The sequence below is a fragment of the Occallatibacter sp. genome (assembly GCF_049582745.1).
In the GTDB taxonomy this organism is placed as follows: Bacteria; Acidobacteriota; Terriglobia; order Terriglobales; family Acidobacteriaceae; genus Telmatobacter.
Genome location: NZ_JBAUUO010000049.1, coordinates 1 through 57,671, shown reverse-complemented (window position 1 = coordinate 57,671; position 57,671 = coordinate 1). Strand labels below are relative to the sequence as shown.

The window sequence follows — 57,671 nt, the reverse complement described above, 5'->3', positions numbered from 1 at the left end:
ACTTCTTTGGCATTGCCGCGCATATCATGCGACAGATTCTGGTAGAACATGCGCGCAGTCGCAATACCAGCAAGCGCGGCGGCGATGTTGTGAAACTAGCAATCGATGGTCTTAATGACCCCGGTGAACATCCCGACCTCGACATTGTGGCCCTCGACGACGCGCTGCAGGACCTCGCAAGAATCGACTCCCAGCAGAGCCGGGTGGTGGAACTCAGATTCTTTACTGGATTGTCCATCGAGGAAACGGCAGAGGTCCTGGGCATTTCTGTTTCAACCGTCAAGCGCGATTGGAACACCGCGAGGATTTGGTTGTATCGCGAATTGGATCGGACAATAGCACCATGACACCCGAACGATGGCAACAGATTCGCGCAATATTCGAACAGGTTGAGCTGCTTGAGGAATGGGAGAGGCCAAACCCTCTCGATCGTCTATGCATTGGCGATGACGAACTTCGGAAGGAAGTCGAATCACTGCTGGAGGCCGCTGCGAAGGCTGGCAACCATTTCATGAATACGCCCGCCGCCGATCTAGTCCACGGACCTCCACAACAGATGAGCACATCCAATCGAATCGGACGAAGAATCGGTGCGTACGAGATCGTTGATGAAATTGGACACGGCGGTATGGGAGAGGTCTATCGCGGATCGCGGATCGATGGGCAATTTGATCAGCAGGTTGCCATCAAGCTGGTTCGCGTTGGCATGGGATCCACATTTATCGTGCGGCGGTTTCTCCATGAGCGCCAGATTCTGGCGTCCTTGAACCATCCGAATATCGCCCGTCTGATCGACGGAGGAACCACGGACGACGATGTTCCTTACCTGGTGATGGAACTCATCGATGGCGAACGAATCGACGTCTATTGTCAGAGCAAAGAGCTCTCCGTCAGCGAACGACTTCGCCTCTTTGTTGAAGTATGCGAAGCCGTTCAGTATGCACACCAGCGACTTATCGTGCACCGTGACATAAAGCCGAGCAACATTCTCATTACAAATGACGCGAAACCCAAACTCTTAGACTTCGGCATCGCCAAAATGCTTGATCCGGAAGCAGAGGAAGAAGCAACGCTAGCTCGTCCCATGACCCCCGAATACGCAAGCCCGGAACAGATCCGCGGAGAGTCAATCACAACTGCAACCGACGTGTATTCATTGGGTGTGGTTCTTTACCAACTCTTGACAGGCAGTTCTCCATATGGGGCTCCAGTTAATACAGCCCATGAGTGGTCTCGGGCAATCACCGAGGTGCAACCGCAGAAGCCCAGCAGCAAGGTTGTGTCGACAGCAGGGCTTGACGAAAAAGATCTTGAGCCTTCGAAGTGCTTGTCGCCCGTGGTTAGCGCGCGTGAATCAACTCCAGCCAAACTGCACCGCCGCCTGGCGGGAGATGTCGACAGCATCTTGCTCAAAGCCTTGCGCAAGGAACCGGAACAGCGCTACGGCTCCGTGCTTCAGTTTGCCGACGACATCACTCGCCATTTGAAAGGCTTGCCGGTGACAGCTAGGAAAGGGTCCTGGACTTATTCCGCGCGGAAATTTGTCCTGCGCCACCGTGGCGGCCTGGCTGCAACCGCGGTGGTCATGCTTGCGTTGGCAGTTGGGCTTGTGTCTACCGAACGTCAAGCTCACATTGCTCAGATTCAAAGAGCAAAAGCTCAGAAACGATTTGACGATGTACGTCGGTTTTCTGATTCTTTGATCTTCGATATCCACGACGCACTTCAGGCAGTACCTGGAACCACCGCCGCGCGCAATCTGCTTCTCGATCGCGCAGTCCAATATCTTGACAATGTGGCGAAGGATGCAGAAGGCGATTTTGAATTGCAGAGAGAGTTGGCTCGGGCCTATCAAAGGCTGGCAACGGTCCAGGGCGACTCAACTGTCTCCAACACAGGAGCGCTCAGCGCAGCAGAAACCAGCGCGCGAAAAGCCATGAGTCTATTTGAAGGCGTAGCCGCAGCAAATCCTGCCAACACGGCTGATCAGTTGAACCTGGCAACGCTCTACCGGCAAAAAGGCATGTCCGACATCTACTATCCGGACGGCCGTCCTGAAATCGAAAAAGCGATCGCGATTACCGATCGGCTCACTCGCACGGATGGCAACAACCCGAAAGTGCAAATCGAAAGAGCAACTGAGCTTCAAGGGCTGGGACTGTCGTATGACATCTCCGGAGACCGAGCCAGCTCCGTCGAATTCCTTCAGAAGGCACTCACACTGCTAGAAGCTGTTGCGCAGCGCGACCCCAGTTACCATAGCATTCGCGAAAGAAAGGCCAAACTAAATGTCGAGCTTGGCCAGGAATATGCCTACATGGGTGAGATCTCAAAGGCCCGTGAATTGACCGCTGCGGGTGCAACATCTTACCAGGCAATCGTCGACGAGGGCGCACAACCCGATACGATTCGAGACCTCGCGGCAACTCGCCTTCGCCTCGGAAAGCTGCACCTAATGGACAACGACCTTCCTTCCGCAAGCCAGAACATCGCTCAAGCGCGTGCTGCTATCGCCTCGCTCGCTGAAGCAGACAAGGACAACATGCTGTTCCGTTCCGACGTGCTGACTTTCGACTTCGAGCAGGGCCAAGCTCTGATTCTTCAGGGAAAGCTCAAGGAAGGCGAGTCGTACGTACTGAGGTTGATCGCGGGCTTTGCAAAGCTCGCGTCGGAGGAGGATTCCGGGCCAGGGGATGGCGTGATGTACACATGGGTTGGAGAAGCTCAGTTTGGCATGGGGAACTATCCGCTGGCTCTTCAGTCATTCAAGAAAGCTATTTCTGCTCTCGAAAGCGGCGCCCAATACGACGATTCCCGTACGGGCCTGGTCACAGATTATGTCAGATTAGGTGAAACACAGCTCAAACTTGGCCACAGCGCAGAAGCAGAGGCGGCATTCAACAAAGCGCGGTTGAAAACAGACCTTGCCGAAGCGAAGAATCATCTCGACGTTCCTGCGATCTATTCTGCCGCTGAGGTCGACGAGGGATTTGGAAAGCTTTGGATGATGAAGTCGTTGAATGCGTCCAACCTCGAAGACCGTATGCGTGCTCGTCATAATGCATGCGATGCATTCAAATCCAGTCTTCAGGCACAGACTCTGCTTCCAGCTCCGTTGCGATTCAGCCCCAGCGAGTTTCCAGTCGTGGATTTAGCGACCATCACGGACTGCCGGGAATCGTGCAAAACGATCATTGTGAAGTCCAAGCAATGAATTGAGAACGACATATCTCAGTCAACGATCCGCATCATCGCGTCTTTCGATTCGTTTCCAGATGAATCCTGATATGTCGGCATCACGCCAGCTTTACGGTGGCGAGAATGCTCTATCTATCGCACTTCGCTGGTCGCGTTAAGTTCCCCCGACGTCAAGTCACGAGTTTGTGACGATCCCGCAAAGAAGTGGCCCAATCCTTCAAGTCCTGAATGCCCTTGAGGATCTCACTCGGCGCCGGGGGTTCTGCATTGCGTCCAATGGAGGGGTCGTGAGCATCCGTGACGTCGCAGCACTTCTTAAATCCGACCTGAAAGGCACTGCAATCGGAGTCCGTCAGCACGGCGGCCCTGCGGATGTACTTGGGATCAATGTAATCGCGGTGGCGCTGCACCACTCCTGCAAAGGCTACCGATTCGAGAGCGCGCTCCCAGGTAGCCCGTAGACCGTTGTAGATGGCGATGGCTTCTCCGCGGTATTCCTCATCCCGGCTGTCGTCAAACAGCTGCTTCGCTGCGCGAGCTCGCTTTTCAAGCTTGTCCAGCCGATCCTCGACGCTCTTCCATTTCCACGGCAGACCGTCCTCAACGATTCCCGTTCCCAGTGGTCCGCGATCCACGGACCGCGAGACCTGGCTCACACTCTTCTCATGTGCCAGCCCCACGAGGTCGTTCACAAAGACTAAGTCGTGCGTGAAGACAATCACCTGACGAATCGCGGCTTCTTTTACCAGACGTTCGGCGACCTTCTTCCGCCATCGATGATCGAGCGAAGTCACCGGATCGTCGAAGACAAGGGTGGAGTAGTGGTCCATGGTGGCGACTTCGGTCAGAAACGCGGCCAGGGCGACGCAAGTTTGCTCGCCTTCACTGAGCACACTCGGGACTTTGGCGTCCGGCCTTGCCAAGAACCGCACCTGGTATTGCGGAGAGCCAAAGCGGCCTCCAACGCGAGCGATCTCAACGCGGACTTTGTTGGATGCCAGCGATGTGACCTCGTTAACGAATCGATCTCTGAGCTGCGGCGTGACTACTTCGTCGGCAAGCTTGTTGCCCAGATTGGTGATAGCCGTCGTGACAAAATCTTTCAAGCAGATTTCAATCAGGGCAATGGTGAGAAGCCGCAGGTGTTCGGACTCGACAATTGAGATGGACGAGGCCAGACGATGACGATCCTCCAACCCTTCGAGCTCCTCCTCTCGGCGTCTGCGCTCGATGGGATCGACGAGCTGATCGAGTTCAGCTGCACGGGCTTCGAGCTCCATGGTGAGTTGCTCCAGAGTGCTGACCGGGGTGGCCGGCGTTGGAGCTACTTCGGCTGGTTGACGTAGGGACCGGAGAAACGTGAACCGGCACAGACGTGCGCTTGCGAGATAACGGAAGACATCTTTTCGAAGCGGGGCATCATCGGCGGCGATTTCCTCGAGCCCGGCTGCGTACTCTTTGAGAGTGAGCTTCAGTGACTGCAAAGGGCTGAGCTTATCTTGAGCCGCGCGCTCCTTGGTTTCTGCTTGCGCCTCGGTATCGTCTTGGACGAAATCTTCAAAGCTCCGCATCCGCGCGACGGCCTCTTCGCTGAGCGGCTGCTGGCAAAGGAGGCAACCGAGGCCCGCTTCTGCCGGAGGGAAGGGGCGGCCGGGGTAGGCGTGTGCCTCGGAATATCGCCGCGCCGACTCCCAGAGCTGCCTCCATATCGGTTCGCCAATGCCTTGCAGTGGTTGACCGGAAAAGAGAGACTTCGCAGAGATTCGCGCCGCATGCCGGGCGACCGCGGCCTCGCCGTGCAGCTCGCGTATCGCAGTAAGACCCGCGTCGGTCATTGCGACCTCGATGGCATTTATAGCGTTGGACAGATTCTCAATACGACTGATCCTCAGTCGCAATTGCCTGGCACCTGCGGCCGGGTTGCGCGCGAGGTCTTCCTTCAGCTGTTGAATTCTCTTTTGCTCATCGATCGTGGTCTGGGCAAGCTTCCGGATCGGTGCCAGATCAGAATCGGCCGCCAAGGCAGCAATCGCGCTTCCAACAGCAGTTGTCGCTCTCCAAGGAGGCTTGGCGAAGATGGGATCACGGCTTTTCTCAAGCCGCTTCTTCTGCTCTTCGAGGTGCTCCTCGAGTCTCTTGCACACGCCCGCGAGTTCGTCGGGAATGTCGAGCCCAAACGGGCGGGCCGCAATCTCGTTCTTACTACCGATGTGTACGGCCGTGCAGGAGCTGTCGAAGATGCCTATGGCCGAAAGGACGGGATGCGGAATGCCCATGTCACTCCAGGCCAGAGGGGTCTGGGCAGTTCCGCCGACTTTATAATCGATTGTCGCTTCCTGTGTGACCGGTACACCCGGGGGTGCATAGATATTGGTCAGGATCTCTGCTCCAGGATTCCGGGTCCGACAAATCCGCTTGAGAATCCTGGCATACCCTGATTTCCCGCTGCCATTAGGCCCGTACACGATGGTCAGGCCGACGGGCGAGAAGGTGAGATTTTGGCCAGGAGCCAGATGATTCACGCCGGAGATGCCGCGGATTCCGGAAAGGGTCACCGAACTACTGGCCGCGGGATTAGCGGGGAGGTGTTTTTGCTCGAGCCGTACAGCCACAGGACCGCCGGGTTGCGCGAGGCCGTGTTCGCCGAGGCAGAGAGTGGTCAGTTCAGTGATATCTATCTCATCCAGTTTGCCCTTCTGGACGATTCGACGAAGCGCATCGCGCTGCCAATCCGGCCGATTGGCGGACCAAAGCAGGATCGATTCGATAATTGTCGGAGGAGCGGGAGCAGCAGCGGCCATGGCGACACCAGCAACGGGTAAACCCGAAATGAAGCTATGCTCACGATTGTAAGTCCGGGGCGATAATGGTCTCCACTTCCGCTGGCCTTCGATAAGGTCGAGTGAATATGGACGATCGTAATTAGCAAACTCCGCGAAGCCCCACGAATCTCTAGCATGCCTCGGGACGCGCCCACATAAATGTCGATCGTCTGGGATGTCACTCGCTGCGTTGCCGGCTGCGTGACGCAGGCTGCGATGAACGGTATTGGCGAGTTCGTCCATCATGAAGCAAACCGGTCCTAAGACGGCGAAGGCGCTACATCCGCTCGGCGTGCTTTTTCGCGAGAACGCCGCGGCGAGTCTCGGAATCTGAATTCTCACTGCCCGGGAAAATCTACTTATCGGGCGTTGGCCGCGGACAAGAACGTTGTTACCTTCATTGTCAAGGGAAAGAGCAAGGTTCCTATCGATGCTTTCTACGGAACGGGAGATCATGGGTCTGCCCCCATCACTTCGATTTCTCGGCCGTCGGATGAATTCTGGTGCCAGGGAAAATCGCATTCGCGGGCGCTAGAGGGCGTGGACCTCCTTAACGCGAACTTCTCCACTACGATTCTGACGTCTTGCGACCGTATGGCTCAAGGTGTGATAGATGCCTGTCCCGGCGTTGGCACAATAGGCGGCCGCCGTGAATGAGGCGCAGATGCGTGACAAAAAGGTTCTAAATGGGATTTGAGCCATGAAATGGAATGGCCCACGCAGACCAAAAGCAAGCTCAGCCTGTCAGTTTGGCATGGCGTTCCGAAGCTGGAATTGGACATCGGCGATATGGCACGTTTTATCTGTTCCAGCTTGCTATGGTTGCTAATGTTTTTGGCTGGAATTGGTTCTATAAAGCGGTATTGAGGTGAATCAAGTGACAGAAGTGAAATCATGTAAACTGCTTATTTAACTGTGTTTACATTTGAATTCAATAAGATGGGAATCACTATGGTGCCGAAGAAGGGACTCGAACCCCCACACCCTTGCGAGTACGTGGACCTGAACCACGCGCGTCTGCCAATTCCGCCACTTCGGCACGAGACACAAATCCAGCATTTTCCGCCAGATCGGCAGCATCTTTGAGTCTCGCAAAACCGGTCTGACGTGTCAAATCCAGGCTGGGATAGGAGATAGGGGCCGGGAAAAGTGCACCCCCCCCACCTGGACTGAATTTCTCACAAACTTAAGAAGATTTTATGCTCAACGGTTTTTCGCTGGCTCCCGCACCATCCGATTGCAATCTGTAGTCATTCGGAAAATCGAGGTCCAAGTTTTTCAATTGGACTGAGGTTAGCGCCCCAAGCCCGCCCAAAGAGGGGAGTATTTCCGCAGTGGATCTTAAAAACTTTGCTAGCCTGTTATTCCTGAAGTATCTCCTTGGGACCAGTTCTGTTCCTTCGATCCTTGCATCGGATTTGATTGCCCCGTCGAAGTCAGCTATCAGTAGCTTTAGGACAATTGAATCCTTAGCGTTGATAAGCGTCGGAGTCAATATCGCTCGGTGATCATCCTTCGAGATTTCTGCATCGATACTCGGTGGGTTTTTCTCAGAAACGGTCGCCTCAACAATGCGAGCGGCATCCGTCACAGAGAAGGAGATCGGCCTAACGAAATCAGTGGCTTTGATCGATTCTGTGCCGACGTTCACAATTCTGATCTGAACAAGTCCCACTTCCCTTACTGGGATATCGTCCACCAACAGCCGCATCCGGCCAGACTGTTCATCCTTCAGGCTCACGAGACGTGTCATTGAGAGGAATTCATAAACGATGGATTTCCGCTTTCGATTTAGACGGAAAGTCGTAACCGCCACGACAGTTGAGATGATGAGGACTGCGAGTGTAAGCGCATTTCTGCCGTCACTATTCGTAAGGAAATTCCAGATTGCATCTCGCATAGAACAACATCTTAGATCACGGCATCGAAAGCTAGCGCACGGCACGGATCAAGTTTTGAAGCAAAATGCATCTCTATCGATACTCTTTTGCTAGTGGATGCAGGCTCAAGCAAGCTTTTTGGGGAGGCATCTGAGCTTCAGAAAGTTCTCTCGAGACGATAAAACTTACGTTAAGGCCCATATCGGCAGTCGAGAAAGTCTACTATTGAATATTCACCACAAATAGCGAGGTTTTCTGATGCCTCTTCTCGAGACCCTTGTTGCGACTGTTGGTCCTGCAATAGCGAAGACACTACTAAAACTCTGGGCGGGTGACAACAAACTTGCCTCGGAAGGCGGTGATTCTGCGATCGAAGTGCTCACGAAGCTAATCCCCGAGATTCGTGCTCGAAACGAAACTGTGCGTCAGTTGGATGCCATCGGAGAACGCGCTGCCGAAAGTCTAATGTTTACCTTCGAGGCCGAGGGGAAACAGCTCATGGTTGAAGACCAAGAGGCTGTCGCAAACCTCGTGGCACGAACCCTCGATCACAGTAGGATAAGCACAGAGCTTCTTATCCAGAAAGATCTGGATCCTGCTCAACTAGCCCAATATCTCATCAATGATGCTTCCGACGAGCTGACGCTCTTACCGAAGCATCGCATTGACCTTTTTACGCGTGTCATTGAAGAAGCAAGCCAATCAATTATTGATATCGCACGGGTGCTTCCCAGTTTTACTGAACGCACGTTTGCTGAACTACTGAAACGCGATCGCGTACTCATTGATGCAGCGCAGCGGATCCTTGAGAATTTGGATCGGATCAGAGCGAAAACCGATGATCAAGACGGAAGCGCAGCAAAGTTCGAAACCGAATACCGGAGAGCTACCATACGGAACCTAGACAAGGTGGAACTTTTTGGCGTGGACCTATCTAGATCAAGTCGATCACAGCCTCTAAGTGTTGCATACGTGAGTCTAAATGTAGGAAGTGACCCGGAACTGGATGTAAATGAAATTAGAGAATCAGAGGAAAGCGACGGAGAAGCATCTGCAATTGAAGTGGTCGAGGCGGCTCTTGCGCGGCATCGCATGTTGCTCTTGAGGGGACCAGCCGGTGCGGGGAAAACGACTTTGCTTCAGTGGGTCGCAGTGCGCGCTGCATCAAGGAGTTTTGAAGAGCCGCTGGAGAACTGGAACGTCGCGCTTCCTTTTTTGATTCGACTCAGACAATTCGGCGATTCGGCTCTCCCACGTCCAGAAGATTTTCCATCCCTCATAGCTCCGACCATCTCCGGTACCATGCCCAGTGGTTGGGCCCATGACAGACTAAAATCAGGTGCCGCAATTGTCTTAGTTGATGGAGTTGACGAGGTTGCGGAATCGCGTCGTGACGAGGTCAGAAAGTGGATTATCGACATTGTAAGCACCTTCTCAGCCTGTTGCTTCATTGTCACTTCCCGCCCGCATGCGGTTGAGCAATCTTGGCTAAAGAATGAAGGGTTCCATGACGCGGACCTCCAGCCGATGGACACGCCTGGGATTGAAGTTTTTATCGATCACTGGCACAGGGCGGTTGCTGAAGAGGCTCGACGTGAAGAAGATCTCGAACTGCTCTGCCGTTTAGCCGCACATCTCAAAACAACACTGCGCGGAAATCAGGCTGTGCGTCGACTGGCAACCAGCCCCCTTCTATGTGGTGTGATTTGTGCTCTGCATCGCGACACCAACGAACAGCTGCCGCAAGATCGAATTGAACTGTACGAACGTTGTTGTTCCATGCTTCTCGAGAGACGCGATTCTGAAAGCGGTCTACACTTCCGTGATTATCCGAAGCTTAGTTATAGGCAGAAAAGGGCTCTGCTCGATGATCTCGCATATTGGATGATCAAAAACGAATGGAGCGAGATATCCCTGGACTCGGTCCGAAGTAGATTCAATAAGAAGATCGATACTTTCCGGCCCGATCTCAAAGACGGTGCTGTCCTCACGGGTCAAAACGCCGCGCGATTCTTCTTAGAAAGAAGTGGCATATTACGGGAGCCTGTAAAAGGAAAAGTTGACTTCGCGCATCGCACTTTTCAGGAATATATGGCGGCCAACGCTGCGTTATCGGAAGCTGATATAGGTATGCTTATCTCGCACGCGTCTCACCCACAATGGAGAGAAGTCGTTGTCCTTGGAGCTGGGATCGCAAGGCAAAAGGAACGAACGCAGCTGATCCAATCACTTATACAAGAGGGCGATAGGAAGCCGAATATAGCCCCGCAGCTATTTCTTCTCGCAGCAGCATGTCTTGACGTGTCGATCGATGTTGAAAACGTTCTAAGGGCCGAAGTTGCGCGTCGGATTGGAACTCTTTTCCCTCCTAAGACAGTTTCAGACGCTATGGAAATTGCTCAAGCAGCTGGAGAGATGGCTATTCCTTATCTGCGGTGGGGCAGTCGCTACACGAATACAAAACAGGCAGCGGCAAGCGTTCGCGCTCTTGCCGTTATTGGCACTCGCGAATCGATTCAAGCGATAGCCGAATATGCGGATCATTACAGCTCTTTTGCAGTGCCTAAAGAAGTTGTAAGAGCATCTGACCGGATTGAATCTCACTTGTTCCTAGAACTAATTGCCCCTCGACTTCGAGTGCAAGACCTTCCTGGGGAATCAGTCTCACTGCTCATTGAAAGGTTCGGCTTTGATCAAATTTGCAATCTGGAGACGGCTACTGATCTAACGGTCTGGGGTTCACGGGCTCGTGATCTTTCCATTCTTCGGAAGCTCCCGGAGCTGCGGTCTTTACGGATCTCGGGGCCAGAAGTTCAAGACCTAACCCCTCTCAATGATCTTATAAAGCTTGAGCGGCTAACTTTCGAAAAAATTCCCGTACTTCGTCTTGCAGGTATAACATTTCCATCAACTTTAGAATACCTCGAGGTTAAGCGTTGCTCAATTGATGCAACTGAACTCGCTCGGATCAGGAGCCTCAAAATGTTGAGCATTAATTATTCCCACGTATTGAATTCACGAGAGCTAACCTCCGCGCACAATTTGCGCCGCATCTTTATCTACAACAGCGAAATCGATTTTACATTTCTCATAGGCATGAATAAACTCGTTCACTTGTCACTTGTTGAGGCGCAACAAGACGCACTTTCTGTATTAAATGATCTTCATCATCTAAAGTCTCTCGTGATTATTGGCGGCGATCTGGGTGAACTCCGAAAGTTGGACGGGCTTACAAGCCTGGAAGAACTAGACCTATTTCAAGTCAGGATCTCTGACTCTGCTACTCTGCCCTCGCTCCCACGGCTCAAGAAGCTGAGCCTCAAAGGCGCGGGAATTAGTCCCAAGCTGACGCGCGAGGCATACCGAAAGTACCCCGAAGTCAAAATCACGACTTAGACCCTATCGAAACCGGCGTTCCTTAGTTGAACCAACGACTACCTGCGATAGTGCTCAGAATGGTCGTCAAGATATGTCCATTGTCCATCAGCGAGGAAGAAATCAATTCATGTTTCGCAAGAACAACGACACCAATAAAGAGTTGAATGGCCGGTACCGAATATTGTAGCGCGAGGATTTGGATTTGGAGATTCTAGCGATGAGACGCGGCCCGAACGAAACGTAAACGCCCTTCAGGTCAGATGCCCCATTCGCCGAAGAGTACTCGCTATCAGAGCCTGATTTCGCGGGTGAGGCCGTGATTTACCAGTTCGGGCATTGATGAGCATCCTGCGTGATAGTCTCGTCGCCTCGCACAGCTTGGGTATAGACACTTTCAGCATGGCTGGTCTGATCCTGCATTCCCAGTCATCACGGCTTGGATCAACGTATTCGGTATACGCGTCGTGGTCTGAATGAATCATGCCCGCGTCGACTTCTTCAAGCAAATTGGATTCCTTACCAATGAAGCGAATCTGATCAACCTGCACGTGCCTTCGTTGAAGAAGCCCAACCGTGTTCTTTCCGCACACGTTTCCTTTCGAATCAGCACACTTGGGCTCCGCATGAAAAGCATATTCAAGGATCACTTCGCCGAATGTCTTCACTCGTGCTGTGCGTCTACTCGAATAGTGACCAGAAATTGAAATCTGGAAGAGCTTACCCGAGTGCTGGTCAATCCACCTCATCTGAGGCCATTTCTTCGGATCCGTCTGATAGGGCGCAATCAAATGGAAGTGCGCTGGATCGACACCGGGTGGATGGCCTAGCTTCTGCACCTGGCAACTCACCAGGAAGTTGAACGGCTTGATTTGCTGCGCGTATTCTTTACCGTCGTTGATCTCTCTCAATGCTCGTAATATTGCCGGGCTGCTTACGGTGATTCTTCCAACTGCAGGCGTTTGTTCGAATAGGTCTCGTCGCTTTTCCTTACCTAAAGCGGAACGCACGATGCCATGCCACACCTGGGCGATCCAGTCTCGGTCGTCGCTCGCAGGATCGGTCGGATTCAAAAGGTGTCCAAGACCGTGTTCGGACCATCTGTCTTGCGCGTTATTGATTCCATTTCGAAGGAGTTCAGAGATTCCATTCTCATCTTTCAAAAAGAGAACATAGCGTTTGGCTGAAATTGCATAACACCACAGTTGCCGCTGCTGTTTCGAGTTCGGATCGAAATTGTCATCTTCGATCTTGAGAACTGATCCTGGAACCGCATCGGGATCATAGGGGTTGAGTAACTTGAAGCGATCTGATATTTCTCTAACCTGCTGTCGCGAGAGAGCTTTTATCGCTTCGGCTCCCTTGGAGGTGCGGAACGGCCCACCGGGACACTCGCCCAGCCCGCCGCGCTCCGTAGCCACGATCGCCATCGAGTCCGTGTCTTCCATTGCATAGGTCCCGCCGAGGTCTGTGACAGACTTTTCGAGTAGCGCCAACATCAACCGGGCTGCTCCGGTGATTAGAGAAGCAATCGGAGGTGAACAAAATTCTCCAGGGATCTCGGGATTTGCCACCCGAGTGAAGAAGGGTTTCTCGTCGATGCCATGACATTGAACTGGCACACGCTCCTTCGTCTCGTAGCGATTCATCTCGGCATAGATTCCATAGCTGGCTGCATTCGCCAGGACCTTCAAAAAGTCATCAAGCTGCTCTCGCTCTGCCACTGAAATGTCTGGCCTTCGAGAGAGACGTTTCCGCTCTTCGATCACAACCTTGAAGAAGTCCTGCGTGCGCGGGTCGACCTCAACAATCCCTCGAAGCTTGGCTGAACGCAAGTTCGGAAGTATTCCATGAGCCTCAAGCATGAATGCATCGACAATGCGAGGGATCTTGCCGGTAAGGAGCACAGACGCAGCGACGTCCGGAAGTGAATACCACAGAGCATCATCCGCATTGTTGGGGTAGATATGATTGATTCCCACTTGCCAATCGTTTGTGTCGGGATTGTATTTAGCCCGCGCGGGTAGGATGTCGCCGTTAGGCACGATTCGGACAAATCCTGTCAATTTCCTCCAGGTGTCTGGCTTGAATATTGCCTCTAGTGAGACCTCCTTAAGAAGCGAGGTCACTTCATCTGTGCATCCCGATTTCACTCTGATTTCTTTTGCAGTCACGAATTTCCAGAGATTCATCAGGCTATTCACAGTTGGATACATTGACAGGAAATCCGTATATACAACGGGAACGGGTATCCGTCGAACGTGAGCACTCGTTCGCCCTCCGACGAATGCTGATTGAGCGTAACCAATGTAGGGTTGAAGACTCTTCTGCCTCGCAAGAATAGGCGTTATGCCCATTGCACGAAGGTAGGCTTTACCGATCGAAGCAGGAGAAAACGCCTTCGTCTCTTCGAGGTGAATCGGATGCCGGTCAAATTCTGCTAGCAGCTTCTGCGCAAGTTCTGAAGTTGCCTCGACGTCTCTGCGGCAGTATTCGACGTATCCTGCAGTGATCTTGCCGTGTCCCGATGTTTCGATCTTGCCACGCTTAACGCCGAATGCCTCGCATGCTGACTTGAGGCTGTGCGATCCATTTGTGAGTGCAAATGCCAGTGTCCGCAGATCGAGAAAATTACCTCGGAAGATCACCGGTTCCTTCGAGCCGTCTTCCGACTTTAGGTCAATGGCATCTGGATCTCTTTGGGCTGTAAAACCCATGAGCGAGCGTTTGCTGTCAATATGCTTGATCGCAATCCTTGGTCGAAATGAATTCCTCTTCCGTAGACCGTTCTTATCCACATAAGACCAGATCCCGAGCGAGAATCCGCCTGCAAACTTCCCCCTCGCAGGCGCGACATCAAAGGCTAACCGGGATAAGTCGAAGGGAAGATTGAAACCTACAATCAAACATCTGCCTTTGTAGCCAGCTCGGTAAAACTCATTCAAGAACTCATCGACCGTCAAGAGATCGAGCACTTTGCGCCCACCGACCTCTGTTGCAGCGGAGTGCGAAGCTGCGTATTTAGATAGAGCCGCGAGCTCGGCATTCGTGAGATCCGAGGCGTGGAACAGTGCTTCACGCATGCATCGACCATCAACGATGAATTGGAAGCACCCGAACGTGAGACGCTGTGTTGCATCTGTTCGCGTCTCGGTATCAAAGACCAGCATGGCGCGTGGACGACGCCCGTGCTTCTTTGACTTTGGTCTGCGTTCCGTCCCTGGGATCTCGGGATATACGCGCACCGCAAGATCGATGGGACGAGGCTCGTGCACAGATCCGAGCCCCTTACTTTCTTAGTCTGTTGCGTGGTGAGCTTGGCCTGGACCAGTACTTCCTGCCGAACGCCTTTGCAAACAACGCGTGCAGGTGTTCGAGGAGTTCCGCACTTGGCAAGAGAAGGCTCTCCATGAGATAGATGTGCATATCGCAAAAACCGCGAATACGCCCAGCCGTGGCCAACAACGGAGAGCCATCGGTATTCTCACGTGTTTCCTTCGGCCAATCCATCATCGCTGTGGACAGTTCGGCCCGATGGTCATTCACCGGAACGGGGATTGTGAGACTGTCATTTGCCCGTCCAGACACATGATGAAGATCCATGATCGGTTGCTCATCAGCCTCGCGTCGACATTCGGCGCAGATCAACGGGCTCGAACCCGCGATCAGAGCTTCTGGTCGATCCTCCCCACACCAGCTGCATTCAGCTCCGAAGCCAACACGTCGCTGTGCACGGCTACGGCGCAGCTCGTAGCCAATTGGATCTCGCAATGGGAGTCTCCTGGACATTAGGCTGCCCTCCTATAAAGTGATTCGAACGAAAGCACACCTGCCGAACCCAGTTCCTGCAATTTCGCAAGATCTGTCACGAGCTTGATCCGCTTGCCTTTCTCGTCAAGGAGCTTGAGCCGTCGAAATTTCTTGAGCTTGGAGGAATCGCCAGTGCGCAGATACGTCTGAACGGCATCACTATACTCGGCGATCTTGCTCGCGACTTCCGAGCCTCGTACGGCGACTTCGCTCAGACCTTGGGGACCTGGGATGACCAGCACGCGGAGTAGTTTGTCATTGGGTCTTGCGACGTAGCGTCCGTTCTTTGTCTTCCGAAGTGCAGATCCCGCACGAGCGCGGACAGCCCGAGGATCAACACCGAAATCGCGGGACGCCTGCGTTAGCGATTTGCCTTCGGCTCGCATCTTGGCGATTACATGAACTGCTCGATTCCAGGTCTCTTGAGCAGCATCCGGCAGAGCAAAATACTGTTTCGAAGTTCGTGGTGCCGAGATCTTCTTTTTCTTCTTCGCGCCAGTCGACGCGGGCGGTTTCGAGGGCTTTGTTGGCCTGGTTTGTTTCTTCGGAGGCATCTCATCTTCCTTTCGAGTTCGAATTCCGATCCGCACGGTTCACGAACGCTTCCAACGCGGCAACGGGAATGATTCTTCTTCGGCCAACTTTGCGGCTCGGAATCTCGTTTTGGGAGATAAGGGTGGCTAGTGTGCGAGCAGATATCCCGAGCCTTCTGGACGCTTCGGCGATCCCCACAGCAAGTTCCTTTTCAGTTCCAGGCATAACGGCGCAGTTCCTTTCATGCTAGTTATTGCCCTTGCATTAACTGGATGCCAAGAGCGACAATCTATTAAGGATTTACGCACTGAAGACGTAACTTTGCAAGGCCGTCGATCTAGTTTTTGCCCCATAATTATGACCGCAGGAAGACCCAGAACCGCCGATCCCAAAGTCTTATACGGACTTGCAAGCCACCTTTACTGGGAGCTCAAGACAGTCAACGAGCCCAAACACAAGACTGTTGGGGAGGGACTGAGCCGATATCGGGTGGATCGAAAGGAGCGAGCACGCCTCTTATGGCAGGCGAGGAAAGACGCAAAGTTGACGCCCGAAGAACTGGCTGAACTAGAACGAGGAGTTGACGAGCGGATTCAGAAGGGGTTCCTCCCGGAAAGTGAAAGGGAAACCTGCATCCGCGAATTGACTAAAGACGCTGAGTTCGAGCGGCGGTTCGGCGGAGTGAATGGAGCCAGGAGAGAATCCCAAAAGCTAATTCCGATTCCCGGGAACTCGGAGATTATTGATTCACTGTTGAACTCGATCACGCGTGGTCAGGTCCGGGAGATCTGTGCGGAAGGTTTTGGAACTGGGAAAGCAGGCGACTCGCACGAGCCTACTTGGCAAGTGTCTACCGGAAGCTTGCTGCCGCGAACGCTACAGGGACATGCTGCGAGAGTCATCGAGGCACTGAACGATTCGCGTTACCCCAAGTCTGGCAGGAAAACGAGTCGCCTCAAGCAGCTCTGGTTCCTTTCAAGAGCACTTGCTGGAGCCGCGCAAGGCATCAGTACCCGGACAGCAATCAATCTCCTCGGATCAGTGCGACCGGATGAAATTGGCGACATCTCAAAACTCACCAAACGAACTCGCCGTCCAAAGAAATCAACCAGGAAACGATCATGAACAAGCCATACGTACAGACAAGCAGCAGTATTTCCCGGAGTGGCGTGGTTGCACTGTGTGGTTATGGGTTATCAGTTCGCGTCGATCGAGGCCATCTCGTTCTGGAAGATGGGATTGGAACAGAACGTAATCGGCGCCGCTTGCCACGAGTTGGACACGGTCTCAAGAGGCTCGTGGTAATAGGCTCTGATGGCGAGGTCTCACTTGCTGCCTTGCGCTGGCTCGCTGACCAAAACGCGTCATTCGTAATGTTGGAGCGAGATGGATCGGTTACAGCTACCACTGGACCCGTTCGCTCTTCTGATGTTCGTCTCCGCCGTGCTCAGGCTCTAGCTCTAGATAATGGCGTTGCACTCCGGATCAGCCGTGAACTCGTCAATCGAAAACTCGTAGGACAAGAACGAGTTGCAATGCATCAACTAGGCAACGAGTCAGTTGCACTTTCAATTCGCGAGATCCGACTCGACCTAGCGGAGGCTTTCTCGATCGATTCGATTCGGCTTGTGGAATCGAGAGCTGCGAAAGCCTATTGGTCAGCATGGCGCAACCTGCCGATCAACTTCCCACGGAAAGATTTGACGCGTGTTCCTGACCATTGGCGGACATTCAGTTCACGGATTTCGCCGCTGACCGGATCTCCGCGTTCGGCCACAAACCCGGCCAATGCAATCCTGAATTATCTGTATGCGCTCCTTGAGGCTGAAACGCGACTCGCCGCCGCAACATTGGGCCTCGATCCAGGAATCGGCGTTATGCACCTGGACACCCCCTACCGGGACAGCTTGGCATGTGATCTCATGGAGCCCATTCGACCAGAGGTCGATGCATTCGTGCTCGATTGGATTAAGCGCGGTCCTCTTCCTCGTAATCACTTCTTTGAGCAGCGAGACGGAAATTGCCGATTGATGGCAAACTTTGCTGCTACGCTTTCACAAACGTCTTCGAAGTGGGCGCAGTTGGTGGCACCTGTTGTTGAGTGGTTCACACGCGAAGTAAGCGCTCCAAAGCAAGCGCGTTCAGTTCATGTCCCTGCAAGGCTGACCCAACGCAATAAAAGAGTGGCAAAGGGCGGCAATCCACTTCCAAAGGCGAAGTCCGACGTGAGGCCAACAAGAGTCTGCCTGGATTGCGGGAAAGAGATTATCGGTGATTCAATTCACTGCAAATTATGTTCGACCGAGATCATGACTCCTCAAAGAGATGCTGCTGGGCGGCTCGCCCGAGTTGCGGCTCTCGCTTCCGACGCTCAACTCAAGCGGGCGGCAACCCAACAGATCAACGCGCTTGCGCAGCATGCCTGGAAGGCATCGGATCAGCCGACTTGGCTCACGGCAGAGTTCTATTCTGAGCGGATCCAGCCTGCGCTTCTCTCGATACGTGGTTCATTGATTGCGAGAGCACTCAAGGTATCGAACAGCTATGCGCGCGATATTCGCAAGGGAGGTGTAATACCTCATCCACGACACTGGGCCGTGCTCGCGAATCTGGTCGAGTTGTTCTCAGAGACCAGAAAGCAACCTGCGCGCCTCTGACAAATTGATCCTGAACTGGTAGCCGTGCTTCTTCAATAAACCTAAAAGTTCTGCACCCGTCAGAAGCGTGACGGGCTCATTGTTCGCAAATGCGTAAGCGTCAGCTCCATAAGTACTCGTCGAAACGAGGATGCCCCTTGAAGCTCCTTCCTTGCGAACCACTGCGCACAAGTCCCTAACGGCGCTAACGTCCACCGTATTTGTGTAACGCTTAGCCTGGATGACATACTTGCCTCCATGAATGGGATCCGGGTCGAAGACCATGGCGTCCACGCCTCGATCCCTGCTGGCCTGTGTGATCTTAACTTCCGCGCCCCGACCAGAAAATTCCTTTTCGAAAAGTTCTCGAATTAAGTGTTCGAAATCTTGCCAATCCATTGCTGCGAGGTTTGTGGATCCGTCAAGGGTGTTTAGAACTTCCTTGGCCTCAACGAATCTCGAGTCGCTTCTCTTCAGATTGAGAACTGGTTCGATCGGGATAATGTCGATGATTCTGCCAGCTGATTTCCCATTAAGGCTCTGGAAGGCTGCCAATGGATCCAGCTTTTTGAGATTTAACGATGCAAATTGATGGTGCTCCACCATTAAAGATGCTGTGTAAGCCTTTGTCTTCACACCGCTGGTTGGATCATCGAAAGAGACCCAGCCGTTCACGACCAGTAGCTTGACTAATTTCGATGTGTCGTTTCGAAATAGCTCGTATGCAATTCTTAAAAGAATCGCCGGATGTACTTTGGGAATGAATTCTTTCCGCTCAGTTTGATTGAGAGGCTTTGCCGCCGGACCACTTTTCAATAAAACGGTCTTAATTGGCGGCCGATGCACGACATCTGGCAACGCAATTTCGACAATTAAGATATGTTGCTCTTCGTCGAAATCAATTTCCCACAAACGAGGAATCGACCACGGCATTGTCAGGGTACCCAAAATACATTGAATTCTTGCAATAGTTAATTCTTTCTTTCCCTCTATAAAACCTTGCAAAGCAGCACTGACTGTCCCTTTTTCTTTGTTGCACTCATCGGAGTATTCACGCGCGTGCAACCGATAATTGTCCAGTTCCTCTTGGGCCATTCTTTTGCTGTCTTGGACATAACGATTCCAGAGCATTCGTTGGTCAGCATTCCACGCGTGGATCTGATTATTTAGATCGCTGTACCTCGCAAGGATCGCGACGCGCCGCTGGTTGTACTGTTCAACTTCTAAGAGTTCTTGATTGAAGAATCGATTGATGTACTTCTCTCGAATAGCTGTCCGATCGACTTCTAAGGTTGCTTCATCGAGTTCAAGAGATGGGACAAATTGCTCGCGAAATTCTGAACATTCCATTACTGGGGCGGCTAACGGATAGATACAATCCCGTGCAAGAATTGAAGACTCTTTATCAAACCAGGAGACCTCATTAGGACAGAGCACGGCGTCTATTTCTTCAATATTCATCTCGGAACAGAATTCAGTTTGGGGTGAAGACAATTGTCGCTGGAATCGCTTCTTCTCCCAAGTCGGGGGTTTTGCGATCCATACAGTCTCAGATCGAAGGCGCTCGAATTCTGACTGAAGCTTACTTGTTGTTCGCTCAGCTCGAGCGAGATCATCGGGTCGGACCGCCTTGACGTAGCAGGCGAGTTTGGCTCTTTTCTTCTGGAACGCATTGTCTCGATATTTGGCACGCCCTTCATGTAGTTCTTTACTTAATTCCTGGAGACCTTTGGAGACAGCGCCGAATATCTTAATTACTACCCACAATGCTGCCACTATGATTGCCAACACAATGACAAGCTCTTCGGGCATGCACAAATTCTAACGCGCAGACTCCAAACTTTGGGACCGTTCAACGGAGACAGTCGATAGGTATAAAATTGGGCCACCGACTTCTATGCTGCGCTATAACTTGGACGACCTTCGTGCGTACCAGTTCGAGAAGCTTGCCCAATCGCTTCTAAAGGCCAGGTTTAGCCTTTCGATCGAGTCATGGGGAAATCGCGGAGATTTTGGCCGTGACGCTTACGCGGAAGCCTCCCTGCGCTTCCCCGATAAGGATGTTATCTCTCCTGGTCCGTTTCTATTCCAGGTCAAGTTTGTGGAAGGTGCTAATGCTGCCGGAGCTCAGCCCCTTAAGGCTCTCTATGGGAGTGTATCGAAGGAACTGGCAGAGATTGAGAGGCGACGAAAATCAGTTGAATGGCAGGATCCTAGGTGTTTTACATTCATAACCAACTCTTTGATCGGACCCGATACCCGCGCCGCGATTAGGAACAGGTTTAGAACTGCCCTCAATTGTGTGGACGTGATCGTCTGGGGCGGAGATGACGTTTGTGATCTATTGGACATGCCTCCTCCTATTTATCGTTCGTTTCCACAACTCCTAAGCATCCGCGACCTTGACGAGCTTATCGCTAGCGTATTAAGCCATGAGTCTATCCAGCGTAGTTCCGCCGCATTAGACATCGCGAAGGAACTCGTTCCAGTATTTGCCCCGACTAGCGGCTACGAGCAAGCTTGGTCTGTTTTGAGGAAATACAACTTTGCAGTATTGGAAGGACCTCCCGAGGTCGGCAAATCCGCTATCGCATGGATGATTGCGCTTTCCCAATCGAGCACCGGGTGGGAGGCGATTTATAGCAGAACGCCTGAAGAGTTCTTCAAGATGTATCAGCCTTCGCGAGATCAAATATTTATTGCAGACGATGCGTTTGGTCGAACGGAATATGACCCATCGCGAACGTCAAACTGGGAAGCGCAGTTAGATCTGGTTCTACACCGGCTCAATCCGAAGCATTGGCTGATATGGACAAGCCGCAAGCACATTCTCGAACGAGCAGTGGCGTGCATGGATGTTCAAGGCAAGGCTAGGTCATTTCCAGATCCTGGTGCCGTCTTGGTTGACGTTCAGGCTCTTTCTCTCGAGGAGCGTGCGCTCGTTTTATTTCGCCATGCGCGCTCAGCAAACCTTGAGCTCGATGCTCGAGCTATCGTCCGGAAGCACGCACGGCTAATACTGGACGATCCAAACTTTACTCCCGAACGCATGCGGAGGTTCGTTAGCGAAAGCTTTCCTTCTCTGGTGGCGGAATATCGAGCTGGCAAAATAAATGATGGTCAGCTAAAGGCAGAGATCGGAGAAGCCATCCGGAATCCGACTAAGCAGATGAGGCTCGCATTCCGAGGGCTTGCTCCGGGATTGAAGTGGGTCTTGGTCGCGTTGCTCGAGCTCACAGATCCATTCCTTATGTACCAAATTCAGCGGTTGCGGGAAGTCTATGAGCAGTATTGTCCGGAATGTGACCGACTACCTTTCGATCAGGCTACGCTGGAATTACAGGAAGCATTCATTAAAGTGCGTCCTGACTACTACGGGGGCCAGCGAGCCGATTGGATACACCCCAGCTACCGAGACCTTGTGATCGACGAATTAGCTGCAAACTACGAACTCCGAACTCAGTTCTTTCGTAGGGCATCGCTGGAAGGTGTAAAGATCGCGGTGTCGGACACTGGAGGACAGAAGGGCGAACGCCAGCTCCCCTTTATCCTCTCATCTGAGAGTTGGGACATTTTGAAGGAGAGGTGTCTAGCCATCGTTGCGCAACAACAGATGGACAAGGCTCTTTTGGAGGTTCTCTCAAGCGCAGCCAAACGAACCTCTGTACCACACCTCACTCCGCGATGGAATGGGCTTTTAGCAGTGGTTTGCGAAGCAATCAGACTCAAATGGGATTCCGAGAGCAAGTTCTTAAGTGCAAGTGAGCTGGCTGCCTTTAGCCGAGCTAGACAAGTTGGGCAATGCGACTGTCTACTTCCCGAATTGGAATGGACCTGGGAGCTTTTGCGAGACGCCTTCCGCGATAGCATCAACGACCATTCGCCGGGTTTGGCCTTCGATTTCAAACCATTCGATGATCTTACGGACTTTGCCACCGAAGTAGATAGTCTGAATCCAGAGTTCGTCAATGACCATGGGTTCCCCGCTGACTTCGAGAATGAGATCGTTGCTGTAATTGAGGCTGCTCACCTGGCAATGGTAGGAGCAGACACGGTCGAGGACCCCGAGGAGTTGCGCGAAAGCGCTAGTATGCTCTCTCAGGTCTCAGCGGCGCTTGATAGGGTGTCGACCTTGTCCGCATTCCTAAGCCTCGATACCCATGAAAAGTCTCAAGAATTTGATCGCGCATCAAAGGTTATCGAACAACGCGCGGATGAAAACGAGCCGTCGGAAACGAATGAATCAGCCGAGGAAGATGTACGCACTTCTTTACCTGCGAGACTATTCGACGTGAATGGACTGTTTTCAGAACTGTAATGCCTATTGAAAGTGCTTGGACGGGCGCATAAATCCCAAATGGAGCAAGGGGGGTGCACTTTTCCCGGCCCCTATCTCCTATCCCGTCAAATCCAGGCTGGGTTGCAAATCGGCAAATCACTTTCGTTTCAGGGCTTCCAACTCATCCAGTGTCCGCGGCCAGTCCGAGCCCAGCAGTCGCGAGAGGCTGCGATCCGCCAGGACTTTTCCCCCGGTCTGGCACTTCGCGCAGTAGTTGGTTTCGTTGTCGGCGTAGCGAATCCGCTGGACCTTCTCGCCGCATCGCGGACAGGGCAGATTGAACCGGCCGTGTACCGCCATCTCCGGCCGGAATGCCGTTACCTTCTCGGGGAATGCCTTCATTGCCTCTGCACCGAGCCGGTCCATCCACAGCCGCATGGTATCCCGGGTCGCCGCGAACAGCCGCTCCCATTCCTCCGGCTTCAGCTTATGGGTCAGGGTTATCGGCGAGAGTTGTGCCGCGTGCAGAATCTCGTCGGAATACGCGTTGCCCACGCCACTGATCAGGCGCGGGTCGGTCATCGCGCGCTTCAAGGTGCGATTCTCCGCCGTCAACGCCGCACGAAATCCGTCCAGATTTGTCTCGAAAATCTCAACGCCGCCGGGATCCATCGCATACAACGCTTCTTCGCCGCGGACCACGTAGAGCGATGCCCGCCGCTTTGAACCGGCCTCGGTCAGCACTAGCGATCCTTTTGGAAAATCGAATGCCGCAAGCGCGTTCCTGCCGGCCAGCTTGGCTGACGGAGCTTTCCAATGGAGCCGTCCTGCGATCATCAGGTGCAACACCAGCCACAACCGCCCGGGGTCCCCGGCGACGGGTCTTGGTTGCTGGGGTGGTAACTCTCCATCGACGCCGATCGCGATTCGCTTGCCGATGCGACGGAGCCTGCGAACCGCGCACCCTTCAACCGCGCTCAACGGCGGATCGACGGAGCGCAGCAAGAATACCGATCCCAGCCGCACGCTCTCCAGCGTCTGACCCATGATCCGCGATTCGAGTGCAGTGATGTACGCAGAGATGTCAGGCAGTTCGGGCATGGAGAATTCAGATGCGATGCTCAGTTGTCATTCGCTTAACGCCAAATTCTACCGCAATCTCGTGTTATCAATCAGCCGCGTGGTCCCCACCCACGCCGCAACCGCGAACAGCGTCCCCGGCGCGGCGGTGAGTACGGGCCACAGCGTCTGCCAGTCGACCAACTCGATGTAATCCACGCGCACATCTGGCGCTTCGGTGAAGACGCCACGCGCTGCGTCGATCAACGATGAGCTTGAACGCTCGCCGTCGGCGACAAGCGCTTCGACTCGACGAATCGCGCGATTCAGCACCAGCGCCTGCTTCCGCTCTACGGGAGTCAAGTACGCGTTGCGCGAACTGAGAGCCAGTCCATCGGCTTCACGCACGATCGGGCAAACCACAATTGTGGTGCCGAGCCGCAGATCGGAAACCATACGCCGCAGGACCGCGACTTGTGCCGCGTCCTTCTGTCCGAAGAAGGCGAGATCGGCCTCCGCGGCGATCATCAGCTTCGCTACCACGGTTGCGACGCCGCGAAAATGCCCCGGCCGGGACTGGCCATCGAGGCGTTCACTGAGGCCTTCGACCTCGACGAACGTGGATGATCCAACGGGATACATCTCTTCGACACTGGGCGCAAAGATGATGGTTGCACCTTCGCGTTCGGCGAGTGCGCAGTCAGCTTTGAATGTTCGCGGATAGCGGGCGTAATCCTCCTCGGGACCGAATTGTGTGGGGTTTACAAATATAGATACGGCCACGCGCCCCGGTCGCGCCTCCGCGGCCGCACGAATCAGCGACGCATGCCCGGCATGCAGTGCACCCAAGGTCGGCACCAGCGCGATTCCTTCGCCGTTTACGCCGCATCGCTGCGCGCGGCTCCATGCACGCAACTCGTTCACTGTCGTCAGAATCTGCATCAGGCCTTGCGCAGTTGCTTTACTGGTGCCGCGTCTTCGAGCATCGTCTCCAGTTCCTTCCGGACTGCTGCAGGGAGATGGTAGCTCTCTTCGTCGGAAGGGAAGGCGCGATGCTCCACGTCTTCGCGATAGTGTTCGATCGAAGTGCGGAACAGCCCCGCCGCATCCGCATAGCGCCGCGCGAACTTGGCCTTGGGGGCGAAGCTCAGGTTCACCATGTCGTGGAAAACCAGGATCTGGCCATCGCAATCCGGTCCTGCGCCGATGCCAATGGTGGGAATCGTAAGTTCCGCCGTGATCTCGGCGGCAACCTCGCGTGGAATTCCTTCGAGCACGAGCAGGCCCGCGCCTGCTGCTTCGAGCGCCTTTGCATCGGCTTTGATCTGCCGGGCTGTGTCCGATGTTTTCGCCTGCACGCGATAGCCGCCCATACGATGCACGCTTTGTGGTGTCAGCCCAAGATGGCCAATTATCGGAATCTCCGCATCCGTAAGCGCCTGTACGAGCGCCACCCGCGGACCTTCGATCTTTACGGCCTCGGCGCCGGCCTCTTTGATGAAACGCACTGCGTTGGCCACGCCTTCGGCTACCGTGCCGTGATAGCTGCCGAATGGCATGTCGGCCACCACCAGCGCTCGCCGAACCCCACGCCGCACAGCGCGGGTGTGGTGCAGCATTTCGTCGACGGTAACGGCCAGGGTATTGTCGTGGCCCATCACCACCATCGCGAGCGAGTCGCCCACGAGCACCAGGTCGATGCCGGCTTCGTCTACCAGGCGCGAAGTCGCATAGTCATATGCCGTGAGCGCGGAGATGGGTTTGCCCTGGCGTTTCATCTCGGCCAGTGCGGGAATTGTAACTTTTGTGATGGAGGAGTCGAGCGGCGAAAAACCTGCATTGCCGGGGAAGTTGGTAAGGCTCATATTGTCTCCAGTGCCGCTCCGAAATACTCAGGATGCGACCCGAACAGAAACAGTATACGCCGGGTCCGTCACAGATTGCTTGCCCTTCTCATGCTCCGCGCCGCACACTAGGGTCAGCGATGCTTTCTCCTTTAGCCGCGAGTGTTTACGGCGTGCTCGGTGCGGGCGGTGCAATCGGCGTTGCCGTCGCCGGCTTTGCCTATGCTTCGCACTGGCCCACCTCGCAGATCTTTGGCCGAACCTTGACTGCTCCGCGGCGCCCCGGCGAACTCGCGCTTACCTTTGACGACGGCCCCAACCCCGCGTGGACGCCGCGTCTGCTCGACATCCTCGCCGGGCATAATGTGCGTGCCACTTTCTTCATGGTCGGAAAATTCGCCAAAGCAGAGCCGGAACTCGCTCGCCGCGTCGCCGAAGCCGGGCACCTGATCGGCAATCACACCTGGAGCCATCCCGATCTTTCCCGCGCCCGGTCCGCCAACGTTCTCGACGAACTCACCCGCACCAACGATTTGCTCGCGCAGATTACGGGCAAACCGGCGCGCTACTTTCGTCCGCCCTTCGGAGCGCGACGGCCTTATGTGCTCAAGCTTGCGCGCCAGCTCGGCCTCATCCCCGTCACTTGGAATGCGATGACGAACGACTGGAAGGAACCTTCAGCCGACAAGATCGCGCAAAACTTGATCAGGAAGATCGACAGCAATCAAAGCGGCGGCTACGCCAGCAACATCGTGCTTCACGACGGCAGCCACCACGGCCTCGGCGCCGATCGCGGCCCATCCGTCACCGCAGCCGAACAACTTCTTGTCCGCTACGACAGGTCACACACATTCGTCACGCTCGATGCGTGGGCAGAGTAATCTGATCGCACACTAAGCTGCGCGAAACGCTTCCTTTGCCGCTTCGATTGTGGCCTGCACTTCCGCTTCTCCGTGGGCCGTCCCCAGAAAGGCCGCTTCAAACTGCGAAGGCGGCAGCCATACGCCGCGGTCGAGCATGGCGCGGTGGAAACGTCCGAAGGCCGCCGTATCTGACTTCGCGGCATCCTCGTAATTCCGTACCGGGCCGCCCGTGAAGAACCACGTCCACATGGCGCCCACCCTGTTGCCGCACAGGACTACGTTGGCCTTTTGGGCTTCCTGGGAGACACCATCGAACACGGCTCTGGCCGTCGCCTCAATCCTGGAATAGACCTCAGTCTTGTGTTCCTGCAAGTAGCCGATGGTCGCGATGCCCGCAGCCATGGCTAACGGATTCCCGCTCAGCGTCCCCGCCTGGTACACGGGGCCGAGCGGCGCCAGCATGTCCATATATTTCTGTTTGCCGCCGAAGACGCCGACCGGCAACCCGCCGCCTACAATTTTGCCCAGTGTGACGAGATCCGGGTCGAGCGAGTACAGCTCGCAGGCACCGCCCAGCGCTACGCGGAAGCCGGTCATCACTTCATCGCAAATGAACAAAGCTCCGTACTGGCGGGTCAGCAGGCGCAGGCCCGCGAGGTAGTCTGCGGGACCTACCGTGGCCTCCCATGCCTTGCGCTGTTGTCGATGCATGCGGTCTACCAATTCGGGAGCGAAGCCGGCGGGTCCGAGATGTGGCGGAATGCAGCCGGCATTGCCAACGATCGGCTCGACAATGATGGCCGCGATGGCATCGGGATGGGCGGCGAAGGCCGCCTCGACTGCGCCGAGATCGTTGTAGGGCAGCGCAATCGTCAGCCCCGCAATCTCCTCCGGCACGCCCGCAGATCCGGGAATCCCGAACGTCGCCACACCCGATCCCGCCTTGACCAGCAACCCGTCGGCGTGGCCGTGGTAACAGCCTTCGAATTTGATAATGATCTTGCGTCCTGTGGCCGCGCGCGCCAGACGGATGGCCGACATGGTCGCCTCGGTTCCCGAGCTCACAAAGCGCATCTTCTCGATGGCCGGATAACAGGCAACGATGCGCTCCGCCAGGTCGGCTTCGCTTGCCGTCGATGCACCAAAGCTCGCCGAGTTGCGCGCTGCGCGTTCAATTGCCTCGACGACCGGCGGAAACGCGTGGCCCAGGATCATCGGTCCCCAGGAGCCGACATAATCGATGTAGCGATTGCCGTCCGCGTCTACCACGTATGCGCCCTCGGCCCGCTCCACAAACGGCGGAGCTCCGCCGACCGCGCGAAAGGCCCGGACCGGGGAATTGACGCCGCCAGGAAAGTAGCGCTCGGCGCGCTGTTGCAGCGCGTGGGAACGAGTATGTACGAGTGGGGCGGCCTTGGTGCTCATGGTGGCTTCAGTATAGAAGTCGCAACCGCCTCGGCGTGAGGCTGGTCACTCCACAATCTGTTTCTCCACATTTTGAACACCAAATCGATTTCGCTGTTCACAGACCTTGTGCGCCCAGCCTGCTAGAATCGACCTTTCCGGTCCGCAGCGCCCGCTTCAATAATCTGACCGCAGAGGCCGCAGAGTGCCCGAAGAAACCAAATCCAAGCCCGTGACCTATGCTGACGCAGGGGTTGACATCTCCCGCGGCGACCGCGCCAAGGACCGCATCAAGTACCTGGCGCAGAAGACGTTTAACCGCAACGTTTTAGGTGGAATCGGCGGATTCGGAGCCCTATTCCGGCTCGACCTCCAGCGCTTCAAGAGCCCCATTCTCGTGAGCTCGGCAGACGGCGTCGGAACGAAGCTGAAGATTGCCTTCGAAATGGGTCTGCACTCGAGCGTCGGCGCCGACCTGGTGAACCACTGCGTCAACGACATCGCGGTGCAGGGTGCCACGCCGCTGTTTTTCCTCGACTATTTCGCCAGCGGCAAGCTCGACCCGGAGGTTACGGAAACCGTTGTCTCCGGGCTGGCTGAAGCCTGCAAGGCCAACGGTTGCGCCCTTATTGGCGGAGAGACCGCGCAGATGCCCGGCTTCTATGCCGAAGGCGAATACGATCTGGCCGGCTTCATTGTCGGCGCCGTCGATCGCGACAAGCTGGTGACCGGCGACGAGATCAAGGCGGGCGATGTGCTCGTAGGCTTCCCGTCGACGGGCCTGCATACGAACGGCTACTCGCTTGCCCGCAAGCTGATGTTTGACGTCGCGGGCTACAAGCCGAGCCAATACGTCACAGCCATTAAAGAGAAGGCTGGAGCGGCGTTGATGAAGACGCACCGCAGCTATCTGCACGTGATCCAGAAGCTCGTCGCCTCCGGCATGACCGCCGGAATGGCGCACATCACCGGTGGCGGCATCACCGAGAATCTGCCCCGCATTCTGCCCAAGGGCCTCGCCGCGCAGATTGAATTGGGCTCGTGGCCTGTACTTCCGATCTTCGATCATCTGCGGGACCTCGGTCAGGTGTCGCAAGAGGAGATGATGCGCACGTTCAATATGGGCATCGGGCTGATCGCTGTTATTCCAGCGGCCAAGTACACGCGCGCCAAAACGCTTCTCGACCGCGCGGAAGAAAAGTTCTACGTGATAGGCCGCATCCTCAAAGGCGACCACCGGGTTCACTACACATGAGCACGGAGGCCAGGCCGCTTCGGCTGGGCATTCTGCTCTCGGGCCGGGGCTCCAATTTCCTGGCGATCGCCGAATCCATCCGCGGAGGCCGCTTACCCGGCGTCGAGATCGCGATCGTCCTCTCCAATGTTGCTGAAGCTGCCGGGATCGCCGCAGCAGAGCAAATAGGTCTGCCGCATGCTGTGCTTGTTTCGAAGGGGCGACCGCGCGCCGAGCATGATGCGGACCTCATCGCCTGCCTCCGGGAACACAGAGTAGACCTTGTCTGCCTCGCCGGCTACATGCGCTTGCTGTCGCCAGGATTCATCGCGACATTTCCCAATCGCATCCTCAACATTCACCCCTCGCTGCTGCCGGCATTTCCGGGACTCGATGCGCAGCAACAGGCCTTCAGTTATGGCGTGAAGGTTGCGGGCTGCACGGTGCACTTTGTCGACGAGCATCTCGACCACGGTGCCATCATCCTCCAGCGCACTATCCCGGTTCTAGATTCCGACGACGCGCACGCGCTCGTCGAACGCATCCTCGCCGAAGAGCACATCGCCTACAGCGAGGCCATCGCTCGCGTCGCCAGTGGCGATTATGAGATGCAGGGCCGCCGGTACGTCCGGCGCTGATGGCGCGGCTGGCAACTACGGCGCCGCGTGAATCGTCGTGTTAAACAGATAAGGATCCTGAAACTCCGTCATCTCGCCGGCTTTCTTGCCCGGCACCGGCTGCAAGCGGGCGGAGAGCGGCTTGTTCCATTTGCTCGCGAGTGAAGCAACGTCAGAGAACATTCGCTCCATTTGTTCCGTGCTGATGTTGCCGGGCAGTGGGATCGTATCCAACCCCGTGCCGCACACCGCCGAATAGGCCAGCAGGGAATCCACGTTGAACATTCCCTCGGCCCAGCGCTGCGCCATCACCTTGTCTTCCATGATGGGAACCATGAGGCCGGAGTAGCCGATCTGCTTCACGGGCACGGCCTTCACCGCTGCGGTAATGATGCGGGCCGCGGTGAGTGTGCCGCTGGAGCCGAATTTCGCCCCGGTAAAGTCTTCAATCGCGGTTGCAATCGATACATCGCCCAGCGGAGCAGGTGTGGGATCAACCCCTGCGAATCCCCAGCCGGTTTCTGCCGCGACTTTGTTGCCGACTGCCTCCGCCACCTTTGCATGTTTGCTGAGCGCTGCGGTCAGATCCGCCGTTGCGGCTGCGGCGTTTCCCTTATCGCGCGTGAACACTTCAGCCACCAGGCCCGCACCTTCGAAGCCGATGGAGAATTGCCTCCCCGGTCCGTCGTGATACGAGCCGGGATAGAAGGGACCGAGCGGCTTCAGCATCGCTGTCGCCGTAAAGTTGAAAGTGCCCTGCGCATGCGGGCTGTGCTCGGCCACATACTTCACCAGTTCCGCGGTGCGGTGAATCGTCTTCCAGTGGATTCCCGCATCGTCGGCGATGATGGTGCTGGCTTCGATATTGGGCAGCGTCGAAAGGGCGCGTTCCAAGACGCGCATCGTCGCGGGGTCATCGCTGTCATGCATCATGGCCGGCCCCACGTTGGGAATGAAATTCTCTTTCGCCGACAATTGATCAAATCGCGCCAGAAACGAAACGGCATCGTCTTCCGAGAGTCCGGCGACCAGTTCGCCGACCGGCTGCGTGGTGATGCGCAACGACTCCACCTGATAGCCTTCGGCTTCGAATTCATGCTGCGCCTTGCGCAGGACGGTCAGCGTTTCCGCGATTTGCTGCTCCCACTTGCTTCGGTCCAGGCGCACAAATGCGGTGATGGCGCGGACCTTGGGATTGTGTGAGGCATCGGCCGAAACGCCGGTCTGAGCGAGCAACTGAATCGGCAAAAGCACCACGGCGAGAAGCAGCAATCGCTTCATGCGAAACCTCCGGGATGAACGAGTAAGAAGACAAATGTAGCATTCGCCGCTGCGTTTCACGGGTGAATCTCAAGTCAGCTGAGCACACGTGAAAGCCGATGTTCCGCAAACGCCATCCTGTCAGAATCCAAACTGGTCACTTTTGGGGGGCAGTCCGGTTTCGTCAAGCCCCATCCGGGCTATTCGCCTAACCCGCGCAAGACCCTCGCCGCCGGGCGTGGCAGAGACTCTGTCGATTGAAGTCCCCGCCTCGCCGGCGACGCCCAGCCCAGCCGCCCACTCAGCGGCCAGGACGCGAATACCCGGTCAGTTGTCGCCGCGCGGCACCCGCTCCTCATCCGCGTTTACGCGTAAACGCGCCCAGGCGATGAGTTCGAGTCGAGCGGGGCCGCCAGAGCTTATCTGTTTCCGGTTTCGCACTGGATGGTGACGTTTGCCCCCCAGACGTTTCAGACAATCCGCAAAAAAGTCACAAGACTTAAGAAAAAAATCAGCAATCCGTCCGTAGCCCTTCTTCACAACGATCCCTGCCTGAGAAGCGTGTCTCCCATCCTTCAAGCGCACTTGTGGTCCTTATAGCTCAGACATTGAACCTCGAACCCGTTACGGTCACGATGTGGAGATGTCGTCTGGCATCGCTGCAACGTTAAGGAGAACTATGAAAGGTTTCAAGTTTGTTGTGTTATCGGCTATTGCTGGATGCTGCATGTTGGCAGCCGCCCCCAAAGCAATGGCTCATGGGCAAATCGCGGTTGAGATCGGCACGGCTCCCGAGTGTCCCTATGGCTACTTTGACTCCGCACCCTATGCCTGCGCCCCGTACGGCTACTACGGCACGGAATGGTTCAGCGGTGGAGTGTTCGTTGGTGCGGGTCCGTGGTTCCATGGCTCTGACGATTTCCGCGGTCATGTCGACAATCGTTTCCATCCGGAAAACGGCTATGTCGGCAAGATGCCCGAACGCGGCGAAAGGGCCGAGCCCAACAATCGTCTCGACAAGAACGACAACTTCAAGGGCAATGAAATGCGCGATGGCCGCGGTCATAAAGACGGCGACCGCAAACCTGAAAATAAACACTAAATTATTCAGCTAGCTTTGGCGGGTGTTCGATGTCCCGCTAACTTACCCTGCGGAAAGGTCTTAGTCCGCCGGACGAGTTAGCAGAATCGCGAACACCCGCCTCTCTTTAAGGTGATAACTTCAACGCCGGGGATCATAAGCAAAGATACCGTGTACGCTACCTTCAAAGGGCGTATCATGAAAGATGAGCGAGACGTTTTTCTCCTCTTTCAGATTCTCTGAACTAAGGCAGTTCTTCTGGAGTATTTTTCCTCTTAGCCCTTGAAATATCGGAAGGGTTACCCCATGATCGTCACTAAAGTAAAAGTAAAACAAGATAAAGTTAGCGTCTCCAAGCCTTCTGCATCTGCTGAAACATCCAATTCCGGAATCCGCGTCTCCACCGACGACATACGCGTGCGCGCCTTTCACATGTATCAGAAGCGCGGCAGCAAGCACGGCCACGACATTCAAGACTGGCTCAAGGCCGAGCGACAGATCGCCCAGCGCTAGGGTTCACCCATACCATTGACCGAATGTCTGGCCGAAAAAGGTTGGAAGGAGGAGTTATGGGTTGCTCACGGTGCAATGATTTCGAACGAGCCCTTCAGGACAGAGCCAGCGAGTACCACCGGGCGTGTACGAACGAAACCTATGGGCGCATCAGTTCGAGATTCGTCGCCTATAGCAACGTGGAAATGCAGCGTGCCAGAAGCGAACTGGAGCTGCACCGCTCCGTGTGCGCTTCAGCCGCCGTCAAAGCTCGCGAACGGCCTGCACTCTCGAAGATCTGAACCTCCTGCATTTGAACTCCGTTGGCTGGTCCTATACTTAGCTCGTGAAACTCCCACTTACCGGTCTACTTCCCGGTCAGGAACTTGTCGCGCTGATTGTCGCGGTCTCGTTTGCCGCCGGGCTCAACGTCTATGCCACGGTGGCAACCCTCGGTCTGCTGGCGCATTCAGGCGCGCTCGCACTGCCGGATTCACTGCATCTGCTCGAAAGCTGGTGGGTCATCGGCGCCAGCGTGGCTCTTTTTGGCGTGGAGTTTTTTGCCGACAAGGTCCCCGCGTTCGACCTCATCTGGAATGCGCTGCACACCTTCATTCGCGTGCCGGTTGCGGCTCTGCTGGCATGGCGAGCAACGGCCTCGCTCAGTCCCGCCGAGCAGCTTGCCGCCACGCTGCTCGGCGGTCTGATCGCCCTTGCCGCTCACGGAGGCAAAACCGCGGCCCGCGCCGCTGTCACGTCCTCGCCCGAGCCCTTCTCCAACATCGGCCTGAGCCTCGGCGAAGATGTGCTGGCTGTCTCGCTGACATGGCTTTCAACCGTGCATCCGTACATCGGCGGCGGCATTGCCCTCGCATTTGTCGTAACCGTCATCCTCCTCATCCGCTGGGTGTGGCGGGCTCTGCGAGCCCTCTTCCGCGGCGCCGAACACGCCATCGCCGGTTGACCTGCGCACGCCATTCAGCAGAAAGCCCCCGTCAGCTTTCAGCTCGCTTCACGGCCGGCGGCTGAGAGCTGAAAGCTCTTTTTGCGTTGACACCGAATCGATCCTTATATAACATATGTGTTATATAACATGGTTGCTATGCAAAATCTCGATTCGACCTTTCTCGCGCTCGGTGATCCCACACGCCGCGCCATCCTTGCAAGGCTTGCGCTCGGCGAAGCCACTGTGATGGAGCTCGCCAAGCCCTTTGAAATGACCCAGCCCGCCGTTTCCCGCCACTTGAAAGTCCTTGAAGCCGCAGGGCTTATTGTCAGGCGCGCCGAAGGAACTCGCCGCCCCAGCCGCCTCGCGAAGCCCGGCCTCGAGGCCATCGATCAGTGGCTCGAAATGCTGCGCTCCGCCTTGGCGAAGAACTACGACCGGCTCGACCAGGTTTTGGCCGAAATGGCCCCCAACTCAAATCCAGACACTGGAGGAAAAATCGAATGAACACCATGACCAAGCTGACCCTCAGGACCGAAGGCGACACGCACATCGTCGTCACCCGTCATTTCCACGCAAACCCCGAATCGGTTTACCGTGCCCACACAGAGCCCGCCCTCATCCAGAAATGGCTGCTGGGTCCAGAAGGCTGGACTATGCCGGTCTGCATCAGCGAGCCGCGCCCCGGCGGCAAGATGCGCTACGAATGGGAGAACCCGTCGAAAGACAAGTTCGGCCATTTCCATCTGACCGGCGAATACATTGAACTTGAACCCTTTAGCCGCATCGTGCATGTGGAGCGGATGTTCCTGCCCGGCCCGACCCCTGACAACCACATCGAAACGCGCTTCGAATCAGACGGCGACGGCACGCTGATGACCATGCGCATGACGCTGCCCGATGCGGCCACCCGCGCCCAGATGCTGGCTACCAATATGGAGCAGGGGATGGAAATGAGCTACGTCCGCCTCGAAAACCTGTTTCCTGCCTGAAGCGCCGCCTTCCGCCTGACCTCTTGGAACAGCCGCCCAGGCCCAGGACTGGGCGGCCATGCCTGAATTCTCCGCAGATCGGCCAGATCCGAACTTTTCCAGTTACGTCCTCGCAAGTATTTTGCGGCGAATGCGAGTGGGCGCGCGTCTATACTTGCAGAACCTTCGCTTTACGGCACGCGAGGCTGAGGACACATTGCAAGGCGACCTATCCATGGCGACTCAAACCACGGCGCAAGTTAAGCGCACGCGGCTGCTGGTTGCCTCCGGTCTCCAAGCCGATGTCGCGGTTCGCCAGTTCTTCCGGCCTTACGTGCTGGCGTTTCTTGCGCTGGCCATCGTGGTTGGCGGCAATGGATACGGCCACAAGCTCGCTCAATACTTCCATCACTCCGAGGTTTCAAAGGCCTCCGCCACCCGCATGTGGGTGGACCATCGCGACGATTCTTCCGTGAAGGTTTTGCATCAGCAAACTCGGCCGCAACGGATTTCCGCGTTTGAGCTTTCCCTCGTTTTCGCCCCTCGGGTTCCACGCCTGACGCGTGACCACGCCCTCACCACGCCTGCCCCCGCGCGCGTAGCGTTTGTTATTTCTTCGCACATCCCCTTTCGGGCTCCTCCCGCAATCAAATCTTCCCAGGCATAGCTAGGCAATACCGGTCTCGGTTGCAGCTAACCAAATAGGCCAGATGTATTGCCTTCCGGATCTTCATTCCAACTGAATGAACTCGAAATGCCCACCCGAAGGAGCGGGTGCATATGCCAATTGCCTTGAGTGCAATGGAAGTGGAAACCGACGCGCCGATGCGCGAAGGCAGAATCAGCGAGTTTCTCGAAACCGCCGAACGGCGCCGCCCGCAGTTATTGCGGATGGCACGCCGCATGGCCAATAGCAACGAAGACGCCGAAGACATCCTTCAGGAAGCGTTCATGAAAGCCTACAAGGCGCTCGCGAAGTTCCGCGGCGAGTCACAGATGTCGAGTTGGCTCGGCGCGATTGTGCAGAACACGGCGCATGAACATTTGCGCAGCCGCCGCAACCGCGTCTTCGTCTCGATTGAATACCTCAGCCGGCAGGATAACGAGGTCGTGGAAATCGACCTGCCTGACCCACGCAAGAATCCTGAAGAGACGTGGCAGAGCAGGGAGATGGAGAACATTCTGCGCGAAGAAGTGAAAAAGCTGGGACTCGTGTGTCGTCACGCGATCGAGCTTTGTGTGCTGGATGAACGGCCCCAGCTCGCGGCCGCCAATTCGCTCAGCCTGAGCGTGGCCACCATGAAGTCGCGGGTCTTTCGCGGCAAGCGCCTCCTGGGGCGCGCGGTTTCGCGGCGTCTGGGTGCGAGACATGAGGCTCTCGCAATGGCAGCGGAACACCATACGAGATGCGAAATGCAGCCTGACGCCATGCGCCCGGTTGCGTAACGTTGGTTGGAAGGTCTGCTGTATGTGGGGCGCCGGAGAATTTCCGGCGCTCATTTTTCTGCGACAGCCGGAGGCTTCGGTGAAATATTCTGCGCGGTGAAGTTCCTAACCGGTCTGTGGACGCGGCTTGCCGGATGCCCAAGCATTGCCGCGGCGTTATACTCCCAGAATTGCATCTCCCATGAGGTCGCTCGATGAAAAAGATTGCGCTCCTTCTCCTTCTCTCCGCTCCGCTCTTTGCCCAGACCAATGACAAGAAGCCGCCCACCACCTTGCGCGGCGTGCTGCTGGAGCAACTGCGCACCACGCACGACCAGGAAGACTGGTTTGTCCCGGTCAGCATTGCGGTCGATGGCCTTACCGCGGAGCAGGCCATGTGGAGTCCCGGTAAAGGCAACCACTCCGTGGGCCAGCTTGCCTATCACATCTGGTATTGGGACCAGCGCTCGCTCAACAACTTCAACGGCGTAAAGAATGAAAAATTCGACGGCAACAACAACGAGACCTTCGACAACTTCACCGCCGACCAATGGACAGATCTCGTGAAAAAATTGAACCAGGTGCTGGCGGATTGGGAAAAGGCCGTCAACGATGCCGACGACGCCAAGCTTGCTGCCAATGCCTCGCTCATCGCGCATGTGGGCGCGCACAATGCCTATCACGTCGGCCAGATTCTCTACGTCCGCAAATTGCACGGCGTCTGGAATCCCGACAAAGGCGTGAAGTGAGCGCCTGAGATCGCGGCAACACGCGAAGCAGGAATGCGGTTCTACTCCCCAGGTTCTGCGCTCGTCTTTCGTGCGTGCACACAAGCGGCTCAAGAGATGGCGTTTTTTTTGCGACCCTTCAGGAAAGGCTCGCCGGACGCAGCGATTTGTCTGCCTCGTTGCCAATCCGCACGACGATCGGCAGAAGCGCTTCCACATCTTCAAGCGTGGTGCGAAAGTTCACGATGCAGGCACGCAGCGCGTATTTTCCGTCAACGATGGCATTGGAGAGATAGACTTCTCCGCCTTGCTGCAGGCGCGTGAGCAGTTCGCGGTTCAGATCGTTGAGATAGTTGTCCACGTCTTCGCCGCTGCGCATCAGATCACGCGGCACGTAACGGAACGTCGTAATGCTGAGTCCCTGCGTCAGTGCTTCAAGTTCCGCATACCACGAGATGCGATCGAACATGGCGCGCGACAGGCGAATATCGTCGGAGATCATCTGCACGTAGCCGTCGCGGCCTGCCTGCTGTAGCGCGAGCCACACCTTGAGCGCGCGAAAGCCGCGCGAGTTCTGCGGGCCGAGGTCGAAATAATTGATAGCTTCGACGCCGAAGTGATAGTAGGCAGGGTGGTACGCGAAGGCATCGCGCAGTTTCGATATATCGCGCACCAGCACGCAGCCCGCCTCGATCGGCGCGTAGAGCCACTTGTGCGGGTCCACGGCAACGGAGTCCGCCGCGCCCAGCCCCGAAAATTCCGGCGGCGCATCGGGGCATACCGCGGCGAATCCGCCATAGGCTCCGTCGATGTGAAACCACAAATTGAATTCGCGACAGATCTCGGCGAGTTCGGGCAGCGGGTCCATGGCGCCGGTGCTGACCGTGCCGGCATTGCCGATCACCACGAACGGCTTGTCGCCTGCGTCAAGGTCCGCGCGAATTTGTGCGCGCAAAGCATCGAGGTCGATGCGCATTCTATGGTCGGCCGCGATCCACCGCACCGAGTCTGTGCCGAGGCCGGCGATGTCGGCGGCCTTCTGAATCCAGGTGTGCGTCTCCTTCGAGCCGTAGGCGCGCAGCCGTGTGCCATCGACGCCCTTCGACCGGATGTCGCTTCCGCCCTTTGCCTGGCGCGCCGCAAGAAAGCAGACGATATTCGCCATGTTGCCGCCGCTCACGAAGAGTCCTCCGCAATCGGTCGGATAGTTGATCATCTCCGCGATCCAGCGAATACTCTGCGCTTCGATCTCGCTCGCCATCGGCGACAGCAGCCACGCTCCGCAATTGGGATTCGCCGCCGCCGCAAGCAACTCGCCCAATACGCCGATCGGCGCCGCGGACGAGGTGACATATCCCCAGAACCGCGGATGCGCGTTGAATAAAGAATGATCGAAGAGCAGACTAGTCGCGCGGTTCAGCAACTCCGCTGCGTCGGCGCCTTGGCTCGGCAGCCTGCGACCAGCATCCAGCGACTGGCGAATGGCGGAAGGGGATTCACCTGTCGTCACGGGCCGCTGGGGAAGCGAGTCAAAGAAATCGGCGATGCGGTCAACCAGCTGGTGCCCGGCGGCGCGAAAGTCGTCGGAAGAAAGATTGAGCGGCGATGTACGATTTGCGATCGTCTCAGTTTGCTGCACGGGAAGACCTCGCAGAAATTTTACCGGACTGCGCACGGTCACGATTTCCCGACAGAGTATGAGAATCCCGTGCATTTCCCACGGAAACCCTTTGCAATCCCGTCGCTCTCGGACTGTACAATTGCCTGCATTCGGAGGTCGACACATGAGCAAATACGCCAATATTACGGAAACGGTCGGCAACACTCCGGTGGTCAAGATCAACCGCCTTGCGCCGCCCGATGTAAATCTCTACGTCAAGGTCGAAGCCTTCAATCCCCTCGGGTCCGTGAAAGATCGCCTCGCGCTTGGCGTCATTGAAGAAGCCGAGCGCACCGGCAAACTCAAGCCGGGCCAGACCGTGGTCGAAGCGACAAGCGGCAATACCGGCATCGGCCTTGCCATGGTGTGTGCGGCCAAGGGCTATCCGCTGGTGGTCACCATGGCGGAGTCGTTCAGCATCGAGCGCCGCAAGCTGATGCGCTTCCTCGGCGCCAAGGTGATCGTAACGCCGGCCTCGGCGCGCGCTGTCGGCATGGTCAACAAAACGGTGGAGCTGGCAGAAAAGCACGGATGGTTTTACACACGCCAGTTCGAAAACGAAGCCAACGCCGACATGCACTCACGCACCACGGCGCAGGAGATTCTCAACGATTTCAAGGGTGAACGACTCGACTATTGGGTCACAGGATTCGGCACCGGCGGCACGCTCAAAGGCGTTGCTCGCGTGCTCGCCAAGGAGCGGCCGGATACGAAAATCGTCGTCAGCGAGCCCGACGATGCGCCACTGCTCTCGAGCGGCATTGAGCAGGAGCGCAACCCCGACGGCTCGCCGAAGTCCGGCCATCCCAGCTGGAAACCGCATCCCATGCAGGGTTGGAGCCCCGACTTCATCGCCAAGCTCGCCGGCGACGCCGTGGCTGCGAAGTGGATCAGCCAGGTCGTTCGCATCGCCAATGCCGATGCGCTCAAGTGCAGCAAGGACCTTGCTAAAAAGGAAGGCATCTTCGTCGGCATCACCTCCGGTGGAACCTTCGCCGGTGCGCTGCAGGTAGCTCGCGAAGCGCCAAAGGGATCGACCATCTTGTGCATGTTGCCCGACACCGGCGAACGCTATCTCAGCACGCCATTGTTTGCGGATGTATCAGTAGACATGACCGAAGAGGAGTGGGAGATCGCGCGCTCGACACCCGGCTGCATCCTGGAGCCGCCAAAGCAGACTTAGCGATGCCATCGCATTTCACAAACAGAAAGGGCGCCAACTTGATAAGCGGCGCCCTCTAACTTTCTCCAATAATCAAACGAGGTGGTCGAAGCGCAGCGCCTGCACTTCTTCCATCTGGCGCTTCAACTGATCCCTCTCTTGTTTCTGCTGATCGCGCATCCTGCCTTCGAAGGTGCGCAACCGGGGCTCAGGCTTATGGAGCGCGTTAGGAAGCGAATCCATATCCAGTTTGAAACTCTGCGGCTTCAGATCCTGGTGGAACTCTTCCATCTGCTTCTTCAGTTCATCCTGCTGCGTCGGGTCAAACTTGAAGCCGTCCGCGCCAAAGAACTGCTTGTTGAATTGTTCCATCTGCCGGTGCATCTCTTCCATCTGCTTCTGGTCAATGCCAAAGTTCTGGCCCTTGAAGGCGTCGCGAAACTCCTCGGCCTGCTTGCGAAATTCCTCCGCCTGCTGCGGTGTGATTTCAAAATGCATGCCGCCAGCCTGGTCCTGCCATTCGTTGAGCTGATCCTTGAGCGCCTCGCCCTGGTCGCGCATCGACTGCACGGCCGACTCGTCCAGTTCGAGTTGTCGTTGTAAATCAAGCGCAACATCCGGATCCGCAAAGGCCATCAGCGGGCAGGGGCCATCCGGAAGAAGCTCGTGAAATTCCAGTTCGCTTTTCTTCTTCGAATCCACCTGCAGCGTCAGCGTCGTCTGTTTCTTGTCGCGAAGCACGGTGACCTGCACGGCCTTCCCCTGGTTGGTGCGCATCGAGCGCTCCCAATCAGAAACGGTCGCGATGTTGTCCGCCCCCACTTTGAGAATCACGTCGAAGGCTTTCATGCCCGCGGCAGCGGCTTCGCTCTTGCGCGCCACCTGCTTCACCATCAGGCCATTCTGAATGCCAAGATAGTCGGCCATCTGCGCCGTGAGCGGTTCAACCAGCGCGCCAACCTTCAGCGTACTGTTGCCCACAAACGGCATGTGAAATCCGCCGGGAAGCGGCACATCTCCGCCGCCAGTGCCCAGAATGCCCAACCCTTCCACGGGCGTGCTGATATCGCTGCCATCGTTCAGCTTGTTCCAGATGGCCGTGTCAAGCTTCTTGCGGTCGGCAAGCTCCACGGTTAACGTCTGCGTCGCGCCATCACGGCTGATCAGCATCGTCACTTTGCGGCCCGCCGGAATTTCGCGCATCATGCGGCCAAAGGCCTCCGCGCTCTCAACAGCCTGACCGTTGAGTTCGAGAAGCACGTCGTTCACGCGAAGCCCGACCTGCGCCGCCGGTGCGTCGTGATCGATGAGCGTAATCACCGCGCCCTTCACGTCTTTCAGCTTGAGCTTGCTTGCCGAGTCCGCGTCAACGTCGCCGACCAGCACGCCAAGATATCCCTGCGCACTCGAGTGCAGCAGCAGACGGCTGGGTTCTTCTACGATTTGTGTTATACGTGTCGCCTGCGCCGGCGCCATCGACGGCGCCAGCAGGATTGCGGCTCCCACCAGGGCGACTCCAGCTTGGATGTAAGGCCTCATAAAGCGGTTCATGTTACTTTCCTCGTGTTCCTTCATCCAGGTCCGCACTCTTGTATGGACGGCGCGGTTGCCTGAAGGTAAGGGGTTCGTTATTGAAACTCCGGGGCCCTGCTCAGAACTTCGCGGGACACCGTGCGGATATGGGGATTATTGTCCGAATTGGCAACTGTAGACAATACGCGTCTTACGCCCGTATCGGCTTCCACCGGTTCCAGCACACCGATCGACGCCGCGCGAATCCGCGGATCGCTGTCGTTCAGCAGTGCTTCCAGCACGGCGTCACGAACGCGCATGTCCACCGCCACAAACGGCTGCAAGCCTTCGAGCGCCTTTTCCCGCACGGCCTCGCTCTTGTCGTAGCGCAATGCCACCATCAGGGCATCGCGTATACCCTCACCCTGGCAGGCATGGCCCGCCCGGCATTCGGCCGCCAGCAATCCCACTGAGTCGTCTCGAACACCCTGCGAAGACGCATTCTCCGAGGCCAGCATCAGCAACTGGCGGATCGCCGGATCGTCGAGCGAACCCTGGATGTGCTGCGGCACCACCTGGTTATACGTGACATCCACCAACTGGCTGTTGGGCTGGCGCACAACGCTGGAAATGTTGGACACCTCCGCTGGAATAGGCGTCGCCTGCCCGGAATCAGCCTTCTCGGCCGTCGCAGCCGGCACGCGCCCCGCTGCATGTGCTGCGCGCGCCTGCGCGTACTCATAGCCGCCCAGAGTCCCGGCGCCGCCGCCAACAATCAGCAGCAGAACCGCCGCAACCGGGGCAGCCTGCAGGTTCGCAAAGTTATTCAGCACCCGCTGACCGAAGCGCTCAAACCACCGCTTGGGTGGAATTGCATCCAGTGAATCTTCCAGGCGGATGCGCGAGCGCGTCACAAAATTGGGATCGGGTTCAACAACAGGATAGGCCGTCGCCAGCGTCTTCAGCGCCCGCAACTGCTCCCGCTCCTGGCTGCACTCCGTGCAGGCGGCAAGGTGCCGGTCCAGCTCGTGTACCTGTTCGTCGGGCAGCTCGCTGTACGCTGCCAGAACAATGCGCTCATGGGCAAGTTCGCAATTCATCTCTTTACGTCCTTCCAGCCTCGTAAGTACTACCGCGAATCTGATCCAAGAGATCCGCCGCCCGCGAAGGGCTAACGCAATCCCGCCAGTTGAGTCCTCAACTTTTTGGTCGCTCTGAAGAGCGTATTTTTGGCGGTTTCTTCCGTCGTGTTCAACATCTCTCCAATCGTGCGCAGGCGGAGACCCTGGTAATGCTTCAATTCAAAAACCATCCGCTCGCGCGGAGTAAGCTTGCTGAGCGCGGCCTGAATACGCTCCCCCAGCACCTTGCGATCCAGCTCCTTGCTCGGGTTCGAGAATGATCGATTGTCCGAGACCGAAGCCAGCACGTCGATCTCGTCGCCGGAGTGATCCAACACCACGGCCTGGTCCTCGCGGCGCGTCTTGCGGCGGCGAAGCTGATCCAGGCACAAATTGGTCACAATCCGGTAAATCCACGTGTAGAACGAGCACTCGAACCGGAAGTTCCCGATGTACCGGAATGCCTTGAGAAAGGCTTCCTGATAAATGTCTTCCGCATCCTGCTCTGAACCCGTCAAATGCAGCGCCAGCCGCAGTACCTGCTGCTCATACTGGCGCACCAGCGCGTCGAATGCCACCCGCGACCCCGACTGCGCCTCACGGATCAGTTCCATCTCCGGCGCGCGGGCCTGCAAACGCTCCGCAGCGCGGTCCGGTCCGTCCATTGCCCTTGAAGCCATGCCTGCGGAAGATTGTATCCTCCTTTTGGCAGGCCACGCTAAAGCGCCCGGTAGAGCCGTCGTCGAAGTTGGGTAGCTCACAGCATCCGATGCCATCGAGATTTTCGCTCCGGTGGTGCAGACTTTATCGCACTTATGTAGACGGTCCCAAAGCGCGTTTTGTGAGCCTCATGTGCGGCCAATTCCCGCCTGAGTGGCGGATGCCCGTAACCCGTCCCCAATCGACAATGCGTAGAGGGCGCCCTCCGGGCTGGGTGCATGGATAGATGGCTTTACACTGGGGAGCATGAACGAGAGTCTCTTTGCGGGAATGGAAGCCGCGCCCGGTGAATCCGCCGGCTGGTATACCGCACATTGCGATGGCGGATCGCGCGGCAACCCCGGCCCCTCCGGCTTCGGCGCCGTCATTGAAGACCCGGCCGGCAAGGTGGTCGCCCGCCTGAGCGCATTCCTCGGCCGCCAGACAAACAATTATGCTGAATACAAAGGACTTCTGGCTGTCCTTGCCTGGGCAAAAGAGCATGGCGCGCGCCAGCTTCGCGTCGTTTCCGACTCCGAGCTGATGGTCAAGCAGATGAAGGGCCAGTACAAAGTAGCCAGCCCCGGACTGCGGCCCCTATGGGAGGAGGCCAGACTCCTCGCCCGCCAGCTCGAGCGCTTCGAGATGCGTCACACCCTGCGCGGCGGCAACAAAGAAGCCGATCAACTCGCCAACGAAGCCATGGACCAGGGAACCGGCCGGCCCGCAGCCGGCAGACCCAGTCCAAATCCTACCTCACACGGCCCCGCCAAAAATCCCGCCTCAACGCCCGCAGCCACCCAAGTCCTTGAGGGATATGTAAAAGGCGGTGTCGTCCACCTGCTCGAAGGTGACCTCCCCGATGGCACCTTCGTAAAGATCACGAAAAAGTAGGCGTCAAGTCCTGATCCCCGCGCGCTCTCCAAACCGGAATGAGGGTGCCCCCGGTCCCTCGCTATTGGGAACCGGGGAGGCCTCGCCTTTTGAGACCTGCAAAACCTATCCCCTTCAAAACCGGCGGGTGCCCCATTCATGCGCGCCTTTTGCGCATGAGTGGGAAACCACGAACCCACGCGCAACTATGTTTTGAAGGTCCGGAAGAGAATCGTCGCTACGCCGCGTTCGCCAGCCGAGCGTACTCCACAAACTCCGTTGGGCGATTCAGCACAACACTCAAATTCATCAGCGCCCGCGACGAACACGCAGGGCACTCGCGATTGGCATCGCTCACACAATTGCAGTCCAGGCAAAGCACAGCATGATCAAGCGGAATGGTCGATTTGTTCCTGAGAGTATTCATAAATGTGTGTCCAATCCATTGGACGCCTATAGGAAGCAAAACCGTCCCCCACGCAGGAGTTGCGACCAGTACCACGAAGGTGGCAGACGCCGCCGGGCGGTCGATGCTCGTCGGCGGCCCATATCTCACCTAAGTTAGTGCAGCGAAACGCCCAACCGTTTCAAGCGAGCGTGATACGGAACTGTTTCGGCCGTCACTTAGGCACGTCGCGGTGATCGCAATCGCCTGTCGCCCAGAGTGCAACAACGCGCGAAAATTCCACGAAGGCCCCAAAGCCCCTTCGCAGACCAGCAGCTTCTAGCTCGGCATCGGACGGTCCGTCGACCATGTATGCATTGCGGTCCTTTACGATTCTCAGAGACTGATCCATGCGAACTAGATCGACATACCAGTTGCCAAAAAATTGCAAGAACGACCAGTGAAGCCGACTACTCGATTGAGGAAAGGGAGTGCGAAGTGAGAGCACTTGCAGATAACATGCGGGTCCTTACCGGATTGTCGACTCACTTGGTCTCGCATCTTCCCATCCATTTCGCGTAGGTGCGAATTGGATGGGAGTCCAGCATGATGAACAGGCACAGACGCCAAAACACGGCACCGCACCTCTGGCTCGCGCACTCACCCGATATTATTCCGCCAAACGTGCCCCTCGCGCTCCAGCAGCCGATCCCCGCAATCCGGCCCCCAGGTCCCCGCAAAATAATTCGGAAACACCTCGGGATTCTTCGCCGCCCACGCCTCCAGAATCGGCGTATACAGCGACCACGTCACCTCCACGCCATCGCGATGCGCAAACAGCGTCTGATCGCCAAGCATCGCATCCAGCAGCAGGCGCTCGTATCCGTTCGCAGTCGAAGTGCCAAACGCCGCCGCGTAATCGAAGTCCATATTCACCGGGCACACCGACATATTCGGCGTGTTGGGAACCTTCGCGCCAAAGCGCAGCGCGATTCCCTCATTCGGCTGAATGCGAATGGTCAGCAGGTTTGGCTGGATATCCGTGCACGGTCCGCTAGCCTGCATGCGATTGAAAATCAGCAGCGGCGGCTGCCTGAACTGGATGCTGATCTCTGTCGCGCGCTTCTTCATCCGCTTGCCCGCACGCAGATAAAACGGCACGCCCGCCCAGCGCCAGTTCTCGATTCCAAGTTTCACAGCCGCGTATGTCTCAGTCCCCGACTCGGGATTGACGCGCTCCTCATCGCGATAGCCAACCACCTTTTTCCCTTCGATCACGCCCGGGCCGTACTGCCCCCTCACCGCGTCCTTGATGGGAATGCTCGGAATCGCGCGCCACACCTTCACCTTCTCGCGGCGCACCGCCTCCGCATCGAAACTCGATGGCGGCTCCATCGTCACAAAACTCAGCAGCTCCATCACGTGGTTCTGCACCACGTCGCGCAGCGCGCCGGCCTTCTCATAGAACGGCCCGCGTCCCTCCACGCCCAGCGTCTCCGCCGCCGTGATCTGCACGTGGTCAATGTAATTGCGATTCCAGATCGGCTCGAAAATCCCGTTCCCGAACCGAAACACCAAAATATTCTGCACCGTCTCTTTGCCCAGGTAGTGATCGATGCGGAACACTTGGTGCTCGTGGAAGACCGCGTTCACCTGGTGGTTCAGATCGCGCGCCGAATCCAGATCGTGCCCGAACGGCTTCTCGATCACCACGCCCACGCGCCCCTGTTCCGGCTGAGCCATCCCCTGCGCGCCCAAGTTCTCAATAATCGGCGTGAAATACTCCGGAGCCGTCGCCAGATAAAACAACCGGTCCGGCCCGATGTTCTTTTCCGCCGCAATCTTGTCCAGCTCCTGCTTCAATCCCGCGTAGTGCGAAGCGTCGTCGAAACTGAGCGCATAGTAGCTGATCTTTTTCGCGAACTCCTCAAGCCGCGGATCAGCCTTATCCGCCTTTCCAAATTCGATGATGCCCTCGCGCATGTCGGCCGCAAACTCATCCCCCAGCGCCCGCCGCGCCACCCCGACGATGGCAAAGTTCTTCGGCAGCAACCCATCCTGCTCCAGATGAAACAGCGCAGGCAGCAGCTTCCGCTTGGTCAGATCGCCCGAAGCGCCAAAAATCACCAGGATCCCCGGATTCGGAATCCGCTCGCCGCTCTTCGGAACCTGCGACAAATCCTCCGGACGAATCTTCATTTGCACAGTTGCTGATGCCATACGCTCCACCTCCGTGTCGCTTGAGTTCAGAGTAGAAAGTTCGTAGTTCACAGTTACAGAACTGTTACCGGTTCAAACTAACTTTGAACTAAGAACTAAGAACTAAGAACTAAGAACTAAGAACTAAGAACTGTCCTTCAGTCCTTCTTCACCGCATGTCCCCCGAACGCGTTCCGCATGATCGCCAGCATTCTGTCGGTAAAGTTATTCTCTTCGCGCGAACGAATGCGCCGAATCAACGACTCGGTAATCACTGGCGCCGATACATTCAGATCAATGGCTTCGAATACCGTCCAGCGTCCTTCGCCCGAATCCGCGACGTAAGCCTCAAGCCCATCGAGCTTCGGATTCTTGCTCAGCGCATCCGCCGTCAGATCCAGCAGCCAGCTTCGCACCACGCTGCCGAAGCGCCAGATTTGCGAGATCTGCGCCAGGTCGAGTTTCATCTCTTCCTTCTTCTCCATGATGGTGAAGCCCTCCGCATACGCCTGCATCAGGCCGTACTCGATGCCGTTGTGCACCATCTTCACAAAGTGCCCCGCACCGGCCGGACCCACATGGCCCCAGCCCTGCTCTTTTCCAGGGGCCAGCGTTTCCAGGATGGGCCGCAGATACTCGACGGCTTCCTTGTCGCCGCCCACCATCATGCTGTAGCCCTCCTTCAATCCCCACACGCCGCCCGACGTGCCGACATCGACAAACTGGAATCCCTTCGCCGTCACTTCCTTGTAATGGCGCTGCGAATCCTTGTAATTCGAGTTGCCGCCATCGATCAGGATGTCGCCCTTGTTCAGCAGCGGCTCGAGCTTGGCAATGGTGTCGTCGACCGGCTTGCCCTGCGGCACCATGATCCAGATCGCCTTGCGGCCGGTGAACTTCTTGGCCATGTCTTCGAGCGAACTCACGCCCACATTGCCAGAGGCGGTGAGCTTTTGCACTGCCTCCGCATTGAAGTCGAAGCCGATCACCTGGTGCCCGCCGAGGCGAAGCCGCTCCGCCATGTTGCCGCCCATCTTGCCCAGACCAATCAATCCCAGTTGCATAACGATCTCCCTTCCAATCCGGTTAAAGAACTTCCAATGTCTGCAGGCTGCTGCGCAGAGCATCCGCTCCGGTGAAGCAAATTACCTGCATTCCCGCGCTCGCGGCCGCGGCTGCGTTTTCAGCGCGATCGTCGATGAACAACGTGCGCTTTGCCGGCTTCCCCAGGATATCCAGGGCGCGGCGATAGATCGCCGGATCAGGCTTGCGCAGTCCCAGATAGCACGAACTGAAGGCCATATCCACGCGATCGCGTAATCCGAAAACCTGAAACCGGTGTTCATTCGGCTCCCGCGCTTCATTGTTCAAAACACCAAGCATGTACTTATGGGATGCGGCCAACTCGCTCAGGATTCCCAGCGCCCCGTTGGGCAACGCTTTCGATTGCGCAAAAATCGCAGCCATAAATTCGTCTTTGCTGAAACTGCGCGGCTCATAAAATACTGTTGCGTCAAGATACTGCGCCGCGCCGATCGCATCGCGCTCCCACGCATCGTTCTGCACCACGTGCCGCCGCTCAAACTCCGCTCGATCCAGTTGAAATTGATCCACCACTGCCGCGCGTTCGCGATGGTCCCAGCCATTGGTCAGCAGGACTCCGCCAACATCGAAAAGAATTACGTCGAAGGGGAACATCGGCGTCTCTCAAAAATCAGTGAACAGTGGTTAGTCGCTGCCGGAGTGTTTCTTTGAAGACAAATAACGTCCTTAGTTGGAACTGCGTTGATACTTTGCCTCGATAGCCAGAACCTTTTTGAAACGACGGGTAAACCGTGGCTCATTGGTGATGAACTTGGCCCTGATGAATGCATCCAGAAGCTCGTAGGCAAGCGACGCTCCCACAATCCGCGCGCCCAGCACGATCACATTCATATCGTCGTGCTCCACGCCCTGGTGCGCGGAATAGGTATCGTGGCACATGCCCGCGCGAATGCCGGGAATCTTGTTGGACGCCACGCAGACGCCCACTCCCGAACCGCAAATCAGAATCCCGCGCGGCGCTTCTCCCGCGCGAATTGCTTCGCCCACGCGCTCCGCAAAATCGGGATAGTCGTCCTGCGGCTCAACCTTGTACGCACCCAGATCGAGAATCTCGTGCCCTTCACGCGTAAGGTAAGCTCGCACTTCTTCCTTCAACTCAAACCCCGCATGATCCGACGCAATCACTAACTTCACTTTCAATCCTTTCGCCTGGTGGGAGCGGAGTCAGTCAAGAAATCCTGGCCCCCCATTCCCTTGTCTCTATGTCCCTTTGTCCCTAGTCCCTATGTCCCTCGGTCCCTTACTTCCTGGTCCCTATCTCTTCACCAGCGCCTTCGCCCGCGCCGCCACATTCTGCCCGGTAAATCCAAACTCTTCCATCACCTTTGGCCCTGGTGCCGACGCGCCGAAGTGATCAATACCCACAACATCGCCATCCAAGCCAACATACTTCCACCAGCCCAGCGTCGCGCCTGCTTCTACCGCAAGCTTTGGAATCCCCGCCGGCAGCACGCTCGCGCGGTACGCTGCTGTCTGCTCGTCGAAAATCCGCCAGCTCGGCAGGCTCACCACGCGCGCTGCAATCCCTTCGCCCGCCAGCAGCCTCGCCGCATCCAGCGCCGTCGAAACCTCCGAGCCCGTCGCAATCAGAATCACCTTCGCGTCCCCTGCATCCTCCAGCACGTACCCACCCTTGCTCACGCTCGCATACACGTCATGCTTCGTCGTGTCGATCACCGGCAGGTCTTGCCGCGAAAGTGCGAAAAAGCTCGGCGTCGTGCGGTCCAGCGCCAGCCGCCAGCACGCCGCCGTCTCGTTGGCATCGGCGGGGCGAAAGTCGGTAAGCCCCGGCGTGGCGCGCAGCATCATCAGGTGCTCGATCGGCTGGTGGGTTGGTCCATCTTCACCCAAACCAACCGAATCGTGCGTGAACACAAAGATCGAGTGGCACTTCATCAACGCGGCCAGTCGCAGCGCAGGCTTGCAATAGTCAGAGAAGGTAAAGAACGTCGAGCCGAACGGCACCAGGCCGCCGTGTACCGCCATGCCATTCACCGCTGCGCACATGCCAAACTCGCGCACGCCGAAAAACACGTTGCGTCCGGCGGGATCGACATGGAAACTTGCCCCCGGCTTGAAGATCGTCTTCGTCGACGAAGTCAAATCAGCCGCGCCGCCAAACAGTTCCGGCACAACATCGGCCACGGCATTCATCACCGTGCCGCCCGCATTGCGCGTAGCCTGCTTCTTGTCCGCCGGGAACGAGGGAATGGCCTTCTCCCAATCTTTCTTGCGCCGCCCCTTCTGTGTGCGATCGAATTCAACCGCCAGGTCGCGAAACTCCGCCGCGTAATGCGTGAAGAGGTGTTGCCATTCTGCTTCCGCCGTGGCGCCGCGATCGACAGCCTTGCGCCAATTCTTCAACGCATCGTCGGGAACATAAAAGCTCTGGTCTTCCGGGAAACCGTAAAATTTCTTCGTCGCCGCGGTATCCGCCGGCCCCAGGGCCTCGCCGTGCACCTTGTTGGTGCCGGCCTTCGGACTGCCGTAGCCGATTACCGTGCGCACAGCGATCAATGAAGGTCTGCCCGTCTCCGCCTTGGCCGCTTCAATCGCCGCTTCAATGGCTTTCAAATCGTTGCCGTCGCCAACCCGTTGCGTGTGCCAGTGGTACGCCTCGAAGCGCTCCAGCACATCGTCGTTGTAACTCAGCTCTGTTGGACCGTCGAGCGAGATCAGGTTGTCGTCGTAGAGCACGATCAGCTTGCCCAGAGCCAGCGTTCCGGCCAGCGCGCACGCCTCGTGCGAAACGCCTTCCATCAAATCGCCGTCACCGCACAGCACGTACGTGTGGTGATTCACAATCTCAAAGCCGGGCTTGTTGTAGACGGCGCCAAGATGCTTCTCCGCAATCGCCATTCCCACCGCCATCGCCAATCCCTGCCCCAGCGGCCCCGTCGTCACTTCCACGCCGTCCGTGTCGCCGTATTCGGGATGTCCCGGCGTGCGCGAGTGCCACTGCCGAAACGCCTGCAGATCCTCGATTGTCACCTTGTACCCGGAGAGAAAAAGCGTGCCATACAGCAGCGCGGAGGCGTGCCCATTCGACAGCACAAAGCGGTCGCGGTCCGGCCACTTCGAATTCCCCGGATTGTGCTTCATGATTTTATGAAATAACAGGTAGGCAATGGGGGCGCACCCGAGCGGCGCGCCGGGATGGCCGCTATTGGCCTTCTGCACCTCATCGACAGCGAGCAGACGCAAGGTATCAATCGATAATTCGTCGAGTGAAAGATCCGCAAGAGTTGCCATAAAACTCGATTCCCATTCCTTTCGAAAAAATGCTGCGGAAATTTAAGCCTCGTCGCGAGGCTCAATGCTGATGTCCACGTTGTACCCAAGCCAGCTATCCTGCTCGCGCCAGTGGAGAGTCCATGATAGAACACCGCTCGCAAGGTTCGGAGTGGTGCAAAGGTCCACGCTGTGGCCCGCGCTGCCAAGACTGCGGCCCATTGTCCTTTGCGTTGTCTTCCATTGGTCCGTCGTCCAAACCACCTCAAATGGCGCGTCGTCGAGAATGCGCAGCGTGTCCCCCGCCTTGATTTTCTGGATCGGCCGCCGCCTGCTGTAAAACTCCAGGTTGGCGCGCCGCTTCTTTCTCCCATCCGGTTCGCAGTAGCGCTCGTACACGCTGTCAATGCGGTCAAACACCTTGCCGTCCACTGCCGATCGCAGCAGCTTTAGATACTCCGCATGCGCCCACACCAGCGGCACCGCAGAACCCGCCGGCTTGCCGGTCTCGAATCCCCGCCGATCCGCCTCGTCCCACACCTGCTCCGGCATCATCTGGCCCAGCGTCGCAAATCGCTCGTATGTCGCAATCAGCGGCGAAGGATCATTTCCCGCTGCCAGTTCATAATGCGCGCGCTCCCCAGTAAACAGCGGCCACACGCGTCCCTGTCCCCACCCCTGAAACGGTCCGCCATCGGGGCACTGTCCGTAGCCGTCAAAGTTGTACCGGTGCCACCCGGGCCCCTGAGGGAGATCGGTCTTCAAAACCGCATCCACCACTTTCAGCGAATCAATCATCAGCGGATCGTCGGCACGGCGAACTCCATAACGCACCAGTTCCAAAAATCCCGCGTCAATAATCTCCCGCGCTTCAAACTCCGTTTGCGCACCCGGAGGCCGGTTATTGATGTGGATCATCTCCGTCCCGCAGCTTTCGCAGGCGTACGCTTCGCCCTTTTCCGGAGGCCGGATGCGCATGTAATGCCGCTTAATTTCCGGCAGCAGCACGCCGTTGTTGGTCACAGTCCACTCTTCGAGATGCCGCTCGATCCAGTCGGCAAACTCCTCCAGAAACACCGCCATCTCCATCGCATCGTGGGCGCGCGCCATGTCCGCCGCGCAGATCAGGCCGCCCATCACCGCTGCAAGCGTCGAAGGCGAATAGCCCGCGTTCTCTTCCCACCGCTCCTGGTGGGTAATGGGCGCATGCTGCACCAGGTATCCCGCCGCGCGCTCGATAAACGGAAAAATCTCGAACTCGCCCAGCGCATTCGCCTTCCACAAACGCCACGCCAGGATAATGGGGAACGCAACTTCGTCCAGTTGCTCGCCTGACCAGTACGGCCGCCCGTCGACCCAGAAATTCTGCGCAAATCCACCGTCGGGCTTTTGCGTGCAGGCCAGGTAAACCAGCGCCCTCCGCGCCGTCTCCGCGCGTCCGCAGGCCAACAACGCCGTCGCCGTCTGCACCATGTCCCTCGTCCACACCAGGTGATAGCCGCCCAGGTCGTCGTCCCCATGCGCCTGTCCCCACGGAATCGACGCCGAAGCCACGAACGCCCCCGAAAATGTCTTGTCTTCGTGCGCCAGCAGCACGTTGTGGCTGGCCCGCATCAGTTTGCCGCCGTCGCACGCCTTCACCGCCAGCCACTCGGGATTGGCCAGCCGGTGCCATTGCGCAATGAACCGGTCGCGATGTTGATCGAACGGCGTGGCCAACGCACTCACTGTCTTTTGAAGCGCGGTATGGTTCCCTTCGCCAAGACCAAAAGCCAGGACAAACTCCCGCACACCGTCGGTCCCCGCGGCACCCAGGTTCAACTCGCCGAACAATGCAATATTTCCGTTCGAGGCCGAACCAAATTCCCAATCCATCACGTAGTTATCGCGAAGATCGTGCCACCCGTCGCTCGTCCCCACAAATCCGCAGCTCACGCGCGAAAACCCACAACTCGCTCCCATGGCAAGCGACCACTGGTTCTTCCAGGCCAGCAGCATTTTCCGGCCCGCCAGGTCCAGCGCTCTCCCCGTGTTGCCCGCCCCTCCGCCGTCCAGGTGCGGAGCCAGCAACGCATAAATCTTCAGGCGCGGAATCAGGTCCTCGTGCCCCTCCAGCCGCACATGCTGCAGAATCACGCTGTGGTGCGGATCGCAAATAACCTCCTTGGTCAGCGTGTATCGGCCGCCGGGGTCGCGATTGATGTAGCGCACCCCCAGCGCCTCCGGGTGAATGTACTCGAACGTCGACACCAGGTCGCGCTTTTCCTCGTGCTTGAACGTCTCCCCATCCGTCACCAGGAACCCCATATCGCGCACCTGGGCGCTGTCGATCGTGGGGTGGTAGATCTCGTTCAAGATGCCATGCGAGCAGGTAAACCACACCCGGCTCGAAGCCGAATAGGCGGTTCCCACCGCGTCTTTCACGCTCGAAGTCCAGCGCGGCAGCAGTCCGGGCGCGCCAAAAGCCTCACCCTGCTGGTCAAGCCAGCGGTACGACGGTCGATCATTATTCATGGATTCACACTGGTAGAACGTTCAGGGAAGTTCAATTCTCGCTCTTCAACATCCTTAGGGATGTTCCCACATCCCCCAAGGTTTCCATTTTCACACCGATTCCTCCGAACCCTCTCACTCTCTTACCGCATCCATCCAAACATGGGGCACCGCCCGCCAATATGAATGGCCGGTTTCATTTGTTGCGCTCTTGCTCGGATACATCGCACCCGGCGCATCCACACACCCTGCGATGACCTTCCATTGAAACAGTACAATCCCAACTGAGGAGATTTCCCCGATGGCATACGAACTTGCACCGCTTCCTTACGACTACGCCGCCCTCGAGCCTTTCATCGACGCGGAGACCATGAAGCTGCACCACGACAAGCACCACCAGGCCTACATCAACAACGTGAATGGCGCGCTCGCCACCCACCCCAATCTGGCCGCCAAATCGGTTGACGACCTCATCAGCGACCTCAATGCCATTCCCGAAGACATCCGCGGCGTCGTCCGCAACAACGGCGGAGGCCACTCCAACCACTCGATGTTCTGGACCATCATGGCCCCGCCCAAATCCGGCGGCGGCATGCCCACTGGCGCCCTCGCTGACCAGATCAACACGGATTTTGGTGATTTTGAAGCCTTCAAGAGAACTTTCAATGAGACCACCGCCAAGCAGTTCGGCTCTGGCTGGGGCTGGCTCGTTTTTCAGGGCGGCAAGCTCAAGGTCATCACCAGCGCCAACCAGGACTCACCCCTCAGCCAGGGCATCTATCCCATTCTCGGCAACGACGTCTGGGAGCACGCCTACTACCTGAAATACCAGAACAAGCGCCCCGACTACCTGGCCGCCTGGTGGAACGTAGTCAACTGGACCGAAGTAGCCAAGCGCTTCGAAAAAGCAAAAAAGTAAAAGGCAGTTCTCCGTCGTCAGTTGTCAGTTCTCTGTTTTCGCATCCAGGCTTGGTTGAAACCGGTAGGTCCGAATGAGTTCCTCGATGATTCAAACCTCGGCGTCCTGGTATGGAGACTGACAACTGATGACTGATAACTGAAAACTAGCTTTGTGCCCCATTCATCGCGGCTTCATCGCGATGAGTGGGACCGGGTCGCCCGCTCGCTTCAATCCCAACCAACTCCACAACATCGCAATCGACAATATGTCATTCCGACCGGAGCGAAACCGGGGTCCCCGGCGACGGGTCTTTGTCGCTGGGTGGAGAAGCGCAGTGGAGGAACCTGCAGTTGCCTTTCGGGGTCCGCCGTAAGATCGCTGGAATATTTTCGCCACAAGTCCCCCGCGCGATCTGAAGAGATCCAGCGAAGGCCGCATTTCATCGTCCGGGCCTGCTCCACCACATTTCTGCGCTGGAGTTGCCGAACAAGCTGATGATTCAACCCAGCATGATACTGCTCTTCGGCTCACGCGGAATTCAAGCACGGACAGGTCCCGGCTAGATCGGCACGGGTTCTGGCGATGCTGGTCATCGCATTTCATTCGCTGCGCAATGCTTGCATCGGTTCGAGCGAAGCCGCGCGGCGCGCGGGGATGAGAGACGCTGCGAGCACGAGGACCAGGATCGCAGTTGTTGCCAACCCCAGAACCACGGGGTCGAGCGGATTGACCTGGAACAGCAACGCGCGCAACAAGCGCATCGCAAATACAGCTCCGATGGCTCCGATGGCGCAGCCCGCCAGGCCCAGCCTTATCCCGGAGCTCAAAACGACGTGCAGTAAGTTGGCCCGCGTGGCGCCGAGCGCCAGGCGAATGGCGAACTCATGTGTACGCTGCATTGCGGAAAAGGCGATCACGCTGTAAATCCCCAGCATGGCCAGCAGCACGGCGGCAGCGGCAAAGCTGGAGATGAGCACTGTGTTGAAGCGCCGCGATCCCTGGCCCTCCCGCACCAGTTGCTCCATGGATGCAACATGAATGAGCGGCAACCGCGGGTCAATGGAGTGGACGATGGAGCGAAGACCCTCGGCCATCTGGTCCGGTGGCAACGCACCGCGCATCACAACGGTGCCGTAGTTCCCGTACAACATGTTTGGAGGCGCATACCTGCCTATGGATGGTTTGAGCTGAGACGCCGGTTGGTAAAACTGGGGCAACGTGGCCTGATCGGCGCCGCTCTGCTTGATGTCGCCCACCTCTCCGACAACCGTTTGCCAGGGCATGGGCGATCCCGCCACGCCAATGTAGAGGCGCTTCCCGATTGGATCCTGGTGCGGCCAGTACTTCTCGGCCAGAGTGCGGTTCACAATCACGACCAGAGGAGCACTGGCGGTGTCGGAGTCGCGAAAGGAGCGCCCTCGCAGCAAAGGAATGCCCGCGGCCTGAAAATAGTCGCCCAGAACCGTGCCGTTCCAGGCCAGATTGAGGCCAGCTCCTGCCGGCGGAACGTAACCCTCCGGAACGAAAGTCGTGTTGTCCGCGCCTCCGCCGGGCATTGCTGTGGTCACCCCCACTGCCTCCACACCCGGCAATGCCTGAAGCTGTTGCAACAGTTCCCGGTCGAACACGTCAACGGCAGCCTGGTTGGAGTATTGCTGACCGGGCAGCCCGAAAAACGCCGTCATCGAGCGGTCTGTGCTGAAACCGAGATCGACTTCGCGCAGCTTCTCGAAGCTGCGCAGCAGCAATCCGGCTCCCGTAAGAAGCACCACCGCTGCTGCGAGCTCGCATACCACGAGAACCGAACGCAGCCGAGATTGGCTGCCGGCCGGCGTTTCCGTTCGGCCGCCTTCCTTCAGGTGGTCGTTCAGGTTGGTCCGCGCCGCCGCGGCTGCCGGTAAGGCGCCGCAGACCAGGCCCGTAAGCACGACCAGCAGAAGTGCGAATCCGACAACTTCGGAGTCGAGGCCGATGGCGCTGATACGAGGAAGCGTCTCGGGAAGAAAGCGAGTCCCCACACGGAGAGCAGCCCATGCCAGAACCAGGCCGCCCAGACCGCCGGCCAGGCTGAGTGAGAGCGACTCGATGAGGTTTTCGCAGAGGATCCTGGTCATGCTCGCGCCTAGCGTCCTGCGAACCGCAGTCTCATGACGGCGGCGGATGACCCTGACCAGTAGAAGACCCGCAAGGTTGGCGCAGGAAATCAGGAGTACCGCGACCACAGCAAGGAAGAGCATCCGCACCAGCGGCCTCGCCTCAGACACGGTCGCGTCTTTCAGGCTCACTACCCGCGCGTGGATGCGCATCGAATGGCCAGCCGACGGCAAGCGCCCTACGATCTCCGGGCCCACTGGCTCCAGGCTCTGGCGGGCTTGCTCCGCCGTCACACCGGGCTTCAGCCGCCCTATCAAGTAATGGTTCCAGCTTCCGGCCTGGTTTACGAGTTCGCCTTGCGTAAAGCTCATTGGAACCCACAGCTCGCTCCGATTCACCTGCCCGGGAACCAGCGGGAACTCAAATGTGCGCGGCATGACGCCGATGATCTCGTAACTTCTGCGATCGAGCAGAATCTTCTTTCCCAGAATGTTCGCATCGCCCGAGAAGCGGCCGCGCCACATCTCGTAGCTGATCACCGCCACCTGTTGCCCCCCGTCATCCTCCTTCTGGGTGAACGTGCGACCCAACACAGGGGCGACGCCGAGCACTTGAAAGACCGTCGCATTCAGTCGAGCGGCCATGATCCCAGCCGGTTCCACCTGGCCCGACAGCTCAAATCCCCTTTGCTGATAGGCGCCCATCGCAGTGAATGCCCCGGTCGTCCGTGCATAGATGCCAACCGCCGGAGCCGTAACATGCGGGGCGCCTCCGGCCGGGGGCACTCCCTCGGGAATATTCCCCAGGATCACCAGCCGGTCCGGTTCAAGAAAAGGCAAAGGCCGCATGAATACACCTTCGACGATGGAGAAGATGGTGAGCGTTGCGCCGATGCCAAAGGCCAGCGTGAGCACGGCCGCGAGCGTAAACCCAGGCGACTTGTGCAGCCGGCGCAAGGCGAATCGCAAGTCCGCGGCGAAGTTCTCGAGCAGGCGCCCCACCCGTATCTCTCGAACCTTGGCTTTCACTGGCTCGATGCCACCAAGTTCGATGAGCGCTCGCCTCCTTGCCTCCGAATGCGAAAGCCCCTCTTTCACCTTCTCCTCGGTCAGCAACTCCACCGAAGACTGAAGCTCATCGTCCAGTGCCTGCTCGACTGTGTTCTTGCGCAGGAGATTCCGGAATAAACTAACGATTCGGCTCGGCATGATGTCTCCATTCGGTTCATGCGGATTCCACCGCCGCCGTCATGATCTTGACCACCTGGTTCCATTCCCGCTCTTCTGCCTTGAGCTGTGCGCGGCCCGAAGCTGTGAGGCGGTAGTACTTGGCCCGGCGATTGTTCTCAGAGGCGCGCCATTCTGCCTCGACCCAGCCCTTTTCTTCCATGCGGTGCAGCGAAGGAAAGAGTGACCCAAAGCTCACCTGAAATGCTTCGCGGGTGATTTGCGTTATGCGCCGCGAGATGCCTACCCCATGCAGAGGTTCCAGGTTCAGGGTCTTCAGGATCAGCAGATCCAAGGTGCCGCGGAGAAGATCGGTTCGTTGTGGGCTCATGGCAGTCTCTTATCGGAATACGATAGGTGCCCCTGGTTGGTTCCGCAAAAAGTTCACACGAAGACCATGAGGGCTTTGTTCTTAAACCGCCGACGACAGTCAGTATGGAGTGACCGGCACCGATGCGCTGATCGTGGGTTAGGCTGTGAGTTCAGAAGGACGCACAGTTCAGAGCCACAAGCGGAAGGGAGCCGGTCATGAAGGAAAAGTTACGATTTTTGG

General features: G+C 57.1%; 43 protein-coding genes, 1 tRNA gene and 1 pseudogene (1 of these 45 running past the window's edge). 20 read left to right on the top strand and 25 right to left on the bottom strand.

Annotated elements, in window-relative coordinates:
* Together WCA10_RS06735 and WCA10_RS06730 are read left to right on the top strand one after the other, a co-directional pair.
* A protein-coding gene (locus tag WCA10_RS06735) for a sigma-70 family RNA polymerase sigma factor (protein WP_472821737.1) crosses the window boundary here: on the top strand, window positions 1–347 show its 3' portion. Its footprint begins 232 nt before the window's first position; 347 of the gene's 579 nt are visible here — the last part of the coding sequence; its start codon lies beyond the left edge, outside the window; it ends in the stop codon at window positions 345–347.
* Window positions 344–3,214 carry a protein kinase domain-containing protein gene (locus WCA10_RS06730; RefSeq protein ID WP_472821736.1) on the top strand — a complete coding sequence of 957 codons (2,871 nt, stop codon included), beginning with the start codon at window positions 344–346 and terminating at the stop codon, window positions 3,212–3,214. Before WCA10_RS06735 ends, WCA10_RS06730 begins: the two co-directional genes overlap by 4 nt.
* Before the next feature lie 154 nt (window positions 3,215–3,368).
* On the opposite strand, the gene WCA10_RS06725 is transcribed toward WCA10_RS06730, so the two are convergent.
* The 3 genes from WCA10_RS06725 to WCA10_RS06715 all read right to left on the bottom strand — a co-directional run bounded on the left by WCA10_RS06725 (window position 3,369) and on the right by WCA10_RS06715 (window position 7,920).
* The gene (locus WCA10_RS06725; protein WP_472821735.1) at window positions 3,369–5,999 is read right to left on the bottom strand and encodes an AAA family ATPase; all 2,631 of its coding nucleotides are present in this window, start codon (window positions 5,997–5,999) and stop codon (window positions 3,369–3,371) included.
* Between the two features lie 973 nt (window positions 6,000–6,972).
* Window positions 6,973–7,059 (bottom strand) — tRNA-Leu (locus tag WCA10_RS06720).
* Between the two features lie 147 nt (window positions 7,060–7,206).
* Window positions 7,207–7,920 (bottom strand): hypothetical protein, encoded by a 714-nt coding sequence (locus WCA10_RS06715; RefSeq protein WP_472821734.1) that lies wholly within the window; start codon window positions 7,918–7,920, stop codon window positions 7,207–7,209.
* 238 nt (window positions 7,921–8,158) lie between these two features.
* Here WCA10_RS06715 and WCA10_RS06710 point away from each other — a divergent pair, with 238 nt between their 5' ends.
* Window positions 8,159–11,296, top strand: a complete 3,138-nt coding sequence (locus WCA10_RS06710) for an NACHT domain-containing protein (RefSeq protein WP_472821733.1) — start codon at window positions 8,159–8,161, stop codon at window positions 11,294–11,296.
* 233 nt (window positions 11,297–11,529) lie between these two features.
* Here WCA10_RS06710 and WCA10_RS06705 read toward each other — a convergent pair whose 3' ends face one another.
* From WCA10_RS06705 to WCA10_RS06690, 4 genes are all read right to left on the bottom strand, one after another.
* Entirely contained in the window at window positions 11,530–14,250 is a 2,721-nt protein-coding gene (locus tag WCA10_RS06705; RefSeq protein WP_472821732.1) for a hypothetical protein, read from the bottom strand.
* 313 nt (window positions 14,251–14,563) lie between these two features.
* Window positions 14,564–15,046 carry a hypothetical protein gene (locus WCA10_RS06700; protein WP_472821731.1) on the bottom strand — a complete coding sequence of 161 codons (483 nt, stop codon included), beginning with the start codon at window positions 15,044–15,046 and terminating at the stop codon, window positions 14,564–14,566.
* Between the two features lie 17 nt (window positions 15,047–15,063).
* Window positions 15,064–15,639, bottom strand: a complete 576-nt coding sequence (locus WCA10_RS06695) for a hypothetical protein (protein WP_472821730.1) — start codon at window positions 15,637–15,639, stop codon at window positions 15,064–15,066.
* A gap of 1 nt (window position 15,640) precedes the next feature.
* Window positions 15,641–15,844 (bottom strand): helix-turn-helix domain-containing protein, encoded by a 204-nt coding sequence (locus WCA10_RS06690; RefSeq protein WP_472821729.1) that lies wholly within the window; start codon window positions 15,842–15,844, stop codon window positions 15,641–15,643.
* Window positions 15,845–16,740: 896 nt separating this feature from the next.
* On the opposite strand from WCA10_RS06690, the pseudogene cas1 reads away from it, so the two are divergent.
* Window positions 16,741–17,649, top strand: a pseudogene (gene cas1 / locus WCA10_RS06685) (CRISPR-associated endonuclease Cas1); the annotation flags it as partial.
* A gap of 279 nt (window positions 17,650–17,928) precedes the next feature.
* Window positions 17,929–18,276: a hypothetical protein gene (locus WCA10_RS06680; protein WP_472821741.1), complete on the top strand. Its 348-nt coding sequence runs from the start codon at window positions 17,929–17,931 to the stop codon at window positions 18,274–18,276.
* Here the strand turns inward: WCA10_RS06680 and WCA10_RS06675 are convergent.
* Entirely contained in the window at window positions 18,244–20,067 is a 1,824-nt protein-coding gene (locus WCA10_RS06675) for a restriction endonuclease (RefSeq protein ID WP_472821728.1), read from the bottom strand. The two genes, WCA10_RS06680 and WCA10_RS06675, sit on opposite strands and share 33 nt — an antisense overlap.
* 100 nt (window positions 20,068–20,167) lie before the next feature.
* Here WCA10_RS06675 and WCA10_RS06670 point away from each other — a divergent pair, with 100 nt between their 5' ends.
* Complete coding sequence (locus WCA10_RS06670) at window positions 20,168–22,573, top strand: nSTAND3 domain-containing NTPase (protein ID WP_472821727.1); 2,406 nt, start codon at window positions 20,168–20,170, stop codon at window positions 22,571–22,573.
* A 117-nt stretch (window positions 22,574–22,690) separates the two neighbouring features.
* Here WCA10_RS06670 and WCA10_RS06665 read toward each other — a convergent pair whose 3' ends face one another.
* The 3 genes from WCA10_RS06665 to panB are packed head-to-tail and all read right to left on the bottom strand — an operon-like array spanning window position 22,691 to window position 25,458.
* Complete coding sequence (locus WCA10_RS06665; RefSeq protein ID WP_472821726.1) at window positions 22,691–23,635, bottom strand: DNA-formamidopyrimidine glycosylase family protein; 945 nt, start codon at window positions 23,633–23,635, stop codon at window positions 22,691–22,693.
* Between the two features lie 48 nt (window positions 23,636–23,683).
* The gene (panC, locus tag WCA10_RS06660) at window positions 23,684–24,535 is read right to left on the bottom strand and encodes a pantoate--beta-alanine ligase (RefSeq protein WP_472821725.1); all 852 of its coding nucleotides are present in this window, start codon (window positions 24,533–24,535) and stop codon (window positions 23,684–23,686) included.
* Window positions 24,535–25,458: a 3-methyl-2-oxobutanoate hydroxymethyltransferase gene (gene panB / locus WCA10_RS06655; RefSeq protein ID WP_472821724.1), complete on the bottom strand. Its 924-nt coding sequence runs from the start codon at window positions 25,456–25,458 to the stop codon at window positions 24,535–24,537. The genes panC and panB overlap by 1 nt, the downstream gene beginning before the upstream one ends.
* A 119-nt stretch (window positions 25,459–25,577) precedes the next feature.
* Here panB and WCA10_RS06650 point away from each other — a divergent pair, with 119 nt between their 5' ends.
* The gene (locus WCA10_RS06650) at window positions 25,578–26,318 is read left to right on the top strand and encodes a polysaccharide deacetylase family protein (protein ID WP_472821723.1); all 741 of its coding nucleotides are present in this window, start codon (window positions 25,578–25,580) and stop codon (window positions 26,316–26,318) included.
* 12 nt (window positions 26,319–26,330) lie between these two features.
* Here the strand turns inward: WCA10_RS06650 and hemL are convergent, their stop codons facing one another.
* Window positions 26,331–27,725 (bottom strand): glutamate-1-semialdehyde 2,1-aminomutase, encoded by a 1,395-nt coding sequence (hemL, locus tag WCA10_RS06645; RefSeq protein ID WP_472821722.1) that lies wholly within the window; start codon window positions 27,723–27,725, stop codon window positions 26,331–26,333.
* A 184-nt stretch (window positions 27,726–27,909) separates the two neighbouring features.
* Here hemL and purM point away from each other — a divergent pair, with 184 nt between their 5' ends.
* On the top strand, window positions 27,910–28,959 hold the full coding sequence (gene purM / locus WCA10_RS06640) for a phosphoribosylformylglycinamidine cyclo-ligase (RefSeq protein ID WP_472821721.1): 1,050 nt from the start codon (window positions 27,910–27,912) through the stop codon (window positions 28,957–28,959).
* Entirely contained in the window at window positions 28,956–29,576 is a 621-nt protein-coding gene (gene purN, locus WCA10_RS06635) for a phosphoribosylglycinamide formyltransferase (RefSeq protein WP_472821720.1), read from the top strand. Before purM ends, purN begins: the two co-directional genes overlap by 4 nt.
* Before the next feature lie 15 nt (window positions 29,577–29,591).
* On the opposite strand, the gene WCA10_RS06630 is transcribed toward purN, so the two are convergent.
* Complete coding sequence (locus tag WCA10_RS06630) at window positions 29,592–30,836, bottom strand: DUF711 family protein (protein ID WP_472821719.1); 1,245 nt, start codon at window positions 30,834–30,836, stop codon at window positions 29,592–29,594.
* Window positions 30,837–31,494: 658 nt separating this feature from the next.
* Between WCA10_RS06630 and WCA10_RS06625 the strand changes: the two genes are divergently transcribed.
* The 8 genes from WCA10_RS06625 (at window position 31,495) to WCA10_RS06590 (ending at window position 36,479) form a co-directional block, all read left to right on the top strand.
* Window positions 31,495–31,917 carry a hypothetical protein gene (locus WCA10_RS06625; protein WP_472821718.1) on the top strand — a complete coding sequence of 141 codons (423 nt, stop codon included), beginning with the start codon at window positions 31,495–31,497 and terminating at the stop codon, window positions 31,915–31,917.
* 285 nt (window positions 31,918–32,202) lie between these two features.
* Window positions 32,203–32,409: a DUF2934 domain-containing protein gene (locus WCA10_RS06620; protein ID WP_472821717.1), complete on the top strand. Its 207-nt coding sequence runs from the start codon at window positions 32,203–32,205 to the stop codon at window positions 32,407–32,409.
* A gap of 325 nt (window positions 32,410–32,734) precedes the next feature.
* Complete coding sequence (locus tag WCA10_RS06615) at window positions 32,735–33,352, top strand: DUF4126 domain-containing protein (protein WP_472821716.1); 618 nt, start codon at window positions 32,735–32,737, stop codon at window positions 33,350–33,352.
* 129 nt (window positions 33,353–33,481) lie between these two features.
* Window positions 33,482–33,841 carry an ArsR/SmtB family transcription factor gene (locus tag WCA10_RS06610; protein WP_472821715.1) on the top strand — a complete coding sequence of 120 codons (360 nt, stop codon included), beginning with the start codon at window positions 33,482–33,484 and terminating at the stop codon, window positions 33,839–33,841.
* Entirely contained in the window at window positions 33,838–34,326 is a 489-nt protein-coding gene (locus tag WCA10_RS06605; protein WP_472821714.1) for an SRPBCC domain-containing protein, read from the top strand. The genes WCA10_RS06610 and WCA10_RS06605 overlap by 4 nt, the downstream gene beginning before the upstream one ends.
* A 214-nt stretch (window positions 34,327–34,540) precedes the next feature.
* Window positions 34,541–34,972 (top strand): hypothetical protein, encoded by a 432-nt coding sequence (locus tag WCA10_RS06600; RefSeq protein WP_472821713.1) that lies wholly within the window; start codon window positions 34,541–34,543, stop codon window positions 34,970–34,972.
* A gap of 113 nt (window positions 34,973–35,085) precedes the next feature.
* Window positions 35,086–35,751 (top strand): RNA polymerase sigma factor, encoded by a 666-nt coding sequence (locus tag WCA10_RS06595; protein WP_472821712.1) that lies wholly within the window; start codon window positions 35,086–35,088, stop codon window positions 35,749–35,751.
* A 194-nt stretch (window positions 35,752–35,945) separates the two neighbouring features.
* A complete protein-coding gene (locus tag WCA10_RS06590) occupies window positions 35,946–36,479 on the top strand; it encodes a DinB family protein (protein ID WP_472821711.1) in 534 nt (177 codons plus the stop codon).
* Window positions 36,480–36,597: 118 nt separating this feature from the next.
* On the opposite strand, the gene WCA10_RS06585 is transcribed toward WCA10_RS06590, so the two are convergent.
* Window positions 36,598–38,133, bottom strand: coding sequence for a pyridoxal phosphate-dependent decarboxylase family protein (locus WCA10_RS06585; protein ID WP_472821710.1), 1,536 nt, complete (start codon window positions 38,131–38,133; stop codon window positions 36,598–36,600).
* 109 nt (window positions 38,134–38,242) lie between these two features.
* Between WCA10_RS06585 and WCA10_RS06580 the strand changes: the two genes are divergently transcribed.
* Entirely contained in the window at window positions 38,243–39,301 is a 1,059-nt protein-coding gene (locus WCA10_RS06580; protein ID WP_472821709.1) for a PLP-dependent cysteine synthase family protein, read from the top strand.
* Window positions 39,302–39,373: 72 nt separating this feature from the next.
* Here WCA10_RS06580 and WCA10_RS06575 read toward each other — a convergent pair whose 3' ends face one another.
* The 3 genes from WCA10_RS06575 to WCA10_RS06565 form a co-directional block, all read right to left on the bottom strand.
* On the bottom strand, window positions 39,374–40,831 hold the full coding sequence (locus tag WCA10_RS06575) for a PDZ domain-containing protein (RefSeq protein WP_472821708.1): 1,458 nt from the start codon (window positions 40,829–40,831) through the stop codon (window positions 39,374–39,376).
* 77 nt (window positions 40,832–40,908) lie between these two features.
* Complete coding sequence (locus tag WCA10_RS06570) at window positions 40,909–41,892, bottom strand: anti-sigma factor family protein (protein ID WP_472821707.1); 984 nt, start codon at window positions 41,890–41,892, stop codon at window positions 40,909–40,911.
* 71 nt (window positions 41,893–41,963) lie between these two features.
* Entirely contained in the window at window positions 41,964–42,593 is a 630-nt protein-coding gene (locus WCA10_RS06565; RefSeq protein WP_472821706.1) for an RNA polymerase sigma factor, read from the bottom strand.
* A gap of 286 nt (window positions 42,594–42,879) precedes the next feature.
* Here WCA10_RS06565 and WCA10_RS06560 point away from each other — a divergent pair, with 286 nt between their 5' ends.
* Window positions 42,880–43,506 (top strand): ribonuclease HI family protein, encoded by a 627-nt coding sequence (locus WCA10_RS06560; RefSeq protein ID WP_472821705.1) that lies wholly within the window; start codon window positions 42,880–42,882, stop codon window positions 43,504–43,506.
* Between the two features lie 1,024 nt (window positions 43,507–44,530).
* On the opposite strand, the gene zwf is transcribed toward WCA10_RS06560, so the two are convergent.
* From zwf to WCA10_RS06530, 6 genes are all read right to left on the bottom strand, one after another.
* Complete coding sequence (gene zwf / locus WCA10_RS06555) at window positions 44,531–46,090, bottom strand: glucose-6-phosphate dehydrogenase (RefSeq protein WP_472821704.1); 1,560 nt, start codon at window positions 46,088–46,090, stop codon at window positions 44,531–44,533.
* 137 nt (window positions 46,091–46,227) lie between these two features.
* Complete coding sequence (gene gnd / locus WCA10_RS06550) at window positions 46,228–47,133, bottom strand: phosphogluconate dehydrogenase (NAD(+)-dependent, decarboxylating) (protein WP_472821703.1); 906 nt, start codon at window positions 47,131–47,133, stop codon at window positions 46,228–46,230.
* A gap of 22 nt (window positions 47,134–47,155) precedes the next feature.
* Window positions 47,156–47,767: an HAD family hydrolase gene (locus WCA10_RS06545; protein WP_472821702.1), complete on the bottom strand. Its 612-nt coding sequence runs from the start codon at window positions 47,765–47,767 to the stop codon at window positions 47,156–47,158.
* A 72-nt stretch (window positions 47,768–47,839) separates the two neighbouring features.
* Window positions 47,840–48,307, bottom strand: coding sequence for a ribose 5-phosphate isomerase B (rpiB, locus tag WCA10_RS06540; RefSeq protein WP_472821740.1), 468 nt, complete (start codon window positions 48,305–48,307; stop codon window positions 47,840–47,842).
* Between the two features lie 120 nt (window positions 48,308–48,427).
* Window positions 48,428–50,425 (bottom strand): transketolase, encoded by a 1,998-nt coding sequence (gene tkt / locus WCA10_RS06535; protein WP_472821701.1) that lies wholly within the window; start codon window positions 50,423–50,425, stop codon window positions 48,428–48,430.
* Between the two features lie 42 nt (window positions 50,426–50,467).
* Window positions 50,468–52,918, bottom strand: coding sequence for a glycoside hydrolase family 15 protein (locus WCA10_RS06530; protein ID WP_472821700.1), 2,451 nt, complete (start codon window positions 52,916–52,918; stop codon window positions 50,468–50,470).
* Window positions 52,919–53,198: 280 nt separating this feature from the next.
* Between WCA10_RS06530 and WCA10_RS06525 the strand changes: the two genes are divergently transcribed.
* Window positions 53,199–53,816, top strand: a complete 618-nt coding sequence (locus WCA10_RS06525) for a superoxide dismutase (protein WP_472821699.1) — start codon at window positions 53,199–53,201, stop codon at window positions 53,814–53,816.
* 581 nt (window positions 53,817–54,397) lie between these two features.
* On the opposite strand, the gene WCA10_RS06520 is transcribed toward WCA10_RS06525, so the two are convergent.
* Together WCA10_RS06520 and WCA10_RS06515 are read right to left on the bottom strand one after the other, a co-directional pair.
* Window positions 54,398–57,100: an ADOP family duplicated permease gene (locus tag WCA10_RS06520; protein WP_472821698.1), complete on the bottom strand. Its 2,703-nt coding sequence runs from the start codon at window positions 57,098–57,100 to the stop codon at window positions 54,398–54,400.
* Window positions 57,101–57,116: 16 nt separating this feature from the next.
* Window positions 57,117–57,449, bottom strand: a complete 333-nt coding sequence (locus WCA10_RS06515; protein WP_472821697.1) for a PadR family transcriptional regulator — start codon at window positions 57,447–57,449, stop codon at window positions 57,117–57,119.
* Window positions 57,450–57,671: the final 222 nt, after the last annotated feature.

Excerpts from the sequence above, each read along its gene's own strand:
- WCA10_RS06730 (WP_472821736.1), top strand. The coding sequence starts at position 344 with ATGACACCCGAACGATGGCAACAGATTCGCGCAATATTCGAACAGGTT.
- WCA10_RS06725 (WP_472821735.1), bottom strand. The coding sequence starts at position 5,999 with ATGGCCGCTGCTGCTCCCGCTCCTCCGACAATTATCGAATCGATCCTG.
- WCA10_RS06715 (WP_472821734.1), bottom strand. The coding sequence starts at position 7,920 with ATGCGAGATGCAATCTGGAATTTCCTTACGAATAGTGACGGCAGAAAT.
- WCA10_RS06710 (WP_472821733.1), top strand. The coding sequence starts at position 8,159 with ATGCCTCTTCTCGAGACCCTTGTTGCGACTGTTGGTCCTGCAATAGCG.
- WCA10_RS06695 (WP_472821730.1), bottom strand. The coding sequence starts at position 15,639 with ATGCCTCCGAAGAAACAAACCAGGCCAACAAAGCCCTCGAAACCGCCC.
- WCA10_RS06690 (WP_472821729.1), bottom strand. The coding sequence starts at position 15,844 with ATGCCTGGAACTGAAAAGGAACTTGCTGTGGGGATCGCCGAAGCGTCC.
- WCA10_RS06680 (WP_472821741.1), top strand. The coding sequence starts at position 17,929 with ATGACTCCTCAAAGAGATGCTGCTGGGCGGCTCGCCCGAGTTGCGGCT.
- WCA10_RS06675 (WP_472821728.1), bottom strand. The coding sequence starts at position 20,067 with ATGCCCGAAGAGCTTGTCATTGTGTTGGCAATCATAGTGGCAGCATTG.
- WCA10_RS06665 (WP_472821726.1), bottom strand. The coding sequence starts at position 23,635 with ATGCCCGAACTGCCTGACATCTCTGCGTACATCACTGCACTCGAATCG.
- panC (WP_472821725.1), bottom strand. The coding sequence starts at position 24,535 with ATGCAGATTCTGACGACAGTGAACGAGTTGCGTGCATGGAGCCGCGCG.
- panB (WP_472821724.1), bottom strand. The coding sequence starts at position 25,458 with ATGAGCCTTACCAACTTCCCCGGCAATGCAGGTTTTTCGCCGCTCGAC.
- WCA10_RS06650 (WP_472821723.1), top strand. The coding sequence starts at position 25,578 with ATGCTTTCTCCTTTAGCCGCGAGTGTTTACGGCGTGCTCGGTGCGGGC.
- hemL (WP_472821722.1), bottom strand. The coding sequence starts at position 27,725 with ATGAGCACCAAGGCCGCCCCACTCGTACATACTCGTTCCCACGCGCTG.
- purN (WP_472821720.1), top strand. The coding sequence starts at position 28,956 with ATGAGCACGGAGGCCAGGCCGCTTCGGCTGGGCATTCTGCTCTCGGGC.
- WCA10_RS06630 (WP_472821719.1), bottom strand. The coding sequence starts at position 30,836 with ATGAAGCGATTGCTGCTTCTCGCCGTGGTGCTTTTGCCGATTCAGTTG.
- WCA10_RS06625 (WP_472821718.1), top strand. The coding sequence starts at position 31,495 with ATGAAAGGTTTCAAGTTTGTTGTGTTATCGGCTATTGCTGGATGCTGC.
- WCA10_RS06620 (WP_472821717.1), top strand. The coding sequence starts at position 32,203 with ATGATCGTCACTAAAGTAAAAGTAAAACAAGATAAAGTTAGCGTCTCC.
- WCA10_RS06610 (WP_472821715.1), top strand. The coding sequence starts at position 33,482 with ATGGTTGCTATGCAAAATCTCGATTCGACCTTTCTCGCGCTCGGTGAT.
- WCA10_RS06605 (WP_472821714.1), top strand. The coding sequence starts at position 33,838 with ATGAACACCATGACCAAGCTGACCCTCAGGACCGAAGGCGACACGCAC.
- WCA10_RS06600 (WP_472821713.1), top strand. The coding sequence starts at position 34,541 with ATGGCGACTCAAACCACGGCGCAAGTTAAGCGCACGCGGCTGCTGGTT.
- WCA10_RS06595 (WP_472821712.1), top strand. The coding sequence starts at position 35,086 with ATGCCAATTGCCTTGAGTGCAATGGAAGTGGAAACCGACGCGCCGATG.
- WCA10_RS06590 (WP_472821711.1), top strand. The coding sequence starts at position 35,946 with ATGAAAAAGATTGCGCTCCTTCTCCTTCTCTCCGCTCCGCTCTTTGCC.
- WCA10_RS06580 (WP_472821709.1), top strand. The coding sequence starts at position 38,243 with ATGAGCAAATACGCCAATATTACGGAAACGGTCGGCAACACTCCGGTG.
- WCA10_RS06575 (WP_472821708.1), bottom strand. The coding sequence starts at position 40,831 with ATGAACCGCTTTATGAGGCCTTACATCCAAGCTGGAGTCGCCCTGGTG.
- WCA10_RS06570 (WP_472821707.1), bottom strand. The coding sequence starts at position 41,892 with ATGAATTGCGAACTTGCCCATGAGCGCATTGTTCTGGCAGCGTACAGC.
- WCA10_RS06565 (WP_472821706.1), bottom strand. The coding sequence starts at position 42,593 with ATGGCTTCAAGGGCAATGGACGGACCGGACCGCGCTGCGGAGCGTTTG.
- WCA10_RS06560 (WP_472821705.1), top strand. The coding sequence starts at position 42,880 with ATGAACGAGAGTCTCTTTGCGGGAATGGAAGCCGCGCCCGGTGAATCC.
- zwf (WP_472821704.1), bottom strand. The coding sequence starts at position 46,090 with ATGGCATCAGCAACTGTGCAAATGAAGATTCGTCCGGAGGATTTGTCG.
- gnd (WP_472821703.1), bottom strand. The coding sequence starts at position 47,133 with ATGCAACTGGGATTGATTGGTCTGGGCAAGATGGGCGGCAACATGGCG.
- WCA10_RS06545 (WP_472821702.1), bottom strand. The coding sequence starts at position 47,767 with ATGTTCCCCTTCGACGTAATTCTTTTCGATGTTGGCGGAGTCCTGCTG.
- tkt (WP_472821701.1), bottom strand. The coding sequence starts at position 50,425 with ATGGCAACTCTTGCGGATCTTTCACTCGACGAATTATCGATTGATACC.
- WCA10_RS06530 (WP_472821700.1), bottom strand. The coding sequence starts at position 52,918 with ATGAATAATGATCGACCGTCGTACCGCTGGCTTGACCAGCAGGGTGAG.
- WCA10_RS06525 (WP_472821699.1), top strand. The coding sequence starts at position 53,199 with ATGGCATACGAACTTGCACCGCTTCCTTACGACTACGCCGCCCTCGAG.
- WCA10_RS06520 (WP_472821698.1), bottom strand. The coding sequence starts at position 57,100 with ATGCCGAGCCGAATCGTTAGTTTATTCCGGAATCTCCTGCGCAAGAAC.
- WCA10_RS06515 (WP_472821697.1), bottom strand. The coding sequence starts at position 57,449 with ATGAGCCCACAACGAACCGATCTTCTCCGCGGCACCTTGGATCTGCTG.